Origin of the sequence: Vandammella animalimorsus (assembly GCF_002288875.1) — a bacterium.
In the GTDB taxonomy this organism is placed as follows: domain Bacteria; phylum Pseudomonadota; class Gammaproteobacteria; order Burkholderiales; family Burkholderiaceae_C; genus Lampropedia; species Lampropedia animalimorsus.
Map to the genome: position 1 here is coordinate 1 of NZ_NTBH01000009.1, position 55,271 is coordinate 55,271.

The following is a 55,271-nucleotide window of genomic DNA, read 5'->3' on the forward strand; positions in this document are numbered from 1 at the left end:
CGCAGTCAGCCACATGAGACACCTGCAGAAGTCACCTCAAAAGGTCAAGCAGTTCTTTCAAAAGGACAGCGTCAAATATGCGGCTTGAAGGATTTATTTGTTCAAGTTGTTTGATTTCTGCTCAATAGCGATTGTTTTTGAAGCAAACAATGTCACTGGAACGCCTGACCGATGCCTTGTTGCCGCGCCTGCATGATGCGGGCGCGCAGCTGGCGCTTGCTGCCGTGCGCACCGTGGGCGCTGTAAGCGGAGCGGCCAACGGCGCAGGGCAAGCGGTGTTCAAGCGGGCCATGGCCGCACTCATGGCGCTGGGCGCGCTGCTGGCCGTGGCCGGGTGTGAATGGCCCGGCCCGTCATCGGGCAGCTTTGGCGCCGGCACGCCGCCGTCCACGCGCGATCGGGGTGAGCTGCTGCGCACGGTGCAGCACGGCCCCTTCAGCGTTGAGATCCGCCGCTACATCGCTGGCCGCGCAGGCCAGGCGACGGCGTTCTGCGACTACTGGATCAGCCACCGGGGCCAGCCCGTGCAGCTGGACACCCTGTTCGAGCGCCAAAACAGCTACAACAACTGCCAGGCGCTGCAACTGCTGCCCGGGCCGGGGCTGCTCATCATGGGGGCGGAAAGGCCAGGGGAGAAAATCCCTTATGTGGTCACCGAAACCGCCCAGGGCGCCGTGCAGGTGCAGGCCCGCGACCAGCCCTGGGCAGACTGCGCACTCAGCGTGACGGAGCAATTGCAGGGCTGGCAGGTGCAAAACGGCCAGGTCAAAGTGTGCGGCCAGTTCATGGCCGTGCTTCCCATGCCAGCGTCCTGACCGCGCCAGCCCAGGCCCTGCTTTCATCCATCCGCCGCAAACCGCTACCGGGAATGTAGAACCTCATGCAAGACCAGAGCTTGATCGACGCCATCGTGCAGTGGCTGCACGGCATCGGCATCCACATCGGGCCCGACACGGCGCGCGCCGTGGGCGATGCCGTGGATCAGGGCGCACAGGCCGTGGGCCAGGCCGCCAGCGGCGCCGTGGCCCAGCTGGACATGGCGGGCCTCATGGCCCTGGCCGCCGCGCTGGGCTGGGCCAGCGGCTTTCGGCTCTATGCCGTCACCTTCCTGGTCGGGGCCATGGGCGCGGCGGGCTGGCTGGCGCTGCCCAGCGGCCTTTCCGTGCTGGAGCATCCGCTGGTGCTGGCCGTGAGCGGCTTCATGCTGCTGGTGGAGTTTTTTGCCGACAAGGTGCCCTGGCTGGACAGCGCGTGGGACGGCATCAACGCCTTCATCCGCGTGCCCGCTGGCGCGCTGCTGGCCGCCGGCGTGTTCGGCGCCGACAGCGCCGCCATGGGCGTGGCCGCCGGGCTGCTGGGCGGCTCGCTCGCGGCCACCTCGTTCGCCGCCAAGGCCACCGCGCGCGCGGCCATCAACACCAGCCCGGAGCCGTTTTCCAACTGGCTGGCCTCGCTGTTCGAGGACGGCCTGGTCATCGCCGTGGTCTGGCTGGCCACGCAATACCCCGTGGCCTTTGGCATCGCGCTGGCGGTGATGGTGCTGCTGGCCATTGCCCTGATCGCGCTGCTCTACAAATTCTTCAAGCTGGTGCTGCACAAGCTGCGCCGCCAGCCGGCGCCCGCCACACCTTGAGCCTTCATTTTCCGAATCCAGACATTTGAGGAGACAAACCATGTTCACCAAGATCCTGATTGCCAACCGTGGCGAAAGCCAGCCCCTGGGGCAGGCATCGACAAAATGCCTGGCACGCGCAGCGTGCGCAGGCGACTTCGCCCAACGCGCCGTTTGAACAACGAGGAGAGCCCACCATGTTCAGCAAAATCCTGATTGCCAACCGTGGCGAAATCGCCTGCCGCGTCGCCGCCACTGCCCACCGCCTGGGCGTGCAAACCGTGGCCGTGTATTCCGATGCCGATGCCAAGGCCAAGCACGTGCAAGTCTGCGACGAGGCCGTGCATCTGGGCGGCAACACGCCCAAGGAGAGCTACCTGCAATGGCAGCGCATCATCGATGCCGCCAAGGCCACGGGCGCGCAGGCCATCCACCCCGGCTATGGCTTTTTGAGCGAGAACGAGGACTTCGCCCAGGCCTGCGCCGCGAGCGGCCTGGTCTTCATCGGCCCGCCGGCCAGCGCCATCAAGGCCATGGGGCTGAAGGCCGAATCCAAGCGCCTGATGGAGCAGGCCGGCGTGCCGCTGGTGCCCGGCTACCACGGCACGGACCAGGACGAAACCCTGCTGCAGCACGAGGCCGATCGCATCGGCTACCCCGTGCTCATCAAGGCCAGCGCCGGCGGCGGCGGCAAGGGTATGCGCATCGTGGAAAAAGCCGAGGACTTCGCCGCCGCGCTGCAATCGTGCAAGCGCGAGGCCATCAATAGCTTTGGCGATGACAACGTGCTGGTCGAAAAATACGTGCAGCGCCCGCGCCACATCGAAATCCAGGTCTTTGCCGACACGCAAGGCAACGTGGTGTACCTGTTCGAGCGCGACTGCTCCGTGCAGCGCCGCCACCAGAAGGTGCTGGAAGAAGCGCCCGCCCCCGGCATGACCGACACCCTGCGCCAGCAAATGGGGCTGGCCGCCGTCAACGCCGCGCGCGCCGTGGGCTACGTGGGCGCGGGCACGGTGGAATTCATCGTCGAGCAGCCCGGCGGCTACGACAAGCCCGAGGACATGAAGTTCTACTTCATGGAGATGAACACCCGCCTGCAAGTCGAGCACCCCGTCACCGAGGCCATCACCGGCCTGGATCTGGTCGAATGGCAACTGCGCGTGGCCGCAGGCGAAGCGCTGCCGAAAAAGCAGCAGGAGCTGCACCTCAACGGCCACGCCATTGAGGCGCGCATCAACGCCGAAAACCCCGACAACGACTTCCTGCCCGCCACCGGCACGCTGCACTTCTACCGCAAGCCCGCCTCCAGCAGCTTTGCCGTCAGCGAAGTGCGCGTGGACGACGGCGTGCGCGAGGGCGACGCCATCAGCCCGTTCTACGACTCCATGATCGCCAAGCTCATCGTGCACGGCGAAACGCGCGAGCAAGCCCTGGCGCGGCTCGATGAAGCCCTCTCGCAGCTGCACATCGTCGGCTTGCCCAACAACGTGCAATTCCTGCGCCGCGCCATCAAGACCGAATCCTTCGCCCAGGCCAAGCTCGACACCGCCCTGATCCAGCGCGAGGCCGCCCAACTCTTTGGCCAAAGCGCCTGGCCCGTGGAATACACCGTGGCCGCCGCCGTGGCCGACATGCTGCACAAAGAAGAAGCCAGCCCCGAGCGCGACCCCTTCGCCCAGCGCGACGGCTGGCGCGGCTGGGGCGTGGCCAAGCGCTTCTTCCTCTTTGCCAAGGGCGAAGCCAAGCTGGACGCCACCATCAGCTACCTCAACGACGGCAGCCTGCACCTGAGCATCCGCCCGCACGGCGACTACAAAGCCGCGCCGCTGCGCGAAGGCATCGTGCAGTTCGCCCCCGTACCCGGCAGCGATGCGCTGGAAGTGCAATTCGCCGAGCGCAGCGCGCGCCTGTCCATCTACCGCAACGGCAGCGCCGTCGAAGTCTTTGCCGCGCGCGGCCACGACAGCATCACCTGGATCGACCCGCTGAGCCAGAGCGAAGGCGAAGGCGAAGGCGGCGGCCTGGCAGCGCCCATGCCCGGCAAAGTCGTCTCCTTCGCCGTGCAACCCGGCGACAAGGTCAAGAAAGGCCAGCCGCTGGCCGTGATGGAGGCCATGAAGATGGAGCACACCATCGTCGCCCCGCGCGACGGCGTGGTGGCCGAGCTGCTGTTCGCCCCCGGCGACCAAGTCATGGACGGCGCCGAACTGCTGACCCTGGGCAGCGCCAGCTGAGCGCGCCCGCCAAAGCCCCGGCACCATGACCCCGAAACGCCGCCGCTGGTTGATCGCCCTGCTCCTGCTGGGCATGTGCGCTGCCGCCGCGCTCTGGTGGTGGGCGCGCGTGCCCGTGTTCGATGCCGTGCAAGTGCGCCAAGGGCCGCTGCAGCAGACTGTGGTCGCCACTGGCCGCGTGGACAGCGCCGCGCGCCTGACTCTCGGCAGTGAAACCATTGGCACCGTTGCGCAGGTGCTGGTGCGCGAAGGTCAGCAGGTGGCAGCTGGCGAGCTGCTGCTGCGATTGCGCGCGCACGAAGCCGAGGCCCAGGTTCACAAGGCCCAGGCCGAGCTGGCCCAGGCCCAGCTGCAACTGCGCAATCTGCAGGTGGTCGATGCCCCTGTCAGCGCCCAGGCGCTGCAGCAGGCGCAGGCTGCACTGCAACTGGCGCGGCGCGAGCATGAGCGCACCCAGGCGCTGGTGGCGCAGGGCTTTCTGGCCCAGGCCCACCTCGATGCGGCCGGCAACGCACTGGCGGCCGCGCAGGCACAGCTGCGCAGCGCCCAGGCCCAGCACGCGGCGCGGCAGGCTGGGGGCACGCAACAGGCGTTGGCCCAGGCACGGCTGCAGCAGGCCCAGGCCCAGCTGCAACAGGCGCAGGCACAGCGCCAGTCGCTGGACATCCGCGCGCCTGCAGATGCGCTGGTGCTGGCACGCCAGGTTGAGCCCGGTGACGTGGTACAGGCCGGCCGCACGCTGCTGGAGCTGGCGCAGACAGGCCAGACCCGCATCGAAGCCAGCGTCGATGAGAAAAACCTTGCCCTGCTGCAGCTGGGCATGGCCGCGCAGGCCGTGGCCGACGCCTATCCGGGCCAGGGCTTTGCCGCCGAGCTGGAGCACATTGCACCGGGCATCGATGCGCTGCGCGGCACAGTTGGCTTGCGGCTGCATGTGCCACAGCCACCGCCCTTTCTGCGCCCGGACATGAGCGTTTCGGTCGAGCTGCTGGCCAGGCAGCGGCCCAACGCCTTGATCCTGCCAGCCGATGCCGTGCAACACAGCGACCAGGCGCACTGGGTCTGGCGTCTGCAGCAAGGCCGCGCCCAGCGCACGCCGGTGACGCTGGGCATCCAGGGCATCGGACAGGTCGAGGTCAGCGCCGGCCTGCAGGCGGGCGATTGGGTTCTCTACCCCAACGCGGCGCTGCGCGAGGGCCAGCGCGCCGCCGTGCGCGGCCCATCCGGCGAGCGCGTCGCACCATGAGCAGCGCCCTCGCCACACCGCCGCAGCGGCCCCATCGCCAGCGCCTGCCCTTCGTCTGGATGGTGGCGCTGCGCTTTCTGCGCGAGGGGCGCGTGCAAACCGCGCTGGTGCTGGCGGGCATCACCATCGGCGTGGCGGTGGTCGTGTTCCTTGCCGAGCTGATTGGCGAACTGCAGCGCAGCACCATTGCGCGCGTGCTGGGCAACCAGGCGCACATCGTCATGCGCCCGCTGGAGGAGCGCAACGTGCGCGCCAGCACGGGCGACGCCGCCGCCATCATCGAGCCACGCCCGCAACGCCTGCGCGCCATCGACCAGTGGCAGTCCATGCTGGCGCTGGCCGAGCAGATGGATGGCGTGCGCGCAGTCTCGGCGCTGGTCAGCGGCCCGGCCTTTGCCGTGCGCGGCCGCGCCAGCAAATCGGTGGCCGTGCTGGGCATGCAGCCCCTGCGCTATCTGAACATCGTCAAGATGCACGAATACATGGTGCAGGGCCAATTCGCACTCAGCGGCAACCAGGCCATCATCGGCATCGACTTGGCTGAGGATCTGGGCGCCAGCGTGGGCGACAAAATTTTTCTGCGCACGGCCGAAGGCCGCAGCGAAACCCTGCAAATCGCCGGCCTGTTCGACATTGGCACGCGCGACCTGAACCGCCGTTGGGTGTTCACCACCATGACGCTGGCGCAGAACCTGCTGGATCTGGCCGGCGGCGCCTCCACCATCGAGATTGCCGTGCACGAGCTGTTTGCCGCCAAGCACATCGCCCAGCGGCTGGCCGCGCGCAGCGGCCTGCAGGCCGAGAGCTGGATGGACACCAACGCCCAGCTGCTCAAGGCGTTGCGCAGCCAGGCGGCCTCCAACCGCGTCATCAGCAGCTTCACCGTGCTGGTCGTGGCGCTGGGCATTGCCAGCGTGCTGGTGGTCTCGGCCGTGCAAAAGCAAAAGGAGATCGGCATCCTGCGCGCCATGGGTGCGGCGCAGCGGCAAATCCAGGCCATTTTTTTGCTGCAGGGCGGCCTGCTGGGGCTGGCCGGCTCGGCCCTGGGCCTGCTGCTGGCGCTGGCGCTGCTGACGGGCCTGGGGCGCATGGCGCCCGGGAGCATTTTTGCCGACGTGCGCCTGGGCCTGCCCACCATGGCCGCCACCATGGCCGGGGCCGTGCTGATCGGCCTGGCCGGCGCCTGGTGGCCAGCGCGGCGCGCCAGCCGGCTGGAGCCGGTGCAGGCCATCAAAACCTGATGCCGCCAACGCGCTGCACCGACTTGCCAACTTACCGTCCGCCAACTGCTATGCCCGATGCCGCCGCACTGCCTCCACCATCTGCCGCCCCCGCACCGGCCCCCACGCCCGTGCTGGAGCTGCGCGGCGTGCGCAAATCACACAACGTTGGCACGCCGGTGGAAATTGAAATCCTGCACGGCATCGACCTGCGCATTGCCGCCGGTGAGTTCTGCGCCTTGGCCGGGGCCTCAGGCTCGGGCAAGAGCACCTTGCTGAACGTGATCGGCCTGCTTGAGCCGGCCACCAGCGGCGACATTCTCATCGACGGCCGCAGCACCAGCGGCCTGAGCGAGCGCCAGCGCACTGCCCTGCGCGGCCGCAGCATCGGCTTTGTGTTTCAGTTCCACCATCTGCTGCCGGCCTTCAGCGCGCTGGAGAATGTGCTCATGCCCGCCAGCATCGCCCACAACAGGGCGCGCGAGCAGGACGTCGAGCGCGCGCTGCAATTGCTCGACCGCGTAGGGCTGCGCGCGCACGCGCACAAAAGGCCACACGCCCTCTCGGGCGGGCAGCAGCAGCGCGTGGCCATTGCCCGAGCGCTGCTGCCCGCGCCGCGCCTGTTGCTGGCCGACGAGCCCACCGGCAACCTCGACAGCCAAACCGCGCGCGAAATTTTTGCGCTGCTGCGCGAGTTCAGCGCCGAGCAATCGGCCCAGCAGCGCAGCGCCTGCCTGATCGTCACGCACGACCCACAGCTGGCGGGCAGCTGCGACCGTCAGCTGCTGATGCAAGATGGCCGTCTGGCCCAGTCATAGCCAGGGGCAGGGCAAAATCCACGCGAAACGCACATACAAGCACGCACACACGCCAACTGTGCGCGTGTGTGCACCCCACACCCAGCACCCCTTCCGCCGCAGGGTATCTTTGACGCCTTTGAAAACAACGGAAATCAAACCATGGACTTTCATCTCTGGCTGGCCTACTTTGCCGCTACCTGGCTGATCGCGCTGTCGCCCGGCTCTGGCGCGGTGCTGTCCATGAGCCACGGGCTGGCCTATGGCGTGCGCCAGGCCTCGGCCACCATCTGGGGTTTGCAGATTGGGCTGGCCTTCATCTTGCTGGTGGCCGGGGTGGGCGTGGGCGCGGTGCTGCTGGCCTCTGGCACGGCGTTCTGGGTAGTGAAGGTGGCCGGTGCGCTCTACCTATGCTGGCTGGGCCTCAAGCAATGGCGTGCGCCAGCGCACGTGGGCAGCCCATTGGACGCCGCAGACACGGCAGGCGCCGCACATGCGCCACACCTGCCCGCGCATCCGTCCGTACGCCAGCGCCTGCTGACCGGCGCGCTGACCAACGCCACCAACCCCAAAGGCATCGTCTTCATGGTGGCCGTGCTGCCGCAGTTCATCGACCCCCAGCGCTCGCTGGTGCTGCAGCTGCTGATCCTGCTGATCACCACGCTGGCGGTGGACGTGGTGGTGATGCACGGCTATGCGTTCCTGGCCTCGCGCCTGCGCGCGCTGCTGCGCACGCCACGCGCGCGGCGCGTGCAAAACCGCGTCTTCGGCGGCGTGCTCATGGCCATGGGCGCCAGCCTGCTGGCCGTGGGGCGCACGGCCCAGGCGGCCTGAGCCAAGCAAAGCGCCGCCAGCGCCATGGGAATGCCCGGGCACTGGCGCGCTGGCCGGTCTGGGCAGGCCCGTTCACTCGAAGCGCACGCGCACCGGCTGGGCGCCGGCCAAGCCCTCGTAGCGCAGCTCGGCGCTCTGCCCGGCCGCAGGCGGCAGCAGCGGCGAGAACGAGCCGACGCTGAGCACATCGCCCTGCTGGAGTTCGATGCCCTCAGCGCCCAGGGCCTGCACCAGCCAGAGCACGGCATTGAGCGGATGCTCCAGCACATCGCTGCCCTTGCCGCGCCCGAGCTCTTTGCCCTGCGCATCGCTGAGCGTGACCTCCATGGCCTTGAGCTGTTGCAGCAGCGCGGCCCGGCCAGCCTCGTCCTGGGGCACGGCCAGCGGCTCGCCAGCCACGCCCAGACGGGCGCCGACGTTGATGGCGCTCACGCCCGCGCCGTTGAGCTTGGGCGGGGCCTGCACCAGCAGGTCTGGCAGCTCCATGAAGGGGATGACCTGGTCCATGGCAGCCAGCGCCTGCGCGGGCGTGCGCGCCTGCTTGAGCGCCGCCGGATCAGCCACGCGCAGCAACAGGTCGGCCTCGAACAGCGGCCGGGCGCCAAAGCGGGCCGGCACCGTCGCGCCATTGGGCAGCAGCATGCCTTCGTAGAGCTTGCCCCACACGGGCTGGTCGGTGTTGAAGCGCTTTTGCACCGCCGGGTTGGTCAGCCCGGCCTTGTAGCCCACGACCTTGCCCAGGCGCTGCGCCAATGCGGCATTGAACTTGGCGCGCGTGCAAGCGCCATCGGCAGCGCTCAGATCGCCCGGCGGGTTGTCCACCGGGGTTTTCTCCAGATAGCCCGTCACCCAGGCCTGGATCTGCGCGTCGTCCAGGCACTGCGCCTGCGCGCTGCCCACGGCCCCCAGCGCTGCAGCGGCCAGCCAGGCAGCGGCTGCGCGCCGCATCGTCGTCGTGTGCTTCATGGTGTCTCCTGATCGTTCAGAACTTGTTCAAAGCGGCAGATTCTGCCGCCCGCAGCCAGCGGCCTGCAAGCCGGTCAAACCCCGAAGCCATCGTCGGCGGCAATGACAGCGCCGTTGACGAAATGGCTGGCGCCGCTGGCCAGCAGCACGATCAGCCCGTCCAGATCCTCGGGCTGGCCGACTTTTTTGCGCGGCAGCATCTGGATGAGTTTCTTGCCCGCCTCGGTCTGGAAGTGCGCGCGGTTGATCTCGGTCTCGATGTAGCCTGGGCACAGCGCGTTGACGTTGATGCCAAAGCGGCCCCACTCCAACGCCATGGCCCGGGTCATCTGCACCACGCCGGCCTTGCTGACGGCGTAGATGCCGATCATGGGCAGCACGCGCAGGCCCGCCATCGAGGCCACGTTGATGATGCGCGCGCCCTGCAGCGCGCCGCCGGCGGCCTGGGCGCGCGCGATCATTTGCCGCGCCACGCCCTGGGCGACGAAGAAAGCGCCCTTGAGGTTGGTGTCCAGCACGAAATCCCAGTCCTGCGGCGTGACGTCCTGCAGCTTTTGCGTGGTGCTCACGCCCGAGTTGTTGACCAGGATGTCGATCGGCCCGGCCTGGGCCTGGGCATCGGCCAGCGCCGCCTCGATGCTGGCCGGGTCGGTCACGTCCATGGCCGTGATGAAGGCGCGCCCGCCGGCCTGCGCGATGCGCTCTTGCACCGCCTGCAGCGCATCGCGGCGGCGGCTGGCCAGCACGACGGTGGCGCCGGCCGCGGCCAGCGTCTGCGCAAAACGGCTGCCCAGCCCGCTGGATGCGCCCGTCACCAAGGCCACGCGGCCCGCCAAATCGATGGTGTATGCCATGTCGTTCTCCATGTACAGCGGGCAGGGCCTGTACGCCCTGGCAGCGCTGAGGTTGCTTGTATCATTGGCACCCGAACCGTGCCGCCCGCCGCGCTGGCCTGCGCCCTAGGGTTGTTGAGATTGGATTTGCCAAGCGGTTTTTCGAGGCAAAAGTCGCAGCTGCTGCGCAGTTTTGACCGAAAACACCGCTGCAACACTCAATCTCAATATCAATCGCCCCTAGCGCAGCCACCTGCGGCGGTTGCGCATTGTCGGCGTCAGCCTGCCCCGATGTGCGTCACCAGCCGGACATGGTTTCTCAGAGCCCGTGCGCGATCTGGGTGCGAGTGGGCAAGAGGCGGTCTAGGATGGGATGCGGGGATTGACAACGCCGCAAACCGCCCGATGCCGCGCCTCTTGCCGCCCCGAGTCGAGTTCGTGCGCAGGCTCTCAAATAAGCCTCCCACAAGTCCGGCGCAGCCGGCCCGCCCCCACAGGAATCGAGCATGACCAACGAAGAAATCCTTGCCCAGTACGGCCCGCGAGAATCGATGGAATACGACGTGGTGATCGTCGGCGGCGGGCCCGCCGGCCTGGCCACTGCGATCCGCCTCAAGCAGCTGGCGGCAGCCAAGGAGCAGGAGCTCAACGTCGTGGTGCTGGAGAAAGGCTCCGAGCCCGGCGCCCACATTCTCTCCGGCGCCGTGATGGACCCGATTGCGCTGAGCGAGCTGATCCCCGACTGGAAAGAAAAAGGCGCGCCGCTGAACCAGCCCGTCAGCGCCGACGAGGTGCTGCTGCTGAGCGAGACTGGCGCTACCAAGACCCCGGCCGCGCTGGTGCCGAACAATTTCCACAACGAAGGCAACTACGTCATCAGCCTGGGCAATGTGGTGCGCTGGCTGGCCCAGCAGGCCGAGGCCCTGGGCGTGGAGATCTTCCCCGGCTTTGCCGCCACCGAGGTGCTCTACGACGAAAATGGCGCCGTCAAGGGCATTGCCACGGGCAACATGGGCATCGGCAAGGATGGCCAGCCCACCGGCGAATTCCAGCTGGGCATGGAGCTGCACGCCAAGTACACCGTGTTTGCCGAAGGCGCGCGCGGCCAGCTCGGTCGCCAGCTGCTGGCGCGCTTTAACCTGCAGGAGGGCAAGGCCCCGCAGAGCTTTGGCATCGGCATCAAGGAGCTGTGGGAAATCCCCGCTGAGAAAGCCCAGCCCGGCCTGGTGGTGCACACCGCCGGCTGGCCGATGGACAAGGACACCTTCGGCGGCGGCTTCCTCTACCACATGGAGGGCAACAAGGTCACGCTGGGCTTTGTCGTCGGGCTGGACTACAAGAACCCCTGGCTGAGCCCGTTCGAGGAAATGCAGCGCTGGAAAAAGCACCCGGCCATCCTCAAGCACATCGAGGGCGGCAAGCGCCTGGGCTATGGCGCGCGCGCCATCAACAATGGCGGCATCCCCAGCCTGCCCAAGACCATCTTCCCCGGCGGCGCTTTGGTGGGCTGCAACGCCGGCTACCTCAACGCCAGCCGCATCAAGGGCAGCCACGCGGCCATCAAGAGCGGGATGCTGGTGGCCGATGCGCTGTTCGACGCCATTGCCGCCGGCCGCCAGCGCGATGAGCTCACTGCCTACCCTGAGGCCTTCGAGAAAAGCTGGCTGTACCAAGAACTCAAGGCGGCCAGCAACTTCAAGCCTTGGTTCAAGAAGGGCCGCACCATCGGCATGTTGATGGCCGGGGTGGAGCACTGGCTGCTGCCCAAGCTGGGCGTGAAGGTGCCGCCCTGGACGCTGAAGAACCCCGCGCCCGACCACAGCTTCCTCAAGCCAGCGGCTGAGTGCGCCAAGATCGACTACCCCAAGCCCGATGGCACGATCACCTTTGATCGTCTCTCCAGCGTGTTCATCAGCAACACCAACCACGGCGAGGACCAGCCCGCGCACTTGACGCTCAAGGACCCGAGCGTGCCCATCGAGATCAACCTGCGCAAGTTCGGTGGCCCCGAGTCGCGCTACTGCCCGGCAGGCGTGTACGAGTTCGTGGACGACGCTGGCAGCGAGGACGGCAAGCGCCTGCAGATCAACGCGCAGAATTGCGTGCACTGCAAAACCTGCGACATCAAGGATCCGACGCAAAACATCGTCTGGGTGGCCCCAGAAGGCGGTGGCGGGCCCAACTACTCGGACATGTGATCGCCGCCCGCACCGCCCGTCACATGCAGCCCGGCATATGCCGGGCTTTTTGCTGGCTGCTGCGCTACTATGCGGGATCAAACGCCTTGCCCGCGCCAGAGCAGCCCGCAGGCCTGGCGCGCTGCCATGCAGGGCGACATTCACATCACACACACGTAGGGAGTCCAACCGCCATGTTCGTCACACGCCGACCCACACGCCTTCTCTCTGCCGGCCTGCTCGCCAGCGCTGCGGCCCTGGCCGCGCTGGCCACTCTGGCGGCCCCCGGCAGCGCCTCAGCGCAGCAGACCTACAAATGCAAGGGGCCGGGCGGCAAAACCATCTACCAGCAAACCCCTTGCGCCGGGGCTACCTCCGGCGGGCGCCTGGTTGACGACGTCACGCGCCAGCGCCAGATCAACCGCCAGCAACGCAAGGACGATATCGCGCAGGAGCGCGTCGACCGGCTGCAACTGCAGCGCGCAGAGCTCGACAAGCTGCGCCCGCCAGCGGCGAGTGCCGCTGCAGACAACAGCAGTGCCGCTGCAGCAACGAGCGCCAATGCCACCGGCAGCGCCACAGCCGCCAACGGCACGACAGCCACCGCCAGCGGTAGTGCCCCAGCCACTGTAAACAGCGGCAGCGGCCCGACACCCTCGGTCGCGCCGCAGGTCGCGCCCACTGCCCAGCAATGATGGCTGGCCGCGCCAGGGCGGCTTTTGGCCTGCACGCGCCCTGACAGTCAGCGCCTGTTCAAAGGCTTTTTTGATCTCTTGAATGCAAATCAGCGGCCCGCGCTGTAGCGGGCCAGCAATTGTTCGGCGTTGCGCTTGCGCTGGGCATTGAGCGCCTGCACGTGGGGGCGCTGCGCCATGCGCGCCAGATAATCCTGCGCCTGCAGCTCGGCCAGCGCATCCTGGCCGTAGAGGGCACGCGTGGCGCTGCTGATGAGCGGCAAGTGCACGATAGCAGCGCAATCGGCCCAGCTCAGTGCATCGCCGATCAGGAACGGGCGGGAGAAGTCGGCCAGCCGGGCAAAGGCCGGCACGTTCTTCTTCAGCAACCGCGCCGCCGTCTGCTGCACTTCGTCGCTGACGCGACCGCCAAACAAGGCTTGCGGGTACAGGGTGCGCGCCACCAGCTCCAAATGCAGCTCCATGTGGCGCACCAGCTCCCGCACCTTGGCCGCCTCGTATGCATCGGCCGGCAACAACGCTGGTTGCGGATGGATGGCCTCAATGTATTCGAGCATGGGCACGGATTCGCTCACCGTCCCCTGGGGCGTGAGCAGGTACGGCACCTTGCCCAAAGGGCTGGCGCTGCGGTCCACGTCCTCCAGCCAGACCAGCCGCTCCTCGAAAGGCACAGCCTTCTCCAGCAGGGCCAGCTTGACCAGGTTGTAGTAATTGCTGGCTGCAAAGCCACAAAGGGTGAGCATGTCGTTCTCCTGTCGGTGAGTGGGGTGTTGGCAGGTATAGGCCATCCAATACCGGCGCGCTACATGCGCCAGGCGCGCCACAACAACAGTGGCGCGTCGCCTCGGCCGATGCTGGGGCGATGGTAGTAATTGGCATAGCCGCTGGCTTCGATCTTTTCCAGAATGCGCAAACCGCCTTGCGCCATGACGCGCAATTCCCAACCCGCGCGCCCGCTCAGGCGCTGCACCAGCGGCAAGCCTTCCTGCATGCACTCGCGCGCCCATTGCACCAGCGAGGCCATCAAATCGGCCAGGGGCTGTGGCGGCCTTGGCTGCTGGCAGGCTTGCTTTTGCATGGGGCGCGATACCCCGTAGGCGCTGGCATCGCGCTCGGGCACATACCAGCGCCCGCGCTCGATGTCGCGGCCCAGGTCCTGCCAGAAGTTGATCAGTTGCAAAGCCGTGCAAATGGCATCGCTTTGCTGCTGGGCCGTGGCGCTGTCCACCCCGTACAGGCGCAGCAGCAGGCGGCCAATGGGATTGGCCGAGCGCGCGCAGTAGTCCAGCAGCTCGGCACGGTCGGCGTAGCCCTGGCCCGTGGCGGTCTTTTTCACATCCTGTTCAAAGGCGTCGAGCAGGGCATCGAAAGGCTCCAGGGGCAGATCGAACTCCGTGCGGGCATGTTGCACGGCGGCAAAGATGGGTTGCCAATGCTGCGGCGGCACGATCTCGCCATGCAGGCACAGCCGGTATTCGCGCAGCAGCTGCAGGCGCTCGGCCATGGGCAGCTGCCCCTCATCGGCCAAGTCATCGGCCGTGCGCGCGTAGTGGTAGATGGCCGCCACCGGCGCACGCAAGCGGGCCGGGCACAGCCAACTGGCCACCGGGAAGTTCTCATAGTGCCCCACGGGCTGAAAGGCAAAGGGTTGTCGCTGCATAGCGCCGTATTATTTGCCAACCCGGCTACGGCCTAGGGTTGTTGAGATTGGATTTGCGAAGCAGTTTTGCGAGGCAACTGCCGCAGATGCAAGGCCAACGCGCGCGCAAGGCCTGAACAGCTTGCAAGCGCTGTCAACGCAGCAGCTGCGCAGTTTTGACCGAAAACACCGCCGAAACACTTCACCCCGAGCGTGGCTGCCCTCAAAGTCCTCCACTGCGTGCAAACCCCTTGTGCTTCAACGCGCCTTGCCTTTCGGCGCGAAAGGCGATCATGGCGTCGATGGAAGCGCTCTGCGCCCATCATGCGGATGTGCATCCAGCTGATGGGCAGTACGCTGGCGTCGCCATAGGGGGCGGCGCTGACGGTGCCGATGGCGCACTCATCGCCCGCCATGCTGGTGCACCAGCGCGCACAGGTCTTTGACCTGTTCTTCAAAAACGCCGTGGGTAGCTGGGGTCGGTGATCATGATGCAGGCCCGTTGCTGGCTGTATTGCGCGCACTTGGCTTGCAGGTCGGCCATATCCACGTTGCCTTACGCGTCGGTGGCGGTGACGGACGACTTTGAGACCCGCCATTTGGGCGCTGGCGGGGATGAGGCACACGTCGCGCTGGCCCTGACCGCGCGCTTGTTGCCCTGTCGCTCGGGCCTGCAATCCTCGTGGTTGGCGGGCTGGTATGCCTCAGCGGGAGCCGGTCGCCGCATCCACCAAATCAGTCGGATAATATTGATTTTTTCTTAATCCCGCATCCTGGATATTCAATAAAATCACGACCAGCGCGATATCAAAACACCAATAACCAAAATAAGCGCCGCCCGCGCCTTTCAGGTTGTCAGACCAGTAAATAGGCGATATTTTCTTTTTCCAGCTGCTGATATATTTTTGCAGTAGCGCTTCACGCTGCTCTGGAGCAGAGCGCCAAACTTCCAGCAATGGCGCGTAAACGTTCGGGAACGCGCATTCCTCAGCCATAGGGCGGTTTACGTCCCCCAAGGCACGGGCCGCCTCGTCTATCAGCGCATCTTTGCCCGCGTGACCTATCGCATTCAATAACCGATGCGTTTCTTCAGGGGTAAAGCGCAAGGCCGCGCTGAAGGCCATCATGGTCAATGCGTCATAAACGGTGTCCAGCGTTACTCGTGTGTATTGTTCGCATGTTTTTTTGAATTCGCTGGGAGTATTCTCTATGACGCGTTGCTGGATTTCCTTGGTCTGCATCCATAACAGCACATGCGGACGAATGTCTTCCAGACTGTCGCCCCGGCTAAACCGGTATATGCAACTGATGAATGCATCATGTACAAGCGTATATGACCGGCCAATACGTCCTTCGACATTCGAAAACGTTTCAACATCCAGACGTTTTTCTATGGCAATATCATTCAGGATGATGTGCTCATCAAAATAGGCTTTATCCTTGTGTTTATCTCTAATCATGGTTTTCTGGATTGAGCCTTGGAGAAATCAGCATCCACCGAAGGGGCCGTAAACAACATCGTCATCATCCATTCGCTTCATGAATTCATCTTGGTCTGGCATTTCACTAGCATAAATCCCCCACTGTTCTTTGACATGAATACCCCATTCACTTGCCTTAAGCATCGCGATAGGCGCCAATATCTCTACAGGATATAGGCCATCGGATATCAATTTTTTTAGCGCCCTTTTGACAGCCTCCTCATAATCGGTCGATGCAGTATAGCAACTGGCATAGGCGTCACTCATGTTGCCCGGCATAATGGAGTTTTCCATTTTTCGAACATGGACCCGAATGATGAATACGTTATTCATTTTTCTCTCAAAAATTTTTCGTGGTTTTCATAATTTTGCTGTGTGTGTGGGGGGGCGAAAAGTGCATAACACGCTCTAGGTTTCACATCCCGCGCGATCATATGGCCGCTTGTTGAACAGATCAGGCCGCTCTCGGTGCCATAGTTTCATGGCCTGCATGGGCGTTTGACCCTTGAGGGCAGACTGCGGCAGTTGGTGCGCCGTGTGCGGGCGGCCATACACGCTTTGGCGGTTTTTCCACCTGTAGACCGTCTGCTCGCTGATGCCATAGCGCTGGGCCTGCGCTCAGGCTCTCTTGACTATGTTGTATCGCTCGGCGGGTTGCCTCTGTCGTCGTGGCGCTTGCATGAAGAATCTGGCCCATAGTCCTTCCTTCCATTCGGGGGAGAAGATTGAACCATCAAAGTCTGGGATCAAACACCAGGGGCTGTTGAGATTGGGTTTGTGAAGCGGCTTTTCGGGGCAACAGCCGCAGTTGCTGCGCAGTTTCGACAGAAAACACCGCCGCAACACTTCATCCCAACGGCCCCGAGCGTGGCTGTCCTCAAAATCCTCGCGCCGCGTGCAAGCCCCTTGTGCCTCAACGCGCCTTGCCAGAGGCGGGCTGTACCGTCGTCCACTGCGGCATAGGCACGTCGTTGGCGCGGTAGATGGTCTGCACGTTCTTGCGCATGGCCCAGGGGCGGATCTGGTGGTGCAGCGGCAGGTAGTAGTACTCGTCCTTGACGATTTGCAGCGCCTGGCTTAGTTGCGCATCGCGCTTGGCCTGGTCGGTTTCCGTACGCGCAGCGGCGATCACCGCATCGAGCTTGGCGTCCGACAGGCGACCCATGTTGAAGTTGCCGGCGCTGCCCCCCTCGCGCGTGTGCGCCAGCGAGTCCAGCGTGTACAGCGCATCGAAAGTGGCCACGCCCCAGCCGTACAGATAGACGCTGGCATCGTGGCTGGCGACTTTCTTCGAATAGGTAGCCATGGGCATGGTGCGCAGCTGCGTCTTGATGCCCACGCGCGCCCACATGGCGGTAACGGCCTGGCAAATGGCCTCGTCATTGATGTAGCGGTCGTTGGGGCAGTCCAGCTCCAGCGAGAAGCCCTCGGGGTAGCCCGCCTCAGCCAGCAGCTTGCGGGCGGCCTCTGGGTCGTAGGCGCTGGCGCGCTGCTCCAGCTGCTGCGACCAGCCATGCACCATGGGCGCCACCATGGCCCCGGTGGGCACGGACAGGCCGCGCATGATGCGCTTGTGGATGGCATCGATGTCGATGGCCTGGTAGAGCGCCTGGCGCACGCGCCGATCCTTGAGCGGGTTGCGATCCTTGACGCTGCCATAGAGCAGCTCGTCGCGGTGCAGATCCAGACCGAAGAAAATCGTGCGGTACTCGGCCCCTTCCAGGATGCGGATGTCGGCATTGGCTGCCAGGCGCTGCAAGTCCTGCGGCGGCGGGTCGTTGATGAAGTCCACCTGATTGCTCAGCAGCGCGGCCGTGCGCGTGGCCGCTGAGGCAATGGGCGTGAACACCACTTCAGTCACATTGCCCTCGGGCCGATCCCACCACTGCTCATTGCGCGTCAGGCGGGTGCGCGTGTCGGGCTGCCAGCTCTGCAGCACGAACGGCCCGGTGCCATTGGCGTGGCGCGCGGCGTGGTTCTCCTTTTTGGCGGCAAAGTCCTGCGAGAGCACCGAGTTGTGCTCCTCCGCCCAGGCCTTGTTCATGATGCGCGCGCCGATCAGCTCGCGCAGCAGCAAGGGGCTGGGGCCCTTGAGATCGAGCTGCACCGTCATGTCGTCGATCTTCTCGACCTTGGCGATGCTGCGCACGTAGGCGCCCATGTTCGAGGGCGGCGTCATTGCGCGCTGCAGCGAGAACACCACATCATCGGCCGTCATCGTCGCGCCATTGTGAAAGCGCACCCCTTCGCGCAGCTTGAACTGCACCCGCGTGGGGTTGATGAACGTCCAGCTGCTGGCCAGCGCCGGCTCGATGCGGAACTCCTTGTCATAGCGCGTCAAACCCTCGTACACCAGCTGCACGAAGGTGTTGGTCATCAGGTGGTTCTGCGCATGGGGGTCAAAGGTCAGAATGTCATTGGCCGCCGCCCAGCGCAAAGTCTCGGCCTGCGCCACACCAGCAGCGCCACAGGCCAGCGCTGCGCTCAAAGCCGCAGCGGCCAGCGGCGTCTTCCAAGGCATGGCCCAGGGCTGGAGGGATTTTTTCATGGTCTTCCTTTCACAATTTGCCAGGCACAGCGCACACTGACTGCGCGCCATCGCGGCGCATTGTCGCACCGGCGCTCAGAGCCTGCAGAGCACTGCCGCACGCCCCAACAAAAGCGACCAGGTCAGCCGAGTAAAACACCCAACAACCCCCTTGGGCTCACTGAGGCGCTGCTATATTTGAACGCAGTTGGAAAGGCCCGCTGCGCACGCAGCCCAGCGCTTGGCTCACCCGCACCACAAGGCGCGCGGGGCACCCTAGGGGCCTGTCCTCAGAATCCACAACAACGCAACAAGGAGAATGCAATTGATCAAGGAAGTCACTGGCGACATTTTGCTGAGCAAGGCCGAACTGCTGGCCCATGGCATTTCGGCACAGGACCCGTTCGACAGCGGCCTGGCGCTGGCGCTGCGTGAGCGCTGGCCCTCGCTGGTCAAGGACTACCGCCACCACACCCACTCGCACGCCATCGAGGCTGGCGAGATCTGGCCTTGGGTGGGCGTGCAGGAAGAAGGCGGCGTGCGCCGCATCGTCAACCTGGTGACGCAAAACACCATGGGCCAAGGCCCCAGCGCCAAGCCCGGCAAGGCCACAGTCGAGAACGTGCGCCACGCACTGCAGAACCTGGCCAAGTACGTCAAGCAGGAAAACATCCGCAGCCTGGCCCTGCCGCGCCTGGCCACCGGCGTGGGCGGCCTGGAGTGGGAAGACGTCAAGCCGCTGGTGCAGCAGTACCTGGGCGAGTTGGACATCCCGGTCGTGGTCTATACCACCTACCACAAGGGTGAGCAGGCCGACGAGGGCCTGTGAGCATCTGCCCGGGCCATGAAACCTGGCCCAGGCGAAGCAAAAACACCACCGCCGCAGCGGTGGTGTTTTTTTGCGCCTTCGCGCCAGGCCAGGCGCGATGCGCAGCGCCAAACCAGTGAACGCGGGCTTTGAGGGACTCAGGCCGCCTTCAGCGCCTTGGCGTGGTGCGCGAAGTGATCGCCGATGAAGCTGGCGATGAAGTAATAGCTGTGGTCGTAGCCCGGCTGCATGCGCAGCGTCAGCGGGTGGCCCGCTTGCGCGCAGGCTGCCCGCAACAGCTCGGGCCGCAGCTGCCCGGCCAGAAACTCGTCGGCCTCGCCTTGATCGACCAGCAGCGGCAGGCGCTCTTGCAACGCCGTGCCCACCAGCGCCACCGCATCGTGCTGCCGCCATGCGGCCTGGTCATCGCCCAGGTAGGCGCGCAAGGCCTTTTGCCCCCAGGGCACTTGGCTGGGCGCGACGATGGGGCTGAAGGCGCTCACGCTCTGGTAGCGCCCCGGGTGGCGCAGCGCCAGCGTCAGCGCACCATGCCCGCCCATGCTGTGGCCGCTGATGGCGCGTGCGGCGCTGGCGGGAAAGTGCTGCTCGATCAGCGCGGGCAGCTCCTGCACCACATAGTCTTCCATGCGGAAATGCGCCGCCCAGGGCGCTTGCGTGGCGTTGACGTAAAAGCCCGCGCCCTGGCCCAGGTCGTAGGCGTCGTCATTGGCCACGCCTTCGCCGCGCGGCGAGGTATCGGGCGCCACCACGATCAGCCCATGCTGCGCCGCAAACGGCTGCGCCCCGGCTTTGGTGATGAAGTTCTGCTCCGTGCAGGTCAGGCCCGAGAGCCAGTACAGCACCGGGCACTTCTGCCCCGCCAGCGCCTGCGGCGGCAGGTAGATGCCGAACTTCATCGGCGTGCCGGTGCTCGTGGAATCGTGTTGCCAGACCTCCTGGCGGCCGCCAAAGCTGGCGCGCGACTCGATTTTTTCCATGCTTCAAACTCCAATCAGTGCAATGTGGTTTGAAAAACATCAACACCAGCGTCGCACTCGACGCAGGTACTCGGCATAGGGTTCGCCGAATTTCTGCAGCAGGATGCGCTCCTCCGGCCTGATCTGGAACCGCTGCAGGCAGGCGATGAACAGGACTACGCCCAAGAGCGCCAACGGATGCGCCAGCCACAGCGCCCAGCCCGTCAGGCACAGCGCCATGCCCAGATACATCGGATTGCGGCTATGGGCAAAGATGCCGGTGCTGACGATCTGGCTGGCAGCCTCCGGGGTCAGTGGATTGGCCGTGGTGGCATGGCGGCGAAAGGCCAGCACGCCAAGCGCGGCAATCACCACACCTGCCACTACCCACAACCCAGCAAAGCCCGCGCGTACTGGCAAGGCCAGCGGCAGCCGCCAGTGCGGCATGAGGGCAGTGCAGCCGTACATCGCCGCCGCCGACAAGGCCAACCACAGCAGCGGCGGGATTTTCAACTCAAGCGAACGCATCGTGGCGCACCTCAGTAATGCACCACCGAGCGAATCGACTTGCCCGCGTGCATCAAATCAAACGCGCTGTTGATTTCCTCCAGCCCCATGGTGTGGGTGACGAACGGGGCCAGTTGAATCTCGCCTTTCATGGCCTGCTGCACCATGCCGGGCAGTTCACTGCGGCCTTTGACGCCGCCGAAGGCCGTGCCCAGCCAGCGGCGGCCGGTAACGAGCTGGAAGGGGCGGGTGCTGATTTCCTGCCCCGCGCCGGCCACGCCGATGATGACGCTCTGGCCCCAGCCGCGGTGCGCGCATTCCAGCGCGGCGCGCATCACCTGCACGTTGCCAATGCACTCGAAGCTGTGGTCCACGCCCCAGCCGGTCATGTCGATGATGACTTGCTGGATGGGCTTGTCGTGCTCCTTGGGGTTGACGCAGTCGGTGGCGCCGAAGGTGCGCGCCAGCTCGAACTTGGCCGGGTTGGTGTCAATGGCGATGATGCGCCCGGCCTTGGCCAGCTTGGCGCCCTGGATCACGGCCAAGCCGATGCCGCCCAGGCCGAACACGGCCACGCTGTCGCCCTCTTGCACTTTGGCGGTGTTCTTCACCGCGCCCAGGCCAGTGGTCACGCCGCAGCCCAGCAGGCAAACCTGCTCGGGGTTGGCGGCGGGGTCGATCTTGGCCAGGCTGACCTCGGCCACCACGGTGTATTCGCTGAAGGTGCTGCAACCCATGTAGTGGTAGATGGGCTGGCCGTTGTAGCTAAAGCGCGTGCTGCCGTCGGGCATGACGCCCTTGCCCTGGGTGGCGCGCACGGCCACGCAGAGGTTGGTCTTGCCGCTTTGGCAGAACAGGCATTGGCGGCATTCGGCGGTGTACAGCGGGATGACGTGGTCGCCAGGCTGGACGCTGGTGACGCCCTCGCCCACATCGACGACGATGCCCGCGCCTTCATGCCCGAGCACAGCGGGGAAGATGCCTTCGGGATCCTCGCCGCTCAAGGTGAAGGCGTCGGTATGGCACACGCCGGTGTGGGTGATGCGGATGCGCACTTCGCCGGGCTGGGGCGGGGCCACGTCGATTTCAACGATTTCCAGCGGAGCGCCTGCCTTGAAGGCCACGGCGGCGCGGGATTTGAGGGTTTTGCCAGCGGTGTCGGCGGTGGCGGTCATGGCAGGTCTCCTTGGTGGGTGGGGGGCTAACGCAAGTAGGAACGCACCAGCGCCACGGCCTGGTCGATGGCTTGGTGCTGGCGCGCGTGGGCCGCATCGCGCGCGGCATCGGGGCCGCAGTCGGCGTGGCCGAAGGTCTCGCGCAAATGGCCTTGCAGCACCTCGGCCATCAGGCCGTTGACGGCGCCGCGCATGGCGGCCAGTTGCTGCAACACGGCGCCGCACTCGGCGCCTTCGGCAATGCTGCGCTCCAGCGCCTCGACCTGGCCGCGAATGCGGCGCAGCCGGGTGATGGCGCGTTTTTTCTCTTCGGGGGAATGGGGCATGGCTTGGCGGCTTGCAAATGGCGCGCGGCCCAGCACCGGGCGCAGGCCACATACTGCGGGGCAGTATAGCGAATGGCCTGCAAAAAGCCATGCGCAATGGCCATCGCGCAGGCAGAAAAAAACCCAACCGCAAGCGGTTGGGTTTTCAAAAGGTTTATTGAAGGCTGGCCTCAGAAGCTCGCCACCACCGACAGGCTGAACTTGCGGCCAGGCTGGCTGTAGGCGTCGATGGTTGGCAGATCGGCCGCCAGGCCGCGCACATCGCCCCAGCGCCAGTACTTGCGGTCGGTCAGGTTGTGCACCGCCGCGTTCAGGCGCACGTCGCCATGGGCGTGGCGCAGCAGGCGCCATTGGCCGCTGAGGTCGAACGTGGTCGCCGCAGCCGGCAGGAAGGGCACGGTGGGCGCGGCGCGCGGGTCGCTGGCGCGCGCCACGTCGCCGGCCTTCTTGGCCCAGCGGTGCGTCATGTCCAGACGCACCATCCAGGCTGGCTGGGCATAGCGCACGCCCAGGTTCAGGCGCGCGGGCTGCACGCTGTCGATGGGCTGGTTGTCAGCCTTGTTGCGGCCACGGGCCATGCCGAAGGCCGCCGGGAAGGACAGCTCGCCGCCGGCCACTTGCGGCAGGCGATATTCGCCGGCCAGCTCAAAGCCGCTGATGCTGGCGCGACCAGTGTTGATGGCCTGGAACACCAGTGGATCGCCGGGGCGGCCCGTGCCAGCCACGCGCTGGTTGTCGAGGATGAAATCGCGGTAGCGGCCGTGGAAGGCTGCGGCCTCCAAGCGCCAGCGCTCGCCCTGGCCCTTCACACCCAGTTCCACGTGCTGGGTCTTCTCGGGCTTGAGGTTGGGGTTGGGCACGGTCATGTAATGGCCGATGGGGTTTTCAAAGAAACGATTGAGCTGGTCGGCCCCCGGCGTGCGAAAGCCCGTGGCCCACTGGCCGTAGAGCGTCCAGTCCGGCGTCACGTCCAGCGTGGCCCCCAGGCGCGGCGACAGGGCCGAGCCGCTGCGGTTGGCGGCCATGCCTGCAAAGCCCTTGGTGCTGGCGGCGATGCGGTAGCGATCCCAGCGCAGGCCGGGGATCAGGCTCCAGCCGTTGCCGATGATCTCGTCCTGCACGTACAGGCCGATGGCGGTCTCGGTGGTGTCTGGAAAGCGCTTGAGCGGGAAGGTTTCGCCCGCTGGCGGCGTCATGCCGGTCTGCAGGTTGTCGGCCTCGGTGCGCGCGCCATCCAGGCCATAGGCCAGCTTGTGCGCCAGCGCGCCCGTGCGCAGCAGCTTCTCGGCCTGTACGCTGGCCTGCAGCAGGTTCTCATGGTCCAGCGTGTCGCGCACCTGGGCGGGCCGGCGTTCGCGCGTGTTCTCGAAATGCTCCAGCGAGCGCAGACGCTGATAGGCCAGCGAGGTGCGCAGCGAATCGGCCACCGGGCTGTCCAGCTCGAACTGGCCCTGCCAGCTCAGGCGGCGGCGCTGGTTGTCCGTTTTGCCCGAAGCCGTCAGCGTGGTCACGCCGCGCGAGACGGAGCCATATTGCGACAGCAGCTGCAAATCGTCGCGCTTGCTGACGTATTCGGCCGAGAAGGTGTGGCGCTGCGCCGCATTGGGCTGCCAGACCAGCTTGCCCAGCAGCGCTGCATCGCGCGTGTCCTCAGGGTTGGGTTTGGTGCGCAGCGCGCTGGCGCTGTCGTTGCTGCCGCGGTTGTCCAGCGCGTGGCCCTTGAGCGCGCTGCCCGAGAGCAGCCATTGCACACTCTCGCTGGCCTGGCCTGCCACCGTGGCGCTGGCGCGCACGGCGCGGCTGTCGCCCTCATAGCCCAGGCCGACCTGGCCGCCCAGCGTCTTGCCGCCGCCCAGGTAGCTGGCTGGGCGGCGGGTGAAGAACTGCACCACGCCGCCGATGCCGTCCGAGCCGTACAGCGCCGAGGACGGGCCCTTGATGATCTCCACGCGCTCGACCAGGCCGAAGTCCACGTTGTCGCGGCTGGATGCGCCAAAGCTGTAGCCGCGCGGCATGCGCACGCCGTCCACCAGCATCAGCACGCGGTTGCCTTCCAGGCCGCGGATGTTGAAGCCGGCATTGCCGCTGCGCCCGTCGCGGCTGTTGATGGTCATGCGGTTGGAGCGGCGCTCCACCGTCACGCCAGGCACGGTCTCGGCCAGCTCGCGGATGTCGCCCAACTGGCGCTCTTGCAGAGCCTGCTCCTCGACCACTTGGGCGCTGGCCGGCACTTCGCGCAGCGTGCGTTCACTGCGTGTGCCGGTCACCACCACGGAGGGCAATTCCTTGTCGTCCGCCTGTTGTTTTTCCTGCAGGGGCGCAGCGGCAGTTTGTGCCAGGGCGCTGCCGCCAAACAGGCAGCATGCGGCCGCCAGGGCCAGTGGCGTGCAGCGCATGGCCAATGGGCCAAGGCCCTTGTGAGCTTGGTGTGGGGTCATTGCTGAATCCAGTTAAAAAGAATGATGAAAATTGTTCTTATTCTAGTTATAGATGTTACCAATAGTCAATGAATTGCATCCTGCGCAGTCGATGGCTGCGGCTGTGATGGTGGCCCTTGTTGCAAATTCGCCATGGCGGCGGCTGCCTCTGCGCACATGAAAAACCCCGCAGGGCTTGGCCTTGCGGGGTTGGAGGTTGAGTTTGAGGTTGGGGCTTGCCACTTGCCCGTGGCTGCAGCGCAGCAGCAAGAGACAGCAGGCCCAGTCATGCCGCATCCTGCGCGGACAGACAAGGCTGAGCCGCCAAGGGGCTGCAAGCGGCGCCAAAACCTTTGGGGCTGGGCAGAAGGCAGAGCGCGGCGGCGCGCCAGCGCTCAATCGGGCAGCACAGCGGTGACTTCGATTTCCACCTTGGCGCGGTCTTCCACCAAATCGGCCACCTGCACAGCCGTCATGGCGATGTTGAAGTTGCCGATCAGCTCGCGGTAGGCTTTGCCGATTTCAGGGTAGGCGGCAACGTATTCCTTCTTGTCCTTGACGTACCAGGTCATGCGCACGATGTGCTGCGGGCCTGCGCCGGCCTCGGCCAACACGGCCACAATGTTTTGCAGTGCCTGGCGGACCTGGCCGCCCAGCTCATCGGTGTGGAAGACGCCTTGGCCATCCCAGCCGATCATGCCGGCGACGTAGATTTGCGTGCCGCGCACGGCCACGCCGTTGGCATAGCCTTTGGGGCGTGGCCAGCCTTGGGGGAGCAGGACTTGCATGGGGATTTCCTTTGTTTGTTAAGAAAGTTCAGGGCGCGCGACGCTGGTGGCCAAGCCAGCGGCTGACGCTGGCTGCATGGGCACTAGCGGCAGCGCCTGCAGCGCGGCGCGCACGTCTTCGGGGATGGCGATGGCCTGGTGCGTATCCAGATTGGTAAAAACCAGCACCTTGCGCGCCTGCACGCGCAATTGCGCGCCAGCGCGGCATTGCATGTGCAAGGTCAGGGATTTGCCGCCTGCGCGCTCAACCCACAGGCCAAGCTGTACGTCATCACCCATGCGGCTGATGGCGCGGAAGTCGCACTCCAGCCGCACGATGGGCAGGCCGATGCGGCGCGGCCCCAGCATGTGCGCGTAGCCAATGCCCAGGCCGTGGTCGAACCAGTCTTCCACCAATTGGTTGAACAGCACCAGGTACTGCGGGAAGAAGACGATGCCAGCGGGGTCGCAGTGCGAGAAGCGAATCCGCAGCGGGCGCTCGAAGTGCATGGGCCGGAGCGCGTGCGTGGCGGTTGTGCCGGAAGTTGCAGGGGGCGTGGGCATGAAGGCCTTTCCTTGTCAAACGACGGCCGAAGGCCTCTCAGACGCCGATATAGCGTTGCCACAACGCAGGCTCTTGCGCCAGTTGCGCCGAACTGCCCTGCCAGACGGGCTGGCCGCGCTCGATGATGGTGTGGCTGTCGGCCAGCTCGATCAGGCGCTGCACGTATTTGTCGATCACCAAGATGGTCTGGCCCTGCGCGCGCAGCGCGGCCAGGCATTGCCAGATTTCCTCGCGGATCAGGGGCGCCAGGCCCTCGGTGGCTTCGTCCAGGATCAGCAGATGGGGGTTGGTCATCAGCGCGCGGCCAATGGCCAGCATTTGCTGCTCGCCGCCCGAGAGCTGGTTGCCCATGTTGTGCTGGCGCTCTTGCAGGCGCGGGAACAGGTGGAAGACGCGCTCGAGCGTCCAGGGCTGCTCGCTGTGGCAGCGGTTGGCGGCAAAGGCTTGCAGGTTCTCGCGCACGCTGAGGTTGGGGAAGATTTGCCGCCCTTCGGGCACCACGGCCAGGCCCATGCGGGCGATGCGCTCGGGCGGCAGGCGCTCGATGCGCTCGCCGCGAAAGCGGATGCTGCCGCCAAAGGCAGGCGTCAGGCCCAGGATGGCGCGCACCGTGGTGGTCTTGCCCATGCCGTTACGCCCCAGCAGCGTGGCCACGCTGTGCGGGGCAATGGCGCAGTGCATGCCAAACAACACCTGGCTTTGGCCGTAGCCGGCGTGCACGTCTTGCAGTTCCAACAGGGCGCTCATGCGGTGCTCTCCATCGTGGCGGCGGTTGCTGCGGTTGCGGCGCAGGGTGGAGCGGCGGATGGGGCGCTGGCGTGCTCATCGCCCAGGTAGGCGCGCTGCACCTCGGGGTGGCGGCGGATGTCTTGCGGCGCTCCGGTGGCGATGACCTTGCCGAACACCAGCGCCGAAATCCGGTCGGCCACGCGGAACACGGCGTCCATGTCGTGCTCGACCAGCAAGATGGTGGCCTGCTGCTCTTTGAGCGCCAGCAGCAGTTGCACCATGCGCTCGGATTCCTCCGGCCCCATGCCCGCCATCGGCTCATCGAGCAGCAGCAGCTTGGGCGAGAGCGCCAGCGCCATGCCCACTTCGAGCTGGCGCTGCTCGCCGTGCGACAAGTCGCCCGCCAGGCGGGCCAGGCGCGCGCCCAGGCCGACGCGCTGGGCGATCTGCGCGGCTTGCTCGTAGCGCGCGCGCTCGGCGCGTGCGGCGCGCCAGAAGGCAAAGCTGCTGCCGCTGCGCGATTGCAGCGCCAGGGCCAGGTTGTCCAGCACCGGCAGGCGCTTGAAGATGCTGGTGATCTGGTAGGAGCGCACCAGCCCCAGGTGCACGCGCCGGTGCATGGGCCAGGCGGTGACGTCCTGCCCATCGAACAGGATGCGGCCGCTGCTGGGCGCCAGCGCCCCGGCAATCTGCGCGATCAGCGTGGTCTTGCCCGCGCCGTTGGGGCCGATCAGCGCATGCAGCTCGCCGGGGCGCACTTGCAGGTGGGCGTGGTCGGTGGCCGTCAGCCCGCCAAAGCGCTTGACCAGATCGTCAACGTGCAGCAAGACCGGGGGATGGGAAGTCTGCGCCGCGCCCGTCATGCCGCCCTCCTGTAAGCCCATTGGCGCAGCCGCGCAGGCAGGCTGAGCACGCCGTTGGGCGCGGCCAGCACCACCGCCAGCAGCAGCGCGCCCAGGTAGAACTGCCAGTGGATGGTGTAGCTCACCAGCACCTCCTCCAGCAGCAGGAACACCACAGCCCCGGCAAAGCCGCCGTACAAATAGCCCACGCCGCCCAGAATCACCATGATGAGCAGCATGCCCGACTGGTTCCACTGCATCAGCGCCGGGCTGACGAAGCTGGCCTGATTGGCCAGCAGCGCGCCAGCCAGCGCGGCCATGGCCCCGGCCAGCGTGAAGGCGGCCAGCTTGTAGCGGTAGGTGGCAAAGCCCAGCGCCTGCATGCGCGTTTCGTTTTCGCGGATGCCTTGCAGCACATGGCCAAAGCGCGCATTGAGCAGGCGCTGCACCAGCACGAAAGCCAGCGCCGAGAGGGCCAGCACGACGTAATAAAAATGCGTGTCCGAGGCCAGGTCGATGCCCAGGCCCAGCTCCGAGCGCTGCATCAGCGACAGTCCATCCTCGCCGCCGTACTGTTTGAGCGAGACCATCAGATAAAACAGCATTTGCGCAAAGGCCAGCGTGATCATGATGAAGTACACGCCCTGCGTGCGCAGGCTGATGGCGCCAATGGCCAGGGCAAACAGCGCGCCCAGCGCCATCGCCAGCGGCCAGGTCAGCCAGGCCGATGCCCAGCCCTCTTGCATCGCAATGCCCACGGTGTAGGCCCCGATGCCCAGAAAAGCCGCATGGCCCAGGCTGACCATGCCGCCATAGCCCAGGATGAGGTTCAGGCTGGTGGCCGCCAGCGTGAAGATCAGGATGCGGCTGGCCACGGCGATGTAGAAATCGCTCTCCAGCGCCGTCAATACGGGCGGCAGCGCCAGCAGGCCCAGCAGCAGTGCGGCGCTGACCGCGCGCGGCAGGCGCTGGTCCAGCAAGCTGGTGATGCCCGGGGCAGCAGGGGTGGTGGCAGAGGTGGCAGATGGGGTGGTCATGGCATCAGCCTCGCGCGGGGAACAGGCCGCTGGGCTTGAAAAACAGCACCACGGCCATGAGCAGGTAAATCAGGATGGAGGCCACCGCCGGGCCGGCGTTGGCGGCCAGCTCGGCATCCATGAGCTGGCGAAACAGCAATGGGATCAGCGTGCGCCCGGCCGTATCGACCAGCCCCACCAGCAAGGCCCCCAGCAACGCGCCACGGATGGAGCCAATACCGCCGATGACGATGACCACAAAGGCCAGGATCAAAATGCTCTCGCCCATGCCCACCTGCACGGCCAGCAGCGGCCCAAGCATGCCGCCGGCCAGCGCGCACAGCGCGGCGGCAAAGGCGAACAAGGCGGTGAACAGCAGCCGCACGTTGGCCCCCATGGCCAGCGCCATCTCGCGGTTGGACGCGCCCGCGCGCACCTGCATGCCGATGCGCGTGCGCGTAATCAGCCAGTACATGCCCAGCGCCACCAGCAGCCCCACGCCGATGATGAACAGCCGGTAGGCCGGATAGCTCAAGCCCGGCGCCAGTGTGATGGGGCCTGCCAGCGCCGCAGGCGGGTTGAGCTGGATGGGCTGCGGCCCCCAGAGCATGCGCACGGCCTCGTTGGCCATGAGCATGATGGCGAAGGTGCCCATGACCTGCGAGAGATGGTCGCGCCGGTAAAAGCGTTGCAGCACCGTGCGCTCCAGCAGCACGCCCACCAGCACCGTCGCGCCGATGCCGCCCAGCAGCCCGAGCCAGAACGAGCCGCTGGCCGCCGCGATGCTGGCAATCAGATACGCGCCGATCATGTACAGCGAGCCATGCGCCAGGTTGATCATGTCCATGATGCCGAACACCAGCGTCAGGCCAGCGGCCAGCAGGAACAGCATCAGCCCGAATTGCAGGCCGTTGAGCAGTTGCTCCAGAACCAGGGTGGTTTGCATGAAAGAAAAGGCAAAGGATGGGGGGGCGCCCGCGGGGGCGTCGCACAGCGCCGGGGCAAGAACGCCATCGCATCAAGCCCGGCTGTTTTTGAACAGGCTTTGGGCAGACGCTTACTGCGGCATCTTGCAATCGCCCACGTAGGCATCGCTGTGGTTCTCGAAGGCCTTGCCGATCAGCTTGTTGGTGACCTTTCCATCTTCGCCCTTGACCACTTCGCGCATGTAGTAGTGCTGGATCGGGAAGTGGTTGGTGTTGAAGCGGAAATCGCCGCGCACCGAGTTGAAGTTGGCCGCCTGCAAGGCTTTGCCGATGGCGGCCTTGTCCTTGAGGTTGCCGCCCGTGGCCTTGACGGCCGAGTCGATCAGCATGGCCGCGTCGTAGCCCTGCGAGGCATACAGCGTGGGCGTGCGGCCGTATTCCTTGCGGAAGTCCTCGACGAAGCGCTTGTTGGCGGCGTTGTCCAGATCCCAGGCCCATTGCGAGGCGTTGTAAATGCCCACGGTGGCCTCGCCCACGGCGCTGATGACGTCCTCATCGGCGGAAAAGCCCGGGGCGAACAAGGCCATGCTGTCCTTCAGGCCCGCGCCATGGAACTGCTTGATGAAGTTGATGCCCAGCCCGCCAGGCAGGAAGAAGTACACCGCCTCGGCGCCGGAGGCGCGAATCTGCGACAGCTCCGCGCCATAGTCCAATTGCGACAGCGGGGTGTAAAGCTCCAGCGCCACCTCACCCTTGTAGAAGCGCTTGAAACCGGCCAGTGCGTCCTTGCCGCCGGGGTAGTTGGGGGCGATCAGCGCCACTTTCTTGACGCCCTTGTCCTGCACGGCCTGGCCCACGGCCTCGTGCTGGTTGTCGTTCTGGTAGGCGGCGCTGAAGAAATAGGGGTTGCACTGCTTGCCCGCCAGTTGCGAAGGGCTGGCGTTGGCGCTGATGTAGTAGGTCTTGTTGGCAAAAATGGCCGGGGCCACGGCCAGCATGATGTTGGAGAACACCACGCCGGTCATGAAGTCCACCTTCTCGCGCTTGAGCAGGCGGTCGGTGGTTTGCTTGGCCGCGTCGGGGCTTTGCTGGTCATCAACGATCACCACCTTGGCCGGCAGGCCGCCGAGCTTGCCCTCGGTGTGCTTGAGCGCGAGCTGAAAGCCGTCGCGGATGTCGATGCCCAGCGTCGAGCCTGGGCCCGAGAGCGTGCTGAGCAGGCCGATCTTCACCTCCTCGGCGGCCGAGGCGGCCTGGGCCAGGCACAGCGCCGCCGCACCGGCCACGGCGGCCAGGGTGTGGGAGCGAAGGCTGGAAAAGCGGATGCTGGGGCGGGTGGTGCGGGTCATGCGGGTGTCTCCTTGAATGTCATGAATGGGGTGGAGCAAAGGGCCTGCTGCATTTGCAGGGCGAAAAAGTATCGCATCCAGAGCCGGGCGATCGGGCGCTTGGGCCAGGCTTTGGTCTAGAGCGTGTTATGCACTTTGCGCTCCCCGCGAGAGCGCCCCGGCGTGTGCAGTGCAAGGCGCCGTCCCCGCCGCAGCCTGGCTGCGCTGCAAGGGGGCGGCAACGCCGCAATGCGCATGCCGGGGCGCTTCTCCCTTCGGGCTGACCCCAAAACCATGCACTCGCCGCGTTGGCCCGCTTGCCAAGGCAGTCAGCCTTGGCGGCGCGCGCCGCCTTGCGATTACACGGTTTTGGGGCCAGCGCGGGGGTGCGCAAAGTGCATAACACGCTCTAAGCACTTTCACCCATGCTGCTCGCCCATGCGGCGCTTGAGCGCGCTGCGCTGGAGCTTGCCGGTGGTGGTGCGCGGCAGCGCGGCGATGAACTCCACGGCGCGCGGGTATTTGTAGGGCGCCACGGTCTGCTTGACGAACTCCTGCAAGGCCGCGACCAGCTCGGCATCGGCGGCCACGCCCTCCTTGACGACGACAAAGGCCTTGACGATCTGGCCGCGCTCCTCATCGGGCGTGCCGATGACGGCGCATTCGGCCACGGCCGGGTGCTGCATCAGCGCCTCCTCCACCTCGGGCGCGGCAATGTTGTAGCCCGCCGAGATGATCATGTCGTCGGTGCGCGCCTGGTAGAAGAAGTAGCCGTCCTCGTCCATCAAATAAGCGTCGCCGGTGAGGTTCCAGCCATCCTGCACATAGGTTTTCTGGCGCTCGTCGCGCAGGTAGCGGCAGCCCGTGGGGCCTTTGACGGCCAGCTTGCCCACGGTGCCCGGCGGCAGCTCGTTGCCGTCATCGTCCTGCACGCGGGCGCGGTAGCCGGGCACGGGCTTGCCGGTCGCGCCCGGGCGGGCGCTGGCCTCGTCGGCGGAGATGAAGATGTGCAGCAGCTCGGTCGCGCCAATGCCGTCGATCAGCTCGATGCCGCTGGCCTGCTTCCACAGCGCGCGCGTGGACGCGGGCAGCGCCTCGCCCGCGCTGACGCACTTGCGCAGCCGCGCCTGGGCCAGCAGCTCGGGCATGGCCGCCATGTGGCGGTAGGCCGTGGGCGCGGTGAACACCACGGTGGCGCCAAATTGCGCGCAGGCCTCCAGCAATTGCTGCGGTCCGGCCTTTTCCAGCAGCACGCTGCTGGCGCCAATGTCCATGGGGAACAGCACCAGCCCGCCCAGGCCAAAGGTAAAGCCCAGCGGCGGGCTGCCAATGAAGACATCGTCCGCATCGGCGCGCAGCACGTGGCGCGGCCAGCACTTGCAGATGGCCATCACGTCGCGGTGGTAGTGCATGGTGGCCTTGGGCACGCCGGTGGTGCCAGAGGTAAAGCCCAGCAGGCACACGTCGTCGCTGGCCGTGTCCACGTTGCTGAAATCGGGCGCGGCCTGCTGCATGGCGCGGTGCAGGCAGGGCAGCTCGGCCCCGCTCGATGGCGCGGCCAGCGCGGTGTTGAAGTAGCACACCTGCGCCAGTTGCGGCGCTGAAGATGGCATTGCGCGCGCGCCCTCCAGCTCGCCGGCCAGGCGCGCATCGCACAGCGCGTGGCTGATCTGGCCGATGTCGATGATGGTGCGCAACTCCTTGGCGCGCAGCAGCGGCATCACCGCCACGGCAATGCCGCCGGCCTTCATCACCGCAAACCAGCAGGCCACCATCCAGGGCGTGTTGGGCGCAAACAGCAGCACGCGGTTGCCCGGCTGCAAGCCCATGTCCTGCACCAGCACGTTGGCGATGCGGTTGGCGTGGGCCTGCAAGTCGGCGTAGCTCCAGCGCGTGCCGTCCGGCGCGCGCAGGCACAGGCGATCGCCGCGCCCTTGGGCCACGTGGCGGTCGAGCAATTCGGTGGCGCAGTTGAGCTGCGCGGGAAATTGCAGCTCGGGCAGCTCGAACAGGTATTCGGGCTGCTGCTCCAGCGGCGGCAGGTTGTCGCGCGCAAAGGTGTCGGTATGGGCGCTGGGCATGTGGTTTGTCTCCTGCATGGGCGCTTTGCGCCTCTTTTTCATACCAGCCGATAGGAAATCAAATGTCCCTTTTTCGGCAACGTGGGCAATGGGTCTTGATGCAATTTGGCGAGTCCATCAACACCCCGTGTCAACCGCTTCAGGCTTTGAGCGCCTTGAGCAGCTCGCGGCCGATGATGAGCTGCTGCACTTCGCTGGCGCCTTCGTAGATGCGCAGCGCGCGGATCTCGCGGTACAGCGACTCGACCGGCTGGCCGCTGACCACGCCCAGGCCGCCGAACATCTGCACCGCCGCGTCGATGACCTGCTGGGCGTTCTCGGTGGCGGTGAGCTTGGCCATGGCCGCTTCCTTTGTGACGCTGTGGCCGCCATCGCGCAGCCAGGCGGCGCGGTAGGTGAGCAAGGCGGCGCTGTCGATGGCAGTGGCCATTTGCGCCAGCTTGGTCTGGGTGATCTGGAAGTCGGCCAGCACGCCGCCGAACATCTGCCGCGAGGTGGCGCGCAACAAAGCCTCTTGCAGGGCGCGGCGCGCAAAGCCCAGTGCAGCGGCGGCCACCGAGGTGCGAAACACGTCCAACGTGCGCATGGCGACCTTGAAGCCCTCGCCGGCCTCGCCCACGCGGCAACTGGCGGGGATGCGGCAACCCTCGAACTTCAGCCGCGCCAGCGGGTGCGGGGCGATGACGTCGATGCGCTCGGCAATCGTCAGGCCGGGGGTGTCGGCATCGACGATGAAGGCGCTGATGCCGCGCGCGCCGGGCGCTTCGCCGGTGCGGGCGAAGACGACGTAAAAATCGGCAATGCCGCCGTTGGAGATCCAGGTTTTCTCGCCGTCGAGCACGTAATCATCGCCCTCGCGGCGCGCGGCGCAGGCCATGGCGGCCACGTCCGAGCCAGCCTGCGGCTCGGACAGCGCAAAGGCCGCAATGGCCTGGCCCGCCGCCACGCGCGGCAGGTAGCGCTGGCGCTGCTCGGGCGTGCCGTGCAGGCTGATGGCGCCGCTGCCCAGGCCCTGCATGGCAAAGGCGAAGTCGGCCAGGCCGCTGTGGCGCGCCAGCGTCTCGCGGATCAGGCAGATGGCGCGCGCGTCCATGCTCTGGGCCGATTCGCCCACGGCATGGCGCAGCCAGCCCGCTTCGCCCAGGGCCTGGACGAGTTGGCGGCAATGCGCGTCCACATCGCTGCCGCTGCCGTGCGGCTCATGGCCGATGTGGGTGCTGGCCCAAGCATCGAGCTGCTGCGCCAGCTCGGCGTGGCGCGCTTCGAAAAACGGCCATTGCTGATAGGAGGTGTCCAGACCGCGCTGCATGTCAATCTCCCTGGAACACGGGTTTTTGCTTGGCCACGAAGGCGTGGTAGGCGCGCGAGAAATCCTCGGTCAGCATGCAAATGGCCTGGGCCTGGGCCTCGGCCTCGATGGCTTGGTCGATGCCCATGCTCCACTCTTGGTGCAGCATGGTTTTGGTGATGCCGTTGGCAAAGCTGGGGCCAGCGGCCAGCTCGGCGGCCAGTTGCTGGGCCTGCGCCAGCACCTCATCGGGCGCGCACAGGCGGTTGAAGTAGCCCCAGCGCTCGGCCTCCTCGCCGCCGAGCACGCGGCCGGTGTAGAGCAGCTCGCTGGCGCGGCCCTGGCCGATGATGCGCGGCAGCATGGCGCAAGCGCCCATGTCGCAGCCGGCCAGGCCAACGCGGTTGAACAAGAACGCCACCTTGGCGCGCGCCGTGCCCAGGCGCAAATCGGATGCCATGGAGATGATGGCACCCGCGCCCGCACACACGCCGTCGATGGCGGCCACGATGGGCTGCGGGCAGGCTCGCATGGTCTTGACCAGCGCGCCGGTCATGCGCGTGAACATCAGCAGCTCGGGGGCCTTGAGCTGCACCAGCGGGCCGATGATTTCATGCACATCGCCGCCGGAGCAGAAGTTGCCGCCCGCGCCAGTGACGACCACGGCCTTGATGTCGCTGGCCCATTGCAGTTGGTGAAACAAATCGCGCAGCTCGGCATAGCTGTCGAAGGTCAGCGGGTTCTTGCGGTCGGGGCGGTTGAGGGTGATGGTGGCCACCGGGCCATCGGCCTGCCACAGAAAATGCTGGGCCTGGTAGCCCGCCATGGGCTTGCGGTTGCCGGCCTGCAAGGCCGGGTCGATGCGGGTGTCTGCACTGTTCATGTCTGGGGTGCTCCTGCAATGTCGTTGAGTGGATGGGTCAGGCCTGCATGTCCTGCGCGGCCAGCAGCACGCGCAATTGGCCCAGTTGTTCGTAGAGCAAGTCCTTGTCGCGCTTGCCCAGGCCAGCCAGCAGCGTGCCCAGCAATTGCTCGTGGGCCTGGGCCATCTTGCGAAACTGCCGCCGCCCCTTGGGCGTGAGCTTGACGTAGAGCGAACGGCGGTCCTGCGGGTCGGGGATGCGCTCGACCAGCCCATCCTTGACGAGCTGGTCGGTCAGCCCGGTGACGCTGCCGCCGGTGACCATCAGATAGCGCGAGAGCGTGTTCATGCGCAGCCCCTGCGGGTGGCGGTCGAGCTGGGCCAGGTAGTCGAAACGCGGCAGCGTGGTGTCGAACTGCTGGCGCAGCATCTGGCGGATGCGCTGCTCGATTTGCTCGGTCAGCGAGAACAGGCGCAGCCACAGCCGCGTGTCCATGTGGTCGTCCTGCTGGGCGCGCGCCTCCAGGCCGATGTGCTCCTCGCCCAGCAATTGGCTCAGGCCAAAACGGCTTTGCGCGCTGCCGCCTGCGGCGCTGCGGCTCATGGCATCACCTCCCCGCCGGCCACGGCAATGGCCTGGCCGTTGATGGCGCCCGCGCCTGTGCCGCACAGCCAGGCCACGGCATCGGCCACTTCAGCGGGCTGCACCAGGCGGCCCTGCGGGTTGCTTTTGACGAACTCGGCCCTGGCCTGCTCGGCGCTGCGACCAGTCTTGGCGACGATGTTCTCGATGGCTTCGCGCACGATGTCGGTTTCGGTGTAGCCGGGGCATACGGCGTTGACGGTGATGCCCTTGCGCGCCAGCTCCAGCGCCAGTGCGCGCGTCAGGCCGATGACGCCGTGCTTGGCCGCGCAGTAGGCGCTGACGTAGGCGTAGCCGATCTGCCCGGCCGTGCTGGCCACGTTGACGATGCGGCCCCAGCCAGCGGCCAGCATGTCCGGCAGCGCCGCCTGGGTGCACAGCATGGTGCCGGTGAGGTTCACAGCCAGCATCTGCTGCCACAGCGCCAGCTCCATCTTGGCAAAGGGCGCGGTCTGCGCCTGCCCGGCGTTGTTGATGAGGGTGTCGATGGGGCCAAAGCGCTGGCGCGCCTGGGCCAGCGCGGCCTGCAATTGGGCCGGGTCGCTGACGTCGGCGCTGACGGCCTGCATGGCCTCGGGCCGCTCATCGGCCACGGCCTGCACAGCCGCCAGCCGCCGCCCCAGCAGAGTGACACGAAAGCCATTGGCCACCAGACGGCGGGCGATGGCCGCGCCAATGCCGCTGCCGCCGCCCGTGACCAGCGCATGGCGCAGCGCGGGCGCGCTGGCCGCTGCGGGGGGTGCGGTGTTGCCCTGCGCCATGCTCATTGCCCCTGCCCGTTGGATGCGGCATTGGCCGGGGGGCGCACCTGGGCGGCGGACAGCGCAGCCTGCTGGGCCGCCTGCTCGCGGGCGAAGTTGGCCTCCATCTGCTGCTTGCCCGAGCGGTACTGCGGCGGCCAGGTGATGGCGGTGTGGCCGATCTTGGCTGCCTCGGTCAGCGTCCAGGCCGGGTTGGCCAGGTGCGGGCGCGCCACGGCGCACAAATCGGCGCGGCCTGCGGCCAGGATGCTGTTGGCGTGGTCGGCCTCGCTGATGGCGCCCACGGCGATGGTGGCAATGCCTGCCTCCTGGCGGATGCGGTCGGCAAACGGGGTCTGGAACATGCGGCCATAGACGGGCTTTTCCTGCTTTCTGACCTGGCCGGAGGAGACGTCGATCATGTCCGCGCCAGCGGCCTTGAAGGCCTTGGCGATCTCCACCGCATCGGCCGGCGTGGTGCCGCCCTCGACCCAGTCGTGCGCCGAGATGCGCACCGACATGGGCTTGTCCTCGGGCCAGGCGGTGCGCACGGCGGCAAACACCTCCAGCGGGTAGCGCAGGCGGTTTTCCAGGCTGCCGCCGTATTCATCGGTGCGCTGGTTGGTCAGCGGGCTGATGAAGGAGGAAAGCAAATAGCCGTGCGCGCAGTGCAGCTCCAGCCAGTCCGCGCCCGCCTCGTGGGCGGCCTGGGCGGCAGCGACGAACTGCGCCTTGATCTGCGCCATGTCCTCGGCGGTGACGGCCTTGGCCGTCTGGCTCACGCCGGGCAGGTATTGCTGCTCGGAGGCCGAAACAATGGGCCAGTTGCCCTGGACCAGCGGTTGGTCGATGCCCTCCCAGGCCAGGCGGGTCGAGGCCTTGGCCCCGGCGTGGCCGATCTGGATGCCGATCTTGGCATCCGTGTAGCTGTGCACCCAGTCGATGATGCGCTTGAAGGCGGCTGTGTGCTCGGGCCGGTACAGGCCGGGGCAGCCGGGGGTGATGCGCCCTTCTGGGCTGACACAGGTCATCTCCACCATCACTAGGCCCGCGCCGCCCATGGCGCGCGCGCCCAGGTGCATCAGGTGGTAGTCGCCCACCAGGCCGTCGCGGGCCGAGTACTGCGCCATGGGCGAGACGACGATGCGGTTCTTCAGCGTCAGGCCGCGCACCTTGTAGGGCGTGAACATGGGCGGCGTGGGCTTGTCCTGCGCGGGCAGTTGCCGCTCTGCCGCATCGGCGGCGCGCTGGGCGAACCAGCGCTCGTAGCCCTCCAGCCAGGCGGCATCGCGCAGACGCAGGTTCTCGTGGCTGATGCGCTGGCTGCGCGTGAGCATGGAGTACATGAACTGCTCGGGATCGAGCTGGTCGCAATAGCGCTGGCCGCAGACCTCGAACCACTCCATGGCATTCCAGGCCGCGTTTTGCAGGCGCAGCGTCTCCACGCGGCGCGCTTCCTGGTAGGCGGCCAGCACCTCGGGGATCTGTGCCGGGCTATCGCCCAGCAGTTGGAACTGGCGCGTCAGCTCGATGGCGTCCTCAATGGCCAGCTTGGTGCCCGAGCCAATGGCAAAGTGCGCCGTGTGCACCGCATCGCCCATCAGCACCACGTGGCTGCCGCGCGCGTTTTGCAGCCACCACTGCTCGCAGACCACGCGCTGGAAGTTGATCCAGGCCGAGCCGCGCAAATGCCGCGCATTGCTCATCAGCTTGGCCCCGCCCAGGTTTTCGGCAAACAGTTGCTCGCAAAAGGCGATGGACTGATCCTGGTCGGCGCTGTCCAACCCGTGGGCGCGCCAGGTGTCCTCGGTGGTTTCGACGATGAAGGTCGAGGTGTTCTCGTCGAACTTGTAGATGTGCGCCTGGAACCAGCCGTGCTCGGTGCGACGGAAGTCGAAGGTGAAGGCGTCGTACACCTTGTTCGTGCCCAGCCAGATGTAACGGTTGGGGCGGGTGACGATGTCGGGCTTGAAGATGGCCTCGTACTTCTTGCGGATCAGCGAATTGATGCCATCGCTGGCGACGATCAGATCGGCATCGGCGTAGTCCTCATCGGACTGCACCTCGGTCTCGAACACCAGCTTCACGCCCAGTTGCTCGCAGCGCTCTTGCAGGATGTTGAGCAGCTTCTTGCGCCCGATGCCCACAAAGCCATGCCCGCCCGAGCGGATGGTGCGGCCCTTGAACAGCAACTCGATGTCGTCCCAGTGGTTGAAGGCCTGCTCGATCTCGGCGGCCGATTCGGCATCCCACTGGCGCATGTTGTCCATGGTCGCGTCGGAAAACACCACGCCCCAGCCAAAGGTGTCGTAGGGCTTGTTGCGCTCGACCACGATGACCTCGTGCGCCGCGTCGAGCTTTTTCATCAGCAAACCGAAATACAGCCCGGCCGGGCCGCCGCCTATGCATACGATCTTCATGCCGCACCTCCTGTACGGCATTTATTTTTTGGCTCAATTGTTTAGCTGTCAATTAAAAATTCGCAGCCAGGCCCTGGGAGTTTCCCTTGGGCGGGCGGGGCGTGCGCTCAGCACCTGTTCACACCCTCAGCGCCTGTTCAAAATCTCGGCGCGAGTGGGCAAGAAGCGGTTTGGGGTGGGCTGCAAGGCGCAAAACGCAGCCATAGCTGGGGCTATGGCGAGGCTTTGCGGGCGCAGCAGAGCGCCCAAATCCGCTCTCTTGACCGCCGTGCAAAGATTTTGAACAGGCTCTCAGTGCGGCGCGGCGTCAGCCTCTGGCATGGGGATGCGCTGCAGGCCCAGCTGCGGGTGCAATGTGGCCAGGCGCTGCACGTGGGCCAGCAGCGAGTAGCGCGCCACCGGCCAGAGCGCGCGCGGCGCATCGGCGTAGGCGCTGGCCAGCCAGTCCTCGACCGTGCCCTGCGGGGCCTGTTCGATGGCCTGCAGCACCTTGGCCTCGCGCTGCAGCCGGTGCGCGCGCAGCTGCGCAATCACCTGCGGGGCCTGGTCCAGCACGTGGCCATGCGCGGGCAGGATGAACTCGATGCCCCAGCGCGCGCAGGCCTGCTGCAGCAGGTCCAGCGAATCAAGAAAGGCCTGCATGTTGCCGTCCGGCGGCAGCACCACGGTGGTCGTGCCGCCGAGGATATGGTCACCGCTGAACAGCAGGCCGTCCTCTTCGAGCACGAAGCACAGGTGGTTGGCCGTGTGGCCGGGCGTGTGCAGCGCATGCAGGCTGTGGCGCACGGCGCGGCCATCGCCCAGCTGAGCTTGCAGCACCACGGTGTCGCCCGTCTTCAGCGGCTGCTCGGGCGTGAAGCGGCTGTCGCAGCGCGCATGCGGGCCCGAGGCCATGCCGTAGATGCTCGGCAGGCCGCCGCCGGCGGCCTGCACCAACGCCTGTAGCGGAGCCGCGCCGGGCGAGTGGTCCGGGTGCGAGTGGCTGCAGACGATGTGCCGCACCTGCGCACCGGTGTGCTGCACGATGCGCTGCAGGTGTTGGGCATCGTCGGGGCCGGGGTCGAGCACGATGTAGCCGGTGGCGGGCTCGCCGATGAGGTAGGTGTTGGTGCCCGGGCCGGTCATCAGGCCTGCATTGGGCGCCGTCAGGCGCTGGACGTGGCGCAGCAGGGCGCGGGGTTGATCGTGGCGCCAGTCCAGCTCGTGCAGCAGTTGGCCGTCCGGGCAAACCAGATGCAGCTCGCCAAAGGCCGGCTCGTGCTCCATATAGCGCACTTCGCGGCCCTCAAGCCAGCCGGCGCGCGGGCAGCTCACGGGCACGATGGGCCCTTGGCGGCAGGCGGCCAACACGGCCTCGGCGCTGTCGAACTGCGCCAGGCGACGCAGGCTGCGGATGGTCGGGTACACCAGCGGCAACTGGCCATGCTCGTGGCGTTGCAGAGCCAGCGCTGGGCTGATCCAGGTGGCGTCGAACTGCTCGACTTCATCGGCCATGGCCTGCTGGCCCTGCGGAGCGCGCGCCAGCAAAAAGGGAACGTCAAAGCGCATTGGATAGTCGCGGTCGGTGATCCAGTGCGCAAAAGGATAGATGGCATCGAGCGCCAGGCGCCAGCCCAGGCGCTGCAACTGGGGCGCCAATGGCTGCTGGCGGGCGATGCCGGCAGCGGCCAGCGTCTGGCCGTCGAGCATAAGCCCCTGGGCATCGCGCGCCAGCAGAATGCCCAGCTCTTCCAGGCACTCACGCACCGCCGCCGCAGCCAGCTCGGCCTGGCGCGCGTCCTGCTGCGGGCGCAAATCGGCCAGCGCCGCTGCAGCGGCGTCGCCGGCGTCGATGCCGCCACCTGGGAAGACATACACGCCAGGCACGAAGCGCGCCTGGTGCGACCGGCGCGAGAGCAGCACCTCAAAGCCCTGGCCCTGCGGCGCATCGCGCACCAGAATCAGTGTGACGGCCGGGCGCGTGGGCGCGGGCGTGAAGGGCGGATGCAGGAGATACTCGGGACGGATCATGCGCGGCTTTAGGCGAGTGTGGGGCCTGCTTTATAGCAGTAGCAGGCCACCTCGCCGGCTGCCACCATGCATGCCGGGGCGCCCTGCCCTGGCGCAGGCGCGGTGCACGGCCAAACGGCACAAAGCCACCGCAGGCGGTGGCTTTGCATGTGTGGCTGAAACAGGGTTTCAGGGTTTGCTGGTGACCGGGAACGGCCAGGCGGCCTTGGGGGCCAGCGTGCTCTTGGCGGCAGGTTTCTTGGCGCTGGCTGCGGGCTTTTTGGCTGCCGGCTTGGCCGCAGGCTTCACAGCGGCGGTTTTCGCTGCGGGCTTTTTGACGGTCGTGGTTTTCTTGGCGGCAGTGGCTTTGCTGGCGGCCGCCTTGGCGCTGGTTTTCTTGGCGGCGGCTGTGCTGGCCGCAGTCTTCTTCACAGCAGTGGTTTTCTTGGCCACGGGCTTTTTCGCTGCAACTTTCTTTGCCGCTGCCGGGGCTTTCTTCACCACTGCCTTGGTGGCTGCGGGCTTCTTGGCTGCGCTGACTTTCTTGGCCGCTGGGGTTTTCGCTGCCGTGGTTTTCTTGGCGGCGGCGGTTTTCACAGCGGTGGTTTTTTTGGCCGGGGCTTTCTTGGCAACGGTTTTGGAGGCTGCGGTCTTGCTGGCGGGCTTTTTGGCTGCTGCGCTCTTGCTGGCAACGGCGCTGCCGGCTTTTACTGCGGATTTGGCTGCCGCTTTTTTGGCCGCAGGCTTGCTTGCGGTGGCAGTTTTATTTGCTGCGGTTTTTTTCACCGCAGTTTTTTTCGCTGTTGCCATTGAGTTCTCCTGGTGTCAAAGAAAAAGCCGATTGACCGCGACAAAACAAAGCCCAGCAAAGCCTGTCGCATTTGAAAATGGCTGGCATTGTGAGTGCAATAAAAATAAGCGTCCAGAGCGGGGCAAGTGTTTTGTTGTTTTTTTTTGTAATCGTGCCAACGCCTGCGTACGGCGTGCGACTTTTGGGGCGGCCGCGCGGCCTTGGCCACTGCGCAGGAATTGCGCAACGCCTGGCCTTGGCGCTGAGCTACAGAGTCCATCGGTGACAATAGCGCCTTCGATTTTCACAGGGGCGCAGCGCCTGCGTCCCACAGCCGTTTGCACAGAATCCATGCTCGATATTCTTTTGCTCCGCAAGGAGCTCGACCACGTAGTCGCCCGCCTTGAAACCCGCAAGACGCCGCAAGCGTTTCTGGATGTCAGTGCCTTTGGCGCGCTGGAGGCCGAGCGCAAGCAGCTGCAGGCCCGCACCGAGGAGCTGCAGGCCCAGCGCAACAGCCTGTCCAAGCAGATTGGCCAACTCAAGGCCAAGGGCGAAAGCGCCGAGGCTGTGATGGCCCAGGTCGCCGCCATCAAGACGGAACTGGAGACCTCTGCCCAGCGCCTGGAACACATTCAGGCGCAACTGCATGCGCTGCTGCAGGCCGTGCCCAATCTGCCGCATGCCAGCGTGCCTGTGGGCCAGAGCGAGGCCGACAATGTGGAGGTGCGCCGCTGGGGCACGCCGCGCGCCTTCGATTTCGACGTCAAGGACCACGTGGACGTGGGCGAGCCGCTGGGGCTGGATTTCGCGCTGGGAGCCAAGCTCAGCGGCGCGCGCTTTACCGTGATGCGCGGCCAGATCGCCCGCCTGCACCGCGCCCTGGCCGCCTTCATGCTGGATATGCAGACGCAGCAGCATGGCTATCAGGAAACCTATGTGCCTTACATCGTCAATGCCGATTCGCTGCTGGGCACGGGCCAACTGCCCAAGTTCGCCGGCGATTTGTTTGCCGCGCAAAAGGGCGGGCAAGAGGCCGAACCGGAGCCGGACGAGACGGCCCTGTACCTGATCCCGACCAGCGAGGTGCCGCTGACCAACATCGTGCGTGACACCATCCTGGCCGAGGCCGAGCTGCCCCTGCGCCTGACTGCGCACACGCCCTGCTTTCGCTCCGAGGCAGGCAGCTACGGGCGCGACACGCGCGGGCTGATCCGCCAGCACCAGTTCGACAAGGTGGAGATGGTGCAAATCACCCACCCGGAAAAAAGCTATGAGGCGCTGGAGGAGATGGTCGGCCATGCCGAGGCCGTGCTGCAGGCGCTGGAGCTGCCCTACCGCGTGGTGCTGCTGTGCAGCGGCGACATGGGCTTTGGCGCGGCCAAGACCTACGATCTGGAAGTCTGGCTGCCGGCGCAGAACACCTACCGCGAGATCAGCTCAGTGAGCAATTGCGAAGCCTTCCAGGCGCGGCGCATGCAGGCGCGCTTCAAGAACGCGGCCGGCAAGAACGAGCTGGTGCACACCCTCAACGGCAGCGGCCTGGCCGTAGGCCGCACGCTGGTGGCCATTCTGGAAAACCACCAGAACGCCGACGGCAGCGTCACCATCCCCGCCGCGCTGCGCCCCTACATGGGCGGCGCCGAGCGCATCGGCTGACGGCAAGCCAGCGCGCCCTGCCCCCACCGCCCCATGCGCAAGCTCATCATCACCGCCGTCGGCCAGAAGATGCCCGCCTGGGCACAGCAAGGCTACGAGGACTATGCCAAACGCTTTCCGGCCGACATGCGGCTGGAGCTGCGGGCCGTCAAGACCGAGCCGCGCAGCGGCGGCAAAAGCGCCGAGCAGCTGATGGCCGCCGAGGCCCAGCGCCTGCAGGCGCAATGGCCAGCGCAGGCGCACATCGTCGTGCTCGACGAGCGCGGCCAGGGCGGCGGCACGCGCCAGCTGGCCCAGCGCCTGGCCGCCTGGCGCGATCTGGGCCGCGACATCGTCTTCGTCATCGGCGGCCCCGATGGCCTGGCGCCCGAGCTGCGCCAGGCGGCGCACGAGCGCCTGCGCCTGTCGGAGCTGACGCTGCCGCACGCCATGGTGCGCGTGCTGCTGGCCGAGCAGCTCTACCGCGCCTGGTCGCTGCTGAACAACCACCCCTACCACCGCGAATGAGCATGACAGAGCAAGGCAACGCCCACGGCAATGGCCAGGCCGCGCCCACCGCTGGCCCGCGCGCCATCTACCTGGCCTCGCAAAGCCCGCGCCGCAGCCAGCTGCTGCAGCAAATCGGCATCGCCCACACGCTGCTGCTGCCCGATGCGCAAGACCCCGATCCGGGCGACACCGCCCAGGCGCTGGAGGCGCTGGAGGCCCCGCTGCCAGACGAGCGCCCACTGGACTACGTGCAGCGCGTCACGCGGCTCAAGCTGCATGCGGCCATGCGCCGCGCCGCCCGCCGCCGGCTGCCGCCCGCGCCCATTCTGTGCGCCGACACCACCGTGGCCTTGGGCCAGCAAATCCTGGGCAAGCCCGCCGACCGGGCCCAAGCCCAGGCCATGCTGGAGCTGCTGTGCGCCAGCCCCCCGCACGAGGTCCTCACGGCCGTGGCCGTGGCCCTGCCCAGCACGCGCATGCAGGGCGACCAGGGCGGCCAGGGCGGTGACGACGGCCAGGTGCAGCAGGCCGTGTCCATCTCCAAGGTGCGCTTCAACTGTCTGCGGCCCGAGTGGCTGCAGCAGTACCTGGATTCGGGCCAGTGGCAGGGCAAGGCCGGCGCCTACGGCATCCAAGGGCTGGCGGCCACGCTGATCGACCGCATCGAGGGCAGTTATTCAGGCATCATGGGCCTGCCGCTGTTCGAAACCCACCTGCTGCTGCAGCCCTGGCTGCAGCAGCCATGAGTGCCTGAGCCCAGGCCCCCAGCCATGAACCAGCCCAGCCCCCCGCCACTGCCCGACCCACACACGCCGCCCGCGCCCGCATCGCCCGCGCAGCCCACGCCGCTGCCGGTGCAGGCCACCACCGAGGCCGCGCAGGACATCCTCATCAACTGGGCCCCGCAGGAGACGCGCGTGGCCGTCATCGAGCACGGCGCGGTGCAGGAGCTGCTGCTGGAGCGCACGCTCGAGCGCGGCCTGGTGGGCAACATCTACCTGGGCAAGGTCACGCGGGTGCTGCCGGGCATGCAATCGGCCTTTGTGGACATCGGCCTGGAGCGCGCGGCCTTTTTGCACGTGGCCGATGTCTGGCAGCGCCACAGCAGCGGCGAGGCCCCGGCCACGGTGCGCCGCCAGGAGGCGCCGCTGCCCATCGAGCGCCAGGTGTTCGAGGGCCAGTCGCTGGTGGTGCAGGTCATCAAGGACCCGATCGGCAAGAAGGGCGCGCGCCTGTCCACGCAGCTGAGCGTTGCCGGGCGCTCACTGGTGTTTTTGCCGCAGGACGACCACATCGGCGTATCGCAAAAAATCGCCCTGCCCGAGCGCGATGCGCTGCGCCAGCGCCTGCAGGCCCTGGTGCAGGCGCACACGCCGCCGGGGCGCAACACCGGCGGCTTCATCCTGCGCACCAACGGCGAGGACGCCAGCGACGCCGAGCTGATCGAGGACATCCGCTACCTGCGCACCACCTGGCAAAAAATCCGCGAGGCCGCACTGTCACGGCCCGTCACCAGCCTGCTCTACCAAGAGCTGGACCTGCTGCGGCGCGTGCTGCGCGATCTGGTGGGCGAGCACACGCGCAGCGTCGCCATCGACTCGCGCGAGCAATTTGCCGCGCTGCGTGCCTTTGCGCGCGACTTCATGCCCAGCGCCCTGGGGCGCCTGACGCTGTACCGCGGCGAGCGCCCGATTTTCGACCTCTACCAGATCGACGAGGAGATCGACCGCGCCCTGGGCCAGCGCGTGGCGCTCAAGTCCGGCGGTTACCTGGTGATCGACCAGACCGAGGCGCTGACCACCATCGACGTCAACACCGGCGGCTTCATCGGCACGCGCAGCTTCGACGAAACCATCTTCAAGACCAACCTGGAGGCGGCCCAGGCCATTGCGCGCCAGTTGCGGCTGCGCAACCTGGGCGGCATCATCGTCGTGGACTTCATCGACATGGTGCAGGACAAGCACCAAAGCGCCGTGCTGCAGGAGTTCCGCCGCCAGCTGGCGCGCGACCGCGTGCGCACCACGGTGTGCGAGTTCTCGCCGCTGGGCCTGGTGGAGATGACGCGCAAGCGCACGCGCGAATCGCTGGCGCACCTGCTCAGCCAGCCCTGCGCCTGCTGCGGCGGCACGGGCCGCACCAAGACGCCGCGCAGCGTCTGCTACGACATCCTGCGCGAAATCCTGCGCGAGGCGCGCCAGTTCAACCCGCGCGAGATCAAGGTGCTGGCCGCGCCCGAGGTCATCGAGCTGTTCCTCGACGAGGAAAGCGCGCACCTGGCCAGCCTGTCGGACTTCATCGACAAGCCCATCGCGCTGGTGGCCGAAAACGGCCTGGCGCCCGATCGCTACGACATCGTGTTGGTATAAGAGCCTATTTGTGCTCTCGGCCCGCCGAGAGCATGAACAGGCGCCAGGAAATCCGCCTGAACGCCCTCACCCTCCGGGCGCCTGCGCGCCCGCCACGGCCTTGCCGAGTCAGCCTGCCATGAACGCATTCGACGCATACCGCATCCGCCCCGGCCACAGCCTGGCCGACATCGACCCCGACCAAACCCCTTATCCATTGGGCAGCAAGCAGGCCGAGCTGCAGCGCCTGGACGAGTTGGCGCTGCAGCTCGATGAGCTGCAAAACCTGCTCTACGCCAACGGGCAACGCAAACTGCTGCTGATCCTGCAGGGCATGGACACCAGCGGCAAGGACGGCACCATCCGCTGGGTGTTCTCGCGCACCTCGCCGCTGGGCGTGCACGTGCATGCGTTCAAGGCCCCCAGCGCCCAAGAACGCGCGCGCGACTTCCTCTGGCGCTGCCATGCCGTCGTGCCTGGCGCTGGCGAGCTGACGGTCTGGAACCGCAGCCATTACGAAGACGTGCTGGTGCCCGTGGTGCGCGGCGAGATCGACGAGCGCGAGACGCAGCGCCGCTACGCGCACATCAACCACTTCGAGCAGCTGCTCAGCGAGACCGGCACGCGCGTGCTCAAGTGCCTGCTGCACATCAGCAAGGACGAGCAGCGCCGACGCCTGCAAAAACGCCTGGACGACCCAGCCAAGCAGTGGAAGTTCGCCCGCGAGGACCTGCAGGCGCGCGCGCAATGGGACGATTACCAGTGTGCCTACGACGCACTGCTGGAGGCCACATCCACCGCCCACGCACCCTGGTGGGTCATCCCCGCTGACAATAAGCGCCAGCGCAACCTGCTGGTGGCCGACCTGCTGTGCCACGCGCTGCGCGACATGCAGTTGCGCCTGCCAGAGCCTGACCCGGGCCTGGCGCGCATCCGTCTGGAATAACATCGCCGGGCGCGGCATAGGCCGCATGCGCCAAGAGCCTGTTCCCCCTTCCATCCCATCTTCACCGAGCACTGCACATGAGATTTCAAGGATCCGAAAACTACGTCGCCACGCAGGATTTGATGCTGGCCGTCAATGCCGCCATTGCCCTGCAGCGCCCGCTGCTGGTCAAGGGCGAGCCCGGCACCGGCAAGACCATGCTGGCCGAGGAAGTGGCCCAGGCCCTGGGGCTGAACCTGCTGCAATGGCACATCAAATCCACCACCAAGGCGCAGCAGGGCCTGTACGAATACGACGCCGTCAGCCGCCTGCGCGATTCGCAGCTGGGCGACGACCGCGTCAAGGACATCCACAACTACATCGTCAAGGGCGTGCTCTGGCAGGCCTTCACCGCCGAGCAGCCCACGGCCCTGCTGATCGACGAGATCGACAAGGCCGACATCGAATTCCCGAACGACCTGCTGCGCGAGCTCGACCGCATGGAGTTCCACGTCTATGAAACGCGCGAACTCATCCGCGCGCGCCAGCGGCCCATCGTGTTCATCACTTCCAACAACGAGAAGGAGCTGCCCGATGCCTTTTTGCGCCGCTGCTTCTTTCACTACATCAAGTTCCCGGACGCGCAGACCATGCAGGAGATCGTCAAGGTGCACTTCCCCCAGCTCAAGGGCGAATTGCTCACCGCGGCGCTCAAGAGCTTCTACGAAATCCGCAGCGTGCCTGGGCTGAAGAAAAAGCCCTCCACCAGCGAGCTGATCGACTGGCTCAAGCTGCTGCTGGCCGAAGACATCCCGGCCGAGGCCCTGCGCAGCCAGGACGACAAGATCGCCCTGCCGCCGCTGCTGGGCGCGCTGCTGAAGAACGAGCAGGACGTGACCCTGTTCGAGAAGCTGGTGTTCATGAACCAGCGCAATCGCTGATTGCCTGCGCCCATCGGCCCAGCCCCCCCCCAGCCGCAACCGCCCGGAGGCCCGCCATGTACCCTGCACCTTGCCCCCCGCCCCGCCGCGCCACGCTGCAGCGCCTGGCCGCTGCCACGAGCATGGCGGCAGCGCTGGCTTGGCTGAGCGCCTGTGGCGACGGCTACAGCGTCGAAGGCGGCCTGGTCTGGCAGCCCAGGCCCAGCGACGACGACGCACGCGTGATCGTTACCGTCACCAAAAGCCAGCTCGACACCTGGCGCCAGCAACAGCCGCTGCACACGCAACAGCAGCAACTGGCGCAACTGAGCCCCAAGGCCCAGCAAGCGCTGGCGCGGCTGCGCCTGAGCGCGCCAGGCCAGTGCGAAGCCGGCGCCACCGTGTATGAGCTGCGCCTGACCGACGCCAGTGGCGCGCAGCGCTACCGCTCGGCCAACTGGGCCTGCGGGCCCGGCGCCGACCGGGAGCTCAATGGCTATATCGCCACCGAGGATTTGCAGCGCCTGGGCGAGCTGCTGGCAGCGACGCCACAGACCCAAGACCACCCATGACCTGGAAGACCACCCATGACCTGGATCGCCCCCACCACCTTGCACGCCGACGGCCTGCGCCTGGAGCCCTTGCAGCCCAGCCATGAAGAGGGTCTGCGCGCCGCCGCCTGCGACGGCCGGCTGTGGGAGCTGCGCGTGAGCAGCGTGCCCGAGCCGGAGAATGTGCGTGCCTACATCGACACCGCGCTGGCCATGCAGCAGCAAGGCCAGCGCCTGCCCTTTGCCGTGATCGACGCGGCCAGCGGCGACGTGCTGGGCAGCACCAGCTACCACGACATCCTGCCGGCCGTGCAGCGGCTGGAGATTGGCTACACCTGGTACGCCAAGCGTGCGCAGCGCACGCACGTCAACACCAGCTGCAAGCTGCTGCTGCTCACCCACGCCTTCGAGACGCTGGGCGCGCGCGTGGTCGGCTGGCGCACGGACAACTTCAACTACGCCAGCCAGCGCGCCATCGAGCGCCTGGGCGCAAAAAAGGATGGCGTGATCCGTGGCCACGCGCTGCGCCGCGACGGCACCATCCGCGACACCGTGATGTACAGCCTGACCCAGGGCGAATGGCCCGAGGCCCGCGCCCACCTGCAATACCTGCTGGCCCAGGGCCAGCGCTGAGCACCTGCCCCACCCCACCACCGCCCATGCTGATCGACTTCTTCTACACCCTGCGCGCGGGCAAGCTGCCCGTTTCGGTCAAGGAATTCCTCGCCCTGCTCGAAGCGCTGGAGCGCGGCGTGATCGGCCCCAAGGCCGAGCAGCCCACCAGCATGGAGGATTTCTACCACCTGGCGCGCACCATCCTCGTCAAGGACGAAAAGCACTACGACAAGTTCGACCGCGCCTTTGCCGCCTACTTCAAGGGCGTGGAGATGCTCACCGACTACAGCCGCGAGATCCCTGAGGACTGGCTGCGGCAGCTGCTCGAGCGCGAGCTCAGCCCCGAACAAAAGGCCGCCATCGAGGCCATGGAATGGGACGAGCTGATGCAGACGCTGAAAAAGCGCCTGGAAGAGCAAAAGGGGCGGCATGAAGGCGGCAACAAGTGGATCGGCACCGGCGGCACCAGCCCCTTCGGCCACGGCGGCTACAACCCGCGCGGCATCCGCATCGGCGGCAAGGGCGGCGGCAAAAGCGCCGTCAAGGTCTGGGACGCGCGCATGTACCGCGACTACGACGACAGCCAGGAGCTGGGCACGCGCAACATCAAGGTCGCGCTCAAGCGCCTGCGCAAGTTCGCACGCACCAGCGCCGAGCTGGAGCTGGACCTGCCCGGCACCATCAGCGCCACCGCCGCCAACGCCGGCTGGCTGGACATCAAGATGGTGCCCGAGCGACACAACAGCGTGAAGGTGCTGCTGCTGATGGACGTGGGCGGCACCATGGATGAACACATCCAGCGCGTTGAAGAGCTGTTCTCGGCCGCCAAGAGCGAGTTCAAGCACATGGAGTTTTATTACTTCCACAACTGCGTCTACGACTTCGTCTGGAAGAACAACCGCCGCCGCTTCACCGAGAAGTTCGACACCTGGGACATCATCCGCAAGTACAACAAGGACTACAAACTCATCTTCGTGGGCGACGCCACCATGAGCCCCTACGAAATCCTGCAGCCCGGCGGCAGCGTCGAATACCACAACGCCGAGGCTGGCGCCGAGTGGCTGCAGCGCCTGACGGGTGCCTTCCCCCAGCACGCCTGGATCAACCCCGAGCCGCAAGGCGTCTGGGGCTACCGCCAAAGCATCGACCTGATCCACCAACTCATGGGCGGGCGCATGTACCCGCTGACCCTCAAAGGCCTGGAAGACGCCATGCGCATGCTGTCCAAATAACGGCCAGGCCAGCGCGCCAAAGCTCCACAGCGCGGCTGCCCCTGCGGCCCGGCCAGCGCTCAGCCCTCGCTGGCGTAGCTCTCCAGGCCGATGCGCACCACCACCGCCACCTGCTCGCCCACGGCCTGCTTGAACTCCGCCTCAGCCTGCGCCACCGAGCGCTTGAAGGCCGCCAGCCACAGCAGCCCATCGGCCGTGAACACCACGCGCACTGCGCGTCCATCGGCCGGGTCGCGCTCGCGCCGCACCAGGCCCCAGGCCTCGCACTGGTCGATCAAGTCGGCCATGGCCTGCTTGCTCATGCCCGCGCGCTGCGCCAGCGTGGTGATGCGATCGCCGCGCAGCGACAAATGCCGCGTGACATGAATGTGCGCTGCGCTGACCTTGTTGCGCGCCGCCAGGTTCGACAGCACCAGCGGCACCTCCACATCGTGCGCCATCAGGTACAGCACGCGCTCATCGAAGCGCCGCATCGCATGGCCCAGCAGGCGGCCCAGATGCGTCTGGCGCCAGGCGTCCTCGGGCGGCGTCACGCCGCTGACGGTGATGGCCTCCTCCTGGGCCTGGGGGTGGGCGGACGGGGCGATTCGATCAAGCATGCGCCGATGATACGAAGCTTTGCCGCCCCGCCGGCCCGCCCCGGCGCAGGGCTGCGAAGGCCGGCGCAGGCCAGCACGCCGCCGCCCTTGCCGCGCCGCATAATGCGCGCCATGACAGACAAACAGCGCATCGTAGTGGGCCTCTCCGGCGGCGTGGATTCGGCCGTCACCGCCTGGCTGCTCAAGCAGCAGGGCCACGAAGTGGTCGGCATCTTCATGAAGAACTGGGAAGACGACGACGACAGCGAATACTGCTCCAGCCGGCAAGACTTTCTGGACGCCGCCGCCGTGGCCGACGTCATCGGCATCGAGATCGAGCACGTCAACTTCGCCGCCGATTACAAAGACCGCGTGTTCGCCGAATTCCTGCGCGAATACCAGGCCGGCCGCACGCCCAACCCCGACGTGCTGTGCAACGCCGAGATCAAGTTCAAGGCCTTTCTCGACCACGCCATGCGCCTGGGCGCGGAAAAAATCGCCACCGGCCACTACGCGCGCGTGCGCTTGAACGCCGCCACGCAGCGCCACGAGCTGCTCAAGGGGCTGGACCCGACCAAGGACCAGAGCTACTTCCTGCACCGGCTCAACCAGGCGCAACTGGGCAAGGCCCTGTTCCCCGTGGGCGAGCTGCACAAGACCGAGGTGCGCCGCATCGCCGCCGAAATCGGCCTGCCCAACGCCAAGAAGAAAGATTCGACCGGCATCTGCTTCATCGGCGAGCGGCCGTTCCGCGAATTCTTGAACCGCTACCTGGCCAACCAGCCCGGCCCCATCAAGGACGAGCGCGGCCGCAAGATCGGTGAGCACGTGGGCCTGAGCTTCTACACCCTGGGCCAGCGCCAGGGGCTGGGCATTGGCGGCATCAAGGAAAAAGGCGCGCAGCGTGGCGGCGGCACGCACGCGCCCTGGTTCGTGGCCCGCAAGGACATGGCCACCAACACCTTGTACGCCGTGCAGGGCCACGATCACCCTTGGCTGCTCTCACACGAATTGACCTTCGACGACACCAGCTGGTGTGCCAGCACACCGCCTGCGCCCGGCCCCTGCGCCGCCAAGACCCGCTACCGCCAGCAGGACGCCGCCTGCACCCTGGCCGCAGACGACACCCCCGGCCGCTGGCGCCTGCGCTTTGCCGATCCGCAATGGGCCGTCACCCCTGGCCAAAGCGCCGTGCTGTACGACGGCGAGGTCTGCCTGGGCGGCGGCATCATCACCCAGGCCGAGGCTTTGCCGAGCACGGGCACAACAGCAGCAGCTTGAGTGAGGCGGCCCTCCTGCCCCAAATCTCCAGCGGCACTCAACAGCAACCCCAATATCGTTTTGGGATGATGCTTTGCGCCTTGCCGCTCATGCCATCGCCTGCTCGCATCCAAAAACGTCAACAGGCCCTCAAATCGGCAGCGCCGTGGTGTGCTTGACGCGGTCGAGCACGAAGCTGGTCTTGCAGTCCTGCACGCTGGGGTGCTTGAGCAGCGTGTCCATGACGAAGCGCGAGTAGTGCGCCATGTCGCGCACGACCACGCGCAGCAGGTAGTCCATCTCGCCGGTCAGTGAGCAGCATTCGACGACTTCGGGCCAGGTCTGCACGGCGGCGCGGAAGCTGTCCATGGGGTTGCGCTTGTGCGTGGCGGTGAGCTTTTCCAGCCGCACGTTCAGATAGGCCGTCAGCCCCAGGCCGACGCGCTCGGGCCTGAGCAGGGCCGCGTAGTGGTCGATGACGCCCTCCTCCTCCAACCGTCGCACGCGCCGCAGCGTGGCCGAGGGCGACAGGCCCACGGCGGCGGCCAGTTCGTCGTAGGTGGCGCGGCCGTTGTGCTGCAGCGCACGCAGCACGCGCAGGTCGATGGAATCCAATTGAAAGTGTGCGTCTTCCATTTTTTTCTTGCAGTTTTCCTGTGAGTTTGCGCAGTTTACGCCCGATGCTTGCAGGAATCTTGCAGGACTGCGCCCCTATCATTGGCGGCCGATTTTCTTTCCACGGCGCGGCCGGGCCGCCGCCGCATCACCCCCACTGATCCAGGAGACACCCCATGGCCGATTTGTTTGACAACCCCGCCGGTCTTGACGGCTTTGAATTCGTCGAGTTCGCCTCGCCCACGCCCGGCGTGCTGGAGCCGCTGTTCGAGAAGATGGGCTTTACCGAAGTGGCGCGGCACCGCTCCAAGGACGTGTCTCTGTACCGCCAGGGCGGCATCAACTTCATCGTCAACCGCGAGCCCAAGAGCCTGGCGGGCTATTTCGCCGCCGAGCACGGCCCTTCGGCCTGCGGGCTGGCCTTTCGCGTGCGTGATGCGCACAAGGCCTACGAGCAGCTGCTGGAAAAAGGCGCCCAGCCCATTCACATTGCCACCGGGCCGATGGAGCTGAACCTGCCGGCCATCAAGGGCATTGGCGGCATGCCGATCTACCTGATCGACCGCTACGAGGAAGGCAAGACGATTTACGACATCGACTTCCAGTGGCTCGATGGCGTGGATCGCAACCCCGTGGGCCACGGTTTTCAAGTGGTCGATCACCTCACGCACAACGTCTATCGCGGTCGCATGGCCTATTGGGCCGATTTTTACGAACGCTTGTTCAACTTCCGCGAGATCCGCTATTTCGACATCTCGGGCGAGTACACCGGCCTGACCTCCAAAGCCATGACCGCGCCGGACGGCAAGATCCGCATCCCGCTCAACGAGGAGGCCAAGCAAGGCGGCGGCCAGATCGAAGAGTTTCTGATGAAGTTCAACGGCGAGGGCATCCAGCACATCGCGCTGCTGTGCGACAACCTGGTGGAGGCCATCGACAAGCTGCAAATGGCCGGCATCCCGCTGCTGACCGCGCCCAACGACATTTACTACCAGAACCTGGAAAAGCGCCTGCCCGGCCACGGCCAGCCTGTGCCCGAGCTGCAGGCGCGCGGCATCCTGCTCGACGGCACGACCGAGGGTGGCCAGCCGCGCCTGCTGCTGCAGATCTTCTCCGAGACCCTGCTGGGCCCGGTGTTCTTCGAGTTCATCGAGCGCCAGGGCGACTACCGCGAGGGCTTTGGCGAGGGCAACTTCAAGGCCTTGTTCGAATCGCTGGAGCGCGACCAGATCAATCGCGGCGTGCTGCAGACCGAAAAAGCCTGAGGCCAGGGGGACTACGCCATGCAACGCCTGACCGATGCCGAGCGCGAATGCGCCCTGGCCGCCCTGCCCGCCTGGAGCTATGCGCCCGAGCGCGGCGGCCTGATCCAGCGCCGCTTCACCTTCGCCAATTTCACCCAGGCCTTTGCCTTCATGACCGAAGTGGCGCTGCACGCGGAGAAAAGCGACCACCACCCAGAGTGGTTCAACGTCTACAACCGCGTGGACATCACCCTGACCACGCACGACGCCGACGGCCTGAGCGAGCGCGACATCGCGCTGGCGCGCAGCATCGACGCCATCGCCGCCCGCTTCGCGCCGGCGCCATGACAGCGCAGCGTGCGCAGGCACCCTCCCGCGCACGCTGGCGCAAGCTGGCAAAAGTCGGCACAAGACCCGACCAAACCCAGGCAGGCGCCTTGGGCGCGCCATGCCTGTCAAAACAACGAGGAGACACCGCATGAACGCCGCACCCGAGAAAACCAAACACGGCCTGGCCGCCGGGCTGGAGGCCGCACCAGCCAACCCGGACTGGACCATCGACCAGGGCTGGGAGCACTACAGCGCCGAGGAGCACGGCGTCTGGAAAACCCTGTTCGAGCGCCAGAGCAAGCTCTTGCCCGGTCGCGCCTGCCGCGCCTTCGTCGAAGGCATGCGGCAGCTGCCGATGCGCGCCGATGAAATCCCCGATTTCCGCCGCCTGTCGGACGTGCTGATGAAGCACACCGGCTGGCAGGTCGTGGCCGTGCCCGGCCTGGTGCCCGACGACGTGTTCTTCGACCACCTGGCCAACCGCCGCTTTCCCGCCGGGCAGTTCATCCGCAAGCCGCACGAGCTGGACTATCTGGAAGAGCCGGACGTGTTCCACGACGTCTTCGGCCACGTGCCCATGCTGATGAACCCGACCCTGGCCGATTTCATCCAGGCCTATGGCGCAGGCGGCATGCGCGCCAAGGAGCTGGGCGTGCTGGACAAGCTGGCGCGGGTGTACTGGTACACAGTGGAGTTTGGCCTGCTGCAGGAAGATGGCGGCCTGCGCATCTACGGCGCAGGCATCGCTTCCTCACGCACCGAAAGCCTGTTCTGCCTGGAAGACGCCTCGCCCAATCGCATCCGCTTCGATCTGGAGCGCGTCATGCGCACCCGCTACCGCATCGACGACTTCCAGGAAAGCTATTTCGTGATCCGCGACCTGGATGAACTGCTGGAGCTGGCGCAGATCGACTTTGCGCCCATTTACCAGCGCGTCGGCCAGGCCGGCGATCTGCAGCCAGGCGAGGTGCTGGAAAGCGACTTGCTCTTCACCCGTGGCAATGGCGACTACCACCGCGCCCGCCGCGCCGCTGCCAATGCCGACACC

Annotated in this window: 52 protein-coding genes and 3 pseudogenes (1 of these 55 running past the window's edge); 23 read left to right on the plus strand and 32 right to left on the minus strand. The window is 66.4% G+C overall.

What is annotated here, in order from left to right:
* Positions 1-149 precede the first annotated feature (149 nt).
* From CLI93_RS12065 to CLI93_RS12095, 7 genes are all read left to right on the plus strand, one after another.
* Positions 150-815, plus strand: coding sequence for a hypothetical protein (locus tag CLI93_RS12065; RefSeq protein WP_095541734.1), 666 nt, complete (start codon positions 150-152; stop codon positions 813-815).
* A 65-nt stretch (positions 816-880) separates the two neighbouring features.
* A complete protein-coding gene (locus tag CLI93_RS12070; RefSeq protein WP_095541733.1) occupies positions 881-1,633 on the plus strand; it encodes a DUF4126 domain-containing protein in 753 nt (250 codons plus the stop codon).
* A gap of 176 nt (positions 1,634-1,809) precedes the next feature.
* Positions 1,810-3,849, plus strand: coding sequence for an acetyl/propionyl/methylcrotonyl-CoA carboxylase subunit alpha (locus tag CLI93_RS12075; RefSeq protein ID WP_095541732.1), 2,040 nt, complete (start codon positions 1,810-1,812; stop codon positions 3,847-3,849).
* 25 nt (positions 3,850-3,874) lie between these two features.
* Entirely contained in the window at positions 3,875-5,095 is a 1,221-nt protein-coding gene (locus CLI93_RS12080; protein WP_095541731.1) for an efflux RND transporter periplasmic adaptor subunit, read from the plus strand.
* Positions 5,092-6,336, plus strand: a complete 1,245-nt coding sequence (locus CLI93_RS12085; protein ID WP_095541730.1) for an ABC transporter permease — start codon at positions 5,092-5,094, stop codon at positions 6,334-6,336. Before CLI93_RS12080 ends, CLI93_RS12085 begins: the two co-directional genes overlap by 4 nt.
* A gap of 50 nt (positions 6,337-6,386) precedes the next feature.
* Complete coding sequence (locus CLI93_RS12090) at positions 6,387-7,133, plus strand: ABC transporter ATP-binding protein (RefSeq protein ID WP_095541729.1); 747 nt, start codon at positions 6,387-6,389, stop codon at positions 7,131-7,133.
* Between the two features lie 141 nt (positions 7,134-7,274).
* Positions 7,275-7,946, plus strand: coding sequence for a LysE family transporter (locus CLI93_RS12095; RefSeq protein WP_095541728.1), 672 nt, complete (start codon positions 7,275-7,277; stop codon positions 7,944-7,946).
* Between the two features lie 72 nt (positions 7,947-8,018).
* Here the strand turns inward: CLI93_RS12095 and CLI93_RS12100 are convergent, their stop codons facing one another.
* Both CLI93_RS12100 and CLI93_RS12105 read right to left on the minus strand, forming a co-directional pair.
* A complete protein-coding gene (locus CLI93_RS12100) occupies positions 8,019-8,912 on the minus strand; it encodes a 2-keto-4-pentenoate hydratase (protein WP_420823125.1) in 894 nt (297 codons plus the stop codon).
* Between the two features lie 74 nt (positions 8,913-8,986).
* The gene (locus CLI93_RS12105) at positions 8,987-9,766 is read right to left on the minus strand and encodes an SDR family oxidoreductase (protein ID WP_095541860.1); all 780 of its coding nucleotides are present in this window, start codon (positions 9,764-9,766) and stop codon (positions 8,987-8,989) included.
* A gap of 485 nt (positions 9,767-10,251) precedes the next feature.
* Here CLI93_RS12105 and CLI93_RS12110 point away from each other — a divergent pair, with 485 nt between their 5' ends.
* Positions 10,252-11,943 (plus strand): electron transfer flavoprotein-ubiquinone oxidoreductase, encoded by a 1,692-nt coding sequence (locus tag CLI93_RS12110; protein WP_095541727.1) that lies wholly within the window; start codon positions 10,252-10,254, stop codon positions 11,941-11,943.
* 173 nt (positions 11,944-12,116) lie between these two features.
* Positions 12,117-12,617, plus strand: a complete 501-nt coding sequence (locus CLI93_RS12115; protein ID WP_095541726.1) for a hypothetical protein — start codon at positions 12,117-12,119, stop codon at positions 12,615-12,617.
* 89 nt (positions 12,618-12,706) lie between these two features.
* On the opposite strand, the gene CLI93_RS12120 is transcribed toward CLI93_RS12115, so the two are convergent.
* The 8 genes and pseudogenes from CLI93_RS12120 to CLI93_RS12155 form a co-directional block, all read right to left on the minus strand.
* Positions 12,707-13,360 carry a glutathione S-transferase gene (locus CLI93_RS12120; protein ID WP_095541725.1) on the minus strand — a complete coding sequence of 218 codons (654 nt, stop codon included), beginning with the start codon at positions 13,358-13,360 and terminating at the stop codon, positions 12,707-12,709.
* Between the two features lie 59 nt (positions 13,361-13,419).
* On the minus strand, positions 13,420-14,277 hold the full coding sequence (gene hpnC / locus CLI93_RS12125; protein ID WP_095541724.1) for a squalene synthase HpnC: 858 nt from the start codon (positions 14,275-14,277) through the stop codon (positions 13,420-13,422).
* A gap of 290 nt (positions 14,278-14,567) precedes the next feature.
* Positions 14,568-14,909 (minus strand): annotated as a pseudogene (locus CLI93_RS12130) (hypothetical protein); the annotation flags it as partial.
* 51 nt (positions 14,910-14,960) lie between these two features.
* Positions 14,961-15,716: a PoNe immunity protein domain-containing protein gene (locus CLI93_RS12135; RefSeq protein ID WP_095541723.1), complete on the minus strand. Its 756-nt coding sequence runs from the start codon at positions 15,714-15,716 to the stop codon at positions 14,961-14,963.
* A gap of 27 nt (positions 15,717-15,743) precedes the next feature.
* A complete protein-coding gene (locus CLI93_RS12140; RefSeq protein ID WP_095541722.1) occupies positions 15,744-16,070 on the minus strand; it encodes a hypothetical protein in 327 nt (108 codons plus the stop codon).
* Between the two features lie 75 nt (positions 16,071-16,145).
* Positions 16,146-16,268: pseudogene (locus CLI93_RS12145) on the minus strand (IS481 family transposase); the annotation flags it as partial.
* A 24-nt stretch (positions 16,269-16,292) separates the two neighbouring features.
* Positions 16,293-16,434 (minus strand): annotated as a pseudogene (locus CLI93_RS15460) (helix-turn-helix domain-containing protein); the annotation flags it as partial.
* Positions 16,435-16,650: 216 nt separating this feature from the next.
* Positions 16,651-18,285, minus strand: coding sequence for an ABC transporter substrate-binding protein (locus CLI93_RS12155; protein WP_420823126.1), 1,635 nt, complete (start codon positions 18,283-18,285; stop codon positions 16,651-16,653).
* Positions 18,286-18,583: 298 nt separating this feature from the next.
* Between CLI93_RS12155 and CLI93_RS12160 the strand changes: the two genes are divergently transcribed.
* Positions 18,584-19,093, plus strand: a complete 510-nt coding sequence (locus CLI93_RS12160; RefSeq protein ID WP_238945742.1) for a macro domain-containing protein — start codon at positions 18,584-18,586, stop codon at positions 19,091-19,093.
* Between the two features lie 137 nt (positions 19,094-19,230).
* Here CLI93_RS12160 and fghA read toward each other — a convergent pair whose 3' ends face one another.
* From fghA to CLI93_RS12260, 20 genes are all read right to left on the minus strand, one after another.
* Positions 19,231-20,070 (minus strand): S-formylglutathione hydrolase, encoded by an 840-nt coding sequence (gene fghA, locus CLI93_RS12165; protein WP_095541721.1) that lies wholly within the window; start codon positions 20,068-20,070, stop codon positions 19,231-19,233.
* Between the two features lie 39 nt (positions 20,071-20,109).
* Complete coding sequence (locus CLI93_RS12170; RefSeq protein ID WP_095541720.1) at positions 20,110-20,577, minus strand: methyltransferase family protein; 468 nt, start codon at positions 20,575-20,577, stop codon at positions 20,110-20,112.
* A gap of 11 nt (positions 20,578-20,588) precedes the next feature.
* On the minus strand, positions 20,589-21,731 hold the full coding sequence (locus CLI93_RS12175) for an S-(hydroxymethyl)glutathione dehydrogenase/class III alcohol dehydrogenase (protein ID WP_095541719.1): 1,143 nt from the start codon (positions 21,729-21,731) through the stop codon (positions 20,589-20,591).
* A 26-nt stretch (positions 21,732-21,757) separates the two neighbouring features.
* The gene (gene frmR / locus CLI93_RS12180; protein WP_095541857.1) at positions 21,758-22,057 is read right to left on the minus strand and encodes a formaldehyde-responsive transcriptional repressor FrmR; all 300 of its coding nucleotides are present in this window, start codon (positions 22,055-22,057) and stop codon (positions 21,758-21,760) included.
* A gap of 170 nt (positions 22,058-22,227) precedes the next feature.
* Positions 22,228-24,495 (minus strand): TonB-dependent hemoglobin/transferrin/lactoferrin family receptor, encoded by a 2,268-nt coding sequence (locus CLI93_RS12185; RefSeq protein WP_095995950.1) that lies wholly within the window; start codon positions 24,493-24,495, stop codon positions 22,228-22,230.
* Between the two features lie 374 nt (positions 24,496-24,869).
* Positions 24,870-25,262: a RidA family protein gene (locus CLI93_RS12190; protein WP_095541717.1), complete on the minus strand. Its 393-nt coding sequence runs from the start codon at positions 25,260-25,262 to the stop codon at positions 24,870-24,872.
* 18 nt (positions 25,263-25,280) lie between these two features.
* A complete protein-coding gene (locus CLI93_RS12195) occupies positions 25,281-25,751 on the minus strand; it encodes an acyl-CoA thioesterase (protein ID WP_172424229.1) in 471 nt (156 codons plus the stop codon).
* Positions 25,752-25,842: 91 nt separating this feature from the next.
* Positions 25,843-26,553: an ABC transporter ATP-binding protein gene (locus tag CLI93_RS12200; RefSeq protein WP_095541715.1), complete on the minus strand. Its 711-nt coding sequence runs from the start codon at positions 26,551-26,553 to the stop codon at positions 25,843-25,845.
* Complete coding sequence (locus tag CLI93_RS12205) at positions 26,550-27,398, minus strand: ABC transporter ATP-binding protein (protein WP_095541856.1); 849 nt, start codon at positions 27,396-27,398, stop codon at positions 26,550-26,552. Before CLI93_RS12205 ends, CLI93_RS12200 begins: the two co-directional genes overlap by 4 nt.
* Entirely contained in the window at positions 27,395-28,414 is a 1,020-nt protein-coding gene (locus tag CLI93_RS12210; RefSeq protein ID WP_095541714.1) for a branched-chain amino acid ABC transporter permease, read from the minus strand. Before CLI93_RS12210 ends, CLI93_RS12205 begins: the two co-directional genes overlap by 4 nt.
* Positions 28,415-28,418: 4 nt before the next feature.
* The gene (locus CLI93_RS12215; protein ID WP_095541713.1) at positions 28,419-29,339 is read right to left on the minus strand and encodes a branched-chain amino acid ABC transporter permease; all 921 of its coding nucleotides are present in this window, start codon (positions 29,337-29,339) and stop codon (positions 28,419-28,421) included.
* A 111-nt stretch (positions 29,340-29,450) separates the two neighbouring features.
* Positions 29,451-30,668 (minus strand): ABC transporter substrate-binding protein, encoded by a 1,218-nt coding sequence (locus CLI93_RS12220; RefSeq protein ID WP_095541712.1) that lies wholly within the window; start codon positions 30,666-30,668, stop codon positions 29,451-29,453.
* Positions 30,669-31,066: 398 nt separating this feature from the next.
* The gene (locus tag CLI93_RS12225) at positions 31,067-32,728 is read right to left on the minus strand and encodes an AMP-binding protein (protein ID WP_095541855.1); all 1,662 of its coding nucleotides are present in this window, start codon (positions 32,726-32,728) and stop codon (positions 31,067-31,069) included.
* Between the two features lie 139 nt (positions 32,729-32,867).
* Positions 32,868-34,037 (minus strand): acyl-CoA dehydrogenase family protein, encoded by a 1,170-nt coding sequence (locus CLI93_RS12230; RefSeq protein WP_095541711.1) that lies wholly within the window; start codon positions 34,035-34,037, stop codon positions 32,868-32,870.
* A gap of 1 nt (position 34,038) precedes the next feature.
* Positions 34,039-34,899 carry an enoyl-CoA hydratase family protein gene (locus CLI93_RS12235; protein WP_095541710.1) on the minus strand — a complete coding sequence of 287 codons (861 nt, stop codon included), beginning with the start codon at positions 34,897-34,899 and terminating at the stop codon, positions 34,039-34,041.
* Between the two features lie 37 nt (positions 34,900-34,936).
* Entirely contained in the window at positions 34,937-35,482 is a 546-nt protein-coding gene (locus CLI93_RS12240; protein ID WP_095541709.1) for a MarR family winged helix-turn-helix transcriptional regulator, read from the minus strand.
* Positions 35,479-36,282, minus strand: coding sequence for an SDR family NAD(P)-dependent oxidoreductase (locus CLI93_RS12245; protein ID WP_095541854.1), 804 nt, complete (start codon positions 36,280-36,282; stop codon positions 35,479-35,481). The genes CLI93_RS12240 and CLI93_RS12245 overlap by 4 nt, the downstream gene beginning before the upstream one ends.
* Before the next feature lie 2 nt (positions 36,283-36,284).
* Complete coding sequence (locus CLI93_RS12250; protein WP_095541708.1) at positions 36,285-38,681, minus strand: bifunctional salicylyl-CoA 5-hydroxylase/oxidoreductase; 2,397 nt, start codon at positions 38,679-38,681, stop codon at positions 36,285-36,287.
* 291 nt (positions 38,682-38,972) lie between these two features.
* Entirely contained in the window at positions 38,973-40,691 is a 1,719-nt protein-coding gene (locus CLI93_RS12255; protein ID WP_095541707.1) for an MBL fold metallo-hydrolase, read from the minus strand.
* 168 nt (positions 40,692-40,859) lie between these two features.
* Positions 40,860-41,480, minus strand: coding sequence for a histone (locus tag CLI93_RS12260; RefSeq protein ID WP_095541706.1), 621 nt, complete (start codon positions 41,478-41,480; stop codon positions 40,860-40,862).
* Between the two features lie 331 nt (positions 41,481-41,811).
* Between CLI93_RS12260 and serS the strand changes: the two genes are divergently transcribed.
* The 9 genes from serS (at position 41,812) to CLI93_RS12305 (ending at position 50,196) form a co-directional block, all read left to right on the plus strand.
* Positions 41,812-43,119: a serine--tRNA ligase gene (gene serS / locus CLI93_RS12265; protein WP_095541705.1), complete on the plus strand. Its 1,308-nt coding sequence runs from the start codon at positions 41,812-41,814 to the stop codon at positions 43,117-43,119.
* A 33-nt stretch (positions 43,120-43,152) separates the two neighbouring features.
* Positions 43,153-43,626 carry a 23S rRNA (pseudouridine(1915)-N(3))-methyltransferase RlmH gene (rlmH, locus tag CLI93_RS12270; protein ID WP_095539171.1) on the plus strand — a complete coding sequence of 158 codons (474 nt, stop codon included), beginning with the start codon at positions 43,153-43,155 and terminating at the stop codon, positions 43,624-43,626.
* Positions 43,623-44,354 (plus strand): Maf family protein, encoded by a 732-nt coding sequence (locus tag CLI93_RS12275; RefSeq protein WP_238946644.1) that lies wholly within the window; start codon positions 43,623-43,625, stop codon positions 44,352-44,354. The genes rlmH and CLI93_RS12275 overlap by 4 nt, the downstream gene beginning before the upstream one ends.
* Positions 44,355-44,378: 24 nt before the next feature.
* Complete coding sequence (locus tag CLI93_RS12280; protein ID WP_095995952.1) at positions 44,379-45,974, plus strand: Rne/Rng family ribonuclease; 1,596 nt, start codon at positions 44,379-44,381, stop codon at positions 45,972-45,974.
* A gap of 118 nt (positions 45,975-46,092) precedes the next feature.
* On the plus strand, positions 46,093-46,899 hold the full coding sequence (locus CLI93_RS12285) for a PPK2 family polyphosphate kinase (RefSeq protein WP_095541702.1): 807 nt from the start codon (positions 46,093-46,095) through the stop codon (positions 46,897-46,899).
* A gap of 77 nt (positions 46,900-46,976) precedes the next feature.
* Positions 46,977-47,819, plus strand: coding sequence for an AAA family ATPase (locus CLI93_RS12290; RefSeq protein WP_095539175.1), 843 nt, complete (start codon positions 46,977-46,979; stop codon positions 47,817-47,819).
* A gap of 56 nt (positions 47,820-47,875) precedes the next feature.
* The gene (locus tag CLI93_RS12295) at positions 47,876-48,370 is read left to right on the plus strand and encodes a hypothetical protein (RefSeq protein ID WP_095995953.1); all 495 of its coding nucleotides are present in this window, start codon (positions 47,876-47,878) and stop codon (positions 48,368-48,370) included.
* A gap of 15 nt (positions 48,371-48,385) precedes the next feature.
* Positions 48,386-48,982 (plus strand): GNAT family N-acetyltransferase, encoded by a 597-nt coding sequence (locus CLI93_RS12300; RefSeq protein ID WP_095995954.1) that lies wholly within the window; start codon positions 48,386-48,388, stop codon positions 48,980-48,982.
* A gap of 26 nt (positions 48,983-49,008) precedes the next feature.
* Positions 49,009-50,196 (plus strand): vWA domain-containing protein, encoded by a 1,188-nt coding sequence (locus CLI93_RS12305; protein WP_095995955.1) that lies wholly within the window; start codon positions 49,009-49,011, stop codon positions 50,194-50,196.
* A 59-nt stretch (positions 50,197-50,255) separates the two neighbouring features.
* Here CLI93_RS12305 and CLI93_RS12310 read toward each other — a convergent pair whose 3' ends face one another.
* Positions 50,256-50,795 carry a MarR family winged helix-turn-helix transcriptional regulator gene (locus CLI93_RS12310; protein WP_095539406.1) on the minus strand — a complete coding sequence of 180 codons (540 nt, stop codon included), beginning with the start codon at positions 50,793-50,795 and terminating at the stop codon, positions 50,256-50,258.
* 102 nt (positions 50,796-50,897) lie between these two features.
* Here CLI93_RS12310 and mnmA point away from each other — a divergent pair, with 102 nt between their 5' ends.
* The gene (gene mnmA / locus CLI93_RS12315; RefSeq protein WP_095995956.1) at positions 50,898-52,055 is read left to right on the plus strand and encodes a tRNA 2-thiouridine(34) synthase MnmA; all 1,158 of its coding nucleotides are present in this window, start codon (positions 50,898-50,900) and stop codon (positions 52,053-52,055) included.
* A 129-nt stretch (positions 52,056-52,184) separates the two neighbouring features.
* On the opposite strand, the gene CLI93_RS12320 is transcribed toward mnmA, so the two are convergent.
* Entirely contained in the window at positions 52,185-52,670 is a 486-nt protein-coding gene (locus CLI93_RS12320) for an Lrp/AsnC family transcriptional regulator (RefSeq protein ID WP_095995957.1), read from the minus strand.
* A 155-nt stretch (positions 52,671-52,825) separates the two neighbouring features.
* On the opposite strand from CLI93_RS12320, the gene hppD reads away from it, so the two are divergent.
* The 3 genes from hppD to phhA all read left to right on the plus strand — a co-directional run.
* Complete coding sequence (gene hppD / locus CLI93_RS12325; RefSeq protein ID WP_095541853.1) at positions 52,826-53,914, plus strand: 4-hydroxyphenylpyruvate dioxygenase; 1,089 nt, start codon at positions 52,826-52,828, stop codon at positions 53,912-53,914.
* A gap of 18 nt (positions 53,915-53,932) precedes the next feature.
* Positions 53,933-54,241: a 4a-hydroxytetrahydrobiopterin dehydratase gene (locus CLI93_RS12330; protein ID WP_095995958.1), complete on the plus strand. Its 309-nt coding sequence runs from the start codon at positions 53,933-53,935 to the stop codon at positions 54,239-54,241.
* Positions 54,242-54,371: 130 nt separating this feature from the next.
* Positions 54,372-55,271: the 5' portion of a phenylalanine 4-monooxygenase gene (gene phhA / locus CLI93_RS12335; protein ID WP_095995959.1), read on the plus strand. 21 nt of this gene lie beyond the right edge of the window; only the first 900 of its 921 coding nucleotides appear in the window; the start codon lies at positions 54,372-54,374; the stop codon falls past the right edge of the window.

Bases quoted from the DNA above. Each gene is read 5' to 3' on its own strand.
- CLI93_RS12135 (WP_095541723.1), bottom strand. From the start codon at position 15,716: ATGATTAGAGATAAACACAAGGATAAAGCCTATTTTGATGAGCACATC.
- CLI93_RS12255 (WP_095541707.1), bottom strand. From the start codon at position 40,691: ATGATCCGTCCCGAGTATCTCCTGCATCCGCCCTTCACGCCCGCGCCC.
- hppD (WP_095541853.1), top strand. From the start codon at position 52,826: ATGGCCGATTTGTTTGACAACCCCGCCGGTCTTGACGGCTTTGAATTC.
- CLI93_RS12245 (WP_095541854.1), bottom strand. From the start codon at position 36,282: ATGGCGCAGGGCAACACCGCACCCCCCGCAGCGGCCAGCGCGCCCGCG.
- CLI93_RS12065 (WP_095541734.1), top strand. From the start codon at position 150: ATGTCACTGGAACGCCTGACCGATGCCTTGTTGCCGCGCCTGCATGAT.
- CLI93_RS12110 (WP_095541727.1), top strand. From the start codon at position 10,252: ATGACCAACGAAGAAATCCTTGCCCAGTACGGCCCGCGAGAATCGATG.
- CLI93_RS12070 (WP_095541733.1), top strand. From the start codon at position 881: ATGCAAGACCAGAGCTTGATCGACGCCATCGTGCAGTGGCTGCACGGC.
- CLI93_RS12195 (WP_172424229.1), bottom strand. From the start codon at position 25,751: ATGCACTTCGAGCGCCCGCTGCGGATTCGCTTCTCGCACTGCGACCCC.
- CLI93_RS12120 (WP_095541725.1), bottom strand. From the start codon at position 13,360: ATGCTCACCCTTTGTGGCTTTGCAGCCAGCAATTACTACAACCTGGTC.
- serS (WP_095541705.1), top strand. From the start codon at position 41,812: ATGCTCGATATTCTTTTGCTCCGCAAGGAGCTCGACCACGTAGTCGCC.
- CLI93_RS12175 (WP_095541719.1), bottom strand. From the start codon at position 21,731: ATGACCGCCACCGCCGACACCGCTGGCAAAACCCTCAAATCCCGCGCC.
- CLI93_RS12230 (WP_095541711.1), bottom strand. From the start codon at position 34,037: ATGCAGCGCGGTCTGGACACCTCCTATCAGCAATGGCCGTTTTTCGAA.
- CLI93_RS12305 (WP_095995955.1), top strand. From the start codon at position 49,009: ATGCTGATCGACTTCTTCTACACCCTGCGCGCGGGCAAGCTGCCCGTT.
- CLI93_RS12200 (WP_095541715.1), bottom strand. From the start codon at position 26,553: ATGAGCGCCCTGTTGGAACTGCAAGACGTGCACGCCGGCTACGGCCAA.
- CLI93_RS12170 (WP_095541720.1), bottom strand. From the start codon at position 20,577: ATGCGTTCGCTTGAGTTGAAAATCCCGCCGCTGCTGTGGTTGGCCTTG.
- frmR (WP_095541857.1), bottom strand. From the start codon at position 22,057: ATGCCCCATTCCCCCGAAGAGAAAAAACGCGCCATCACCCGGCTGCGC.
- CLI93_RS12080 (WP_095541731.1), top strand. From the start codon at position 3,875: ATGACCCCGAAACGCCGCCGCTGGTTGATCGCCCTGCTCCTGCTGGGC.
- CLI93_RS12220 (WP_095541712.1), bottom strand. From the start codon at position 30,668: ATGACCCGCACCACCCGCCCCAGCATCCGCTTTTCCAGCCTTCGCTCC.
- fghA (WP_095541721.1), bottom strand. From the start codon at position 20,070: ATGGAAAAAATCGAGTCGCGCGCCAGCTTTGGCGGCCGCCAGGAGGTC.
- CLI93_RS12075 (WP_095541732.1), top strand. From the start codon at position 1,810: ATGTTCAGCAAAATCCTGATTGCCAACCGTGGCGAAATCGCCTGCCGC.
- CLI93_RS12100 (WP_420823125.1), bottom strand. From the start codon at position 8,912: ATGAAGCACACGACGACGATGCGGCGCGCAGCCGCTGCCTGGCTGGCC.
- CLI93_RS12210 (WP_095541714.1), bottom strand. From the start codon at position 28,414: ATGACCACCCCATCTGCCACCTCTGCCACCACCCCTGCTGCCCCGGGC.
- CLI93_RS12260 (WP_095541706.1), bottom strand. From the start codon at position 41,480: ATGGCAACAGCGAAAAAAACTGCGGTGAAAAAAACCGCAGCAAATAAA.
- hpnC (WP_095541724.1), bottom strand. From the start codon at position 14,277: ATGCAGCGACAACCCTTTGCCTTTCAGCCCGTGGGGCACTATGAGAAC.
- CLI93_RS12185 (WP_095995950.1), bottom strand. From the start codon at position 24,495: ATGACCCCACACCAAGCTCACAAGGGCCTTGGCCCATTGGCCATGCGC.
- CLI93_RS12090 (WP_095541729.1), top strand. From the start codon at position 6,387: ATGCCCGATGCCGCCGCACTGCCTCCACCATCTGCCGCCCCCGCACCG.
- CLI93_RS12160 (WP_238945742.1), top strand. From the start codon at position 18,584: ATGCAATTGATCAAGGAAGTCACTGGCGACATTTTGCTGAGCAAGGCC.
- CLI93_RS12240 (WP_095541709.1), bottom strand. From the start codon at position 35,482: ATGAGCCGCAGCGCCGCAGGCGGCAGCGCGCAAAGCCGTTTTGGCCTG.
- CLI93_RS12225 (WP_095541855.1), bottom strand. From the start codon at position 32,728: ATGCCCAGCGCCCATACCGACACCTTTGCGCGCGACAACCTGCCGCCG.
- CLI93_RS12295 (WP_095995953.1), top strand. From the start codon at position 47,876: ATGTACCCTGCACCTTGCCCCCCGCCCCGCCGCGCCACGCTGCAGCGC.
- mnmA (WP_095995956.1), top strand. From the start codon at position 50,898: ATGCGCGCCATGACAGACAAACAGCGCATCGTAGTGGGCCTCTCCGGC.
- rlmH (WP_095539171.1), top strand. From the start codon at position 43,153: ATGCGCAAGCTCATCATCACCGCCGTCGGCCAGAAGATGCCCGCCTGG.
- CLI93_RS12140 (WP_095541722.1), bottom strand. From the start codon at position 16,070: ATGAATAACGTATTCATCATTCGGGTCCATGTTCGAAAAATGGAAAAC.
- CLI93_RS12205 (WP_095541856.1), bottom strand. From the start codon at position 27,398: ATGACGGGCGCGGCGCAGACTTCCCATCCCCCGGTCTTGCTGCACGTT.
- CLI93_RS12115 (WP_095541726.1), top strand. From the start codon at position 12,117: ATGTTCGTCACACGCCGACCCACACGCCTTCTCTCTGCCGGCCTGCTC.
- CLI93_RS12275 (WP_238946644.1), top strand. From the start codon at position 43,623: ATGAGCATGACAGAGCAAGGCAACGCCCACGGCAATGGCCAGGCCGCG.
- CLI93_RS12235 (WP_095541710.1), bottom strand. From the start codon at position 34,899: ATGAACAGTGCAGACACCCGCATCGACCCGGCCTTGCAGGCCGGCAAC.
- CLI93_RS12310 (WP_095539406.1), bottom strand. From the start codon at position 50,795: ATGCTTGATCGAATCGCCCCGTCCGCCCACCCCCAGGCCCAGGAGGAG.
- CLI93_RS12105 (WP_095541860.1), bottom strand. From the start codon at position 9,766: ATGGCATACACCATCGATTTGGCGGGCCGCGTGGCCTTGGTGACGGGC.
- CLI93_RS12215 (WP_095541713.1), bottom strand. From the start codon at position 29,339: ATGCAAACCACCCTGGTTCTGGAGCAACTGCTCAACGGCCTGCAATTC.
- CLI93_RS12330 (WP_095995958.1), top strand. From the start codon at position 53,933: ATGCAACGCCTGACCGATGCCGAGCGCGAATGCGCCCTGGCCGCCCTG.
- CLI93_RS12320 (WP_095995957.1), bottom strand. From the start codon at position 52,670: ATGGAAGACGCACACTTTCAATTGGATTCCATCGACCTGCGCGTGCTG.
- CLI93_RS12250 (WP_095541708.1), bottom strand. From the start codon at position 38,681: ATGAAGATCGTATGCATAGGCGGCGGCCCGGCCGGGCTGTATTTCGGT.
- CLI93_RS12290 (WP_095539175.1), top strand. From the start codon at position 46,977: ATGAGATTTCAAGGATCCGAAAACTACGTCGCCACGCAGGATTTGATG.
- CLI93_RS12280 (WP_095995952.1), top strand. From the start codon at position 44,379: ATGAACCAGCCCAGCCCCCCGCCACTGCCCGACCCACACACGCCGCCC.
- CLI93_RS12285 (WP_095541702.1), top strand. From the start codon at position 46,093: ATGAACGCATTCGACGCATACCGCATCCGCCCCGGCCACAGCCTGGCC.
- CLI93_RS12085 (WP_095541730.1), top strand. From the start codon at position 5,092: ATGAGCAGCGCCCTCGCCACACCGCCGCAGCGGCCCCATCGCCAGCGC.
- CLI93_RS12155 (WP_420823126.1), bottom strand. From the start codon at position 18,285: ATGAAAAAATCCCTCCAGCCCTGGGCCATGCCTTGGAAGACGCCGCTG.
- CLI93_RS12095 (WP_095541728.1), top strand. From the start codon at position 7,275: ATGGACTTTCATCTCTGGCTGGCCTACTTTGCCGCTACCTGGCTGATC.
- CLI93_RS12300 (WP_095995954.1), top strand. From the start codon at position 48,386: ATGACCTGGATCGCCCCCACCACCTTGCACGCCGACGGCCTGCGCCTG.
- CLI93_RS12190 (WP_095541717.1), bottom strand. From the start codon at position 25,262: ATGCAAGTCCTGCTCCCCCAAGGCTGGCCACGCCCCAAAGGCTATGCC.